This is a genomic window from Streptococcus sp. 9.1 (assembly GCF_016648815.1).
Lineage (GTDB): Bacteria > Bacillota > Bacilli > Lactobacillales > Streptococcaceae > Streptococcus > Streptococcus salivarius_E.
Genome location: NZ_JACLQS010000005.1, coordinates 57,672 through 115,342 on the forward strand (window position 1 = coordinate 57,672; position 57,671 = coordinate 115,342).

Below are 57,671 nucleotides of genomic sequence, written 5' to 3' on the forward strand. Positions count from 1 at the left end.
CGCAATTGTCCACAAGCAGCATCGATATCTGTACCGTGCTCTTGACGAACCACACAGTTAACCCCATTTTTCTTAAGCACATCGTAGAAGGCCGCCACACGTTCTTTAGTTGAACGGCTATATTGATCGTGCTCTGATACTGGGTTATATGGAATCAAGTTGATGTATGACAACTTACGGATTTTCTTAGTCAAATCAGCCAACTCTTGTGCATTTTCAGGATGGTCATTGACCTCATTAAGCATGATATACTCAAAAGTTACACGACGGTTGGTTGTTTGGATGTAATACTCGATAGCTTCAAAGAGTTTTTCAAGTGGGAATGAGCGGTTGATACGCATAATGCTTGAACGAAGATCATTGTTAGGCGCGTGAAGTGATACGGCAAGGTTAACTTGAACACCTTCGTTAGCAAATTCCTTGATTTTTGGTGCCAAACCAGATGTTGATACGGTAATGTGACGCGCTCCAATGGCAAGACCATTATCATTGTTAATGGTACGCAAGAAACGAAGCACATTGTCATAGTTATCAAATGGCTCACCGATACCCATAACAACCACGTGGCTGACACGTTCACCGTCGCCACGATCGTCAAAGTATTTTTGTACCAACATGATTTGCGCCACAATCTCACCAGCAGTCAAGTCACGTTGTTTCTTGATCAAACCACTGGCACAGAAAGTACAACCGATGTTACATCCAACCTGAGTTGTCACACAGACAGACAAACCATAGTGTTGACGCATCAAAACCGTCTCAATCAACATACCATCTGGCAATTCAAAAAGATATTTAACGGTACCATCTTTAGATTCTTGAACGATACGTTGTTTCAATGGATTCACACAGAAATTCTCATTCAATTTAGCAATAAAATCCTTAGAAATGTTGGTCATTTCTTCGAAAGATTGCACACGCTTCTTGTAGAGCCAATCCCAAATTTGAGTAGCACGGAATTTCTTTTCACCGTGTTCCATAGCCCAATCAATCAACTCATCACGAGTAAGACCATAAATAGAAGGTTTGTAGCCTTCCATATCCTCTAACTTCTGACGTTTACGACGTTCTGGTTTTGCTTGTGTTGTTACTTCTGACATAGTTTAATTTCCTTTTTTTCTGATTGTGAAATGCTGACCATCTGACTTGGTCTGGCTTTGTTTCTTCGATGGGGTGTTTTGACCTTTAGATTTTGGAGCTTGCTTCTGACTCTTCTTGAAGTTAGGCTTACGCTCACGACCACCATCCTCAGATCTAGATTTGAACTTAGGACGACGCTTGATTTTCTCAAAGCTTGGACCCTCTTGATCCCTATCTCTTCGTTTGGACTTGTCTGGCTTTTGCTTAGCAGAAGCTTTTTGCCCCTTATTCTTTTGAGAAGCATTGCGCTCTCTAGATTCCTGAGAAGCATTACGACGATTATTAGAACGACGGCGCTTGCGACGAGGTTCTGTCTCCTCTTCAAAGATGATTAATTGCGGCTCTTCATTTTTCAAAATAAAGTAGGCGCAACCAAAGGCACAGTATTCACGCAAATACTCCGACAATCGGCTAATGCGGTCTGTCTTACGCGTATTAGGGCGCTCGTCCTCGTAAAATCCCTTAAGGCGAAGCTGGTCATTAGACCAGTCCCCAACGATATAATCATACTTGAGCATGATTTCAGAAAAACGTTGCCCAAAGCGGGTAGCGTCTAAAGCATCCTTGTGATTTTCAAGAACTGTAAACTGACAGGCATCTGATTTCAGAAGATCAGCCACATACACAAAGTCTGGCCCGGGATATTTATTATAATTAAACATTTCTGGCAAGATTTCTTTACGCATGTGCCATCCTTTCTGCTCTCTCTTATTTTCTATCCTGATGCTGTAATAATGTCTCTATATCTTATCCCAATTGGCACCATTTTTTCCTAAATACTTGGCCACAAGTTCCCTTAACAAATCTGGAAAAAGAAGAGTAACTTCCTTTTCCTTAATTGTAGGGAAGTAAGAAGCAAAGTAGTACTGGTCCACAAGGACCAAACTAAACTTCTCATTGGAATCTACAACCCTTCTATTATACAACAAATTACCGTTTTTGTAAGCAAAATTCCCCGTGATTACTTCACCAAATGTCTTCCCTCTAAATCCCATACCTTTAATAGCCTGATTTTTAAGGAGTTCAGCCTTAGTAAAAACTTCCTGACAGATTTCTTTGAGCTCTTGGCCTGTCACGACTAGACGAGCCATCCGCATCTGGTGAGGAAGTGCTTCTTGCAGGTCTGCCATGGTCACTTGAGGACCTAGTGTTTTCATGATAAGTCCAGTATTTAAAAGCGTTAATTGGCTATGAGTCTCCTGACAAACAGCCTGTAAAACCAATTGACAGGTCTCATCAAAATCTAGTTCTCGACCTAGATTAGCTACTTTTTTCTGAGCTAAACGACGATGGCCTTCCTCACGCATAGCCCTGATAAAGGCTTCGTCCTCCTTGTCTAAATCCAAGATGTAGGACTTGGTGGGAATAGCCTCAATCTGACATTCTATCAATTGCCCATTTTCCACAGTAAGGTCAATACAGCCAAGATAATAACCATATCTGTCAGCAGCTGCTAAATAGGTTTCATTGACTAATTTACCCTCTTCAAAAAGGTGATGCGTGTGGCTCCCAATGACAAGGTTTACCTGCGGATAAGTCTCTGCAATCTGCTCATCATAACGTACACCTAGGTGACTAAGAACGACGACTATATCTGCATCCCTTACCTCAGGACGAGCCAAATCCTCTTCCAACCTAGCCATAGGCTCTAACACCTGCCAACCGTTGGGAGCATAGGTGATGTAATATGGGAAGGTATAGGCCAAGAAAGCAATGTTTGTACCTGCTTTAGTTTTATGGATAAGATAGGGTTTGGCCCATTCAGGCTGTCTCCCTTCATCCTTGAGATTTCCTATGATCGGCTGAAACTTAGCCTGCTCATAAAGACAGTCTAGCTCCTCCTTGGCCAGACCTATCCCCTCATTATTTCCAATAGTCGCATAGTTTATCCCCAACTCATTCATCAGGGCTACATTAAAACGCCCGGCTGTCGCATCAGATAAGGGATGGGACTTATCCACATTGTCCCCAAGATCTACCTTAATCAGCTCTCTATCTGTCTGACTCAAATCATCCACAGCTCGCTTGAGTTGTGGATACTGTTCAAAATGAGAGTGTAAATCATTGATATGAAGAATTCGAATCGTGTCTTTCATGACTCCTATTGTAGCACTTTTGCTATAAAAAAACTTGACAATCATTCGGCACTGCACCCATAAAATGAGACACAAGAAAACACTCCTGTTGAAATCTGGTAAACTAGAAACAGGAGTGTTTTATTATGGTCAAAAAAGCATATTCAGTAGAAACTAAGCTAGCCTGTATCGAAATGAAGAAGGCAGGTAAATCAAATAAGGTTATCATGGATACCCTCGGTATCAAAAATGCTAGTCAGGTCAAGACCTGGTGGCGTTGGTATCAGAATGATGAATTGTACCGTTTCCACCAACCTGTGGGGAAACAATATACTTATGGTAAAGGAATGAAACAATTATCTGAAGTGGAACAGTTACGTTTGCAGGTAGAATTACTAAAAAAGTATCAGAGCTTGGTAAGAAAATCGACAAAGTAAGTCTTATCAAGCTAGTAGAAGAGTATAAGAAAACGTGCCCTGTATCTATTATTTTAGAGTGTTTCGGAGTCAAACGCTCCACCTTTTATCGCTGGAAACAGGAGTGTAAGAATTCTCAGAAAAGAGACGAAATAGCAGATAAAATCGAACAACTCTGTATGGCAAATCGCTTTATTTACGGCTATCGAACCATCACTCGCTTACTAAAGAAAGTTTATAACCTCGTCGTTAATCGCAAGAAGGTCTATCGTATCATGAAGGAAAAGGGCTGCCTTTGCCGTGTCCGTCCCAAGAAGGGACCTAAATTAGGGAAGCCTTACCATGTAACAGACAATAAGCTAGATCGTGATTTTCAGGCAGACAAGCCTATGGAGAAGCTTGTCACAGACATCACCTACCTCTACTTTGGAAACTGTAGACTTTATCTATCTTCGATCATGGATCTCTATAATCGTGAAATAGTAGCTTATAGCATCTCCGAGTGTCAAGATACGGACTTTGTACTCGACACACTTCATCAACTTGAGCTACCTCAAGGAGCACTTTTACACAGCGACCAGGGATCTGTCTACACCTCAAAAGCCTACTATCAAGCTTGTACAGAAAAAGGCATCACCCGCTCTATGTCCCGAAAAGGAACACCAGCAGATAATGCCTGTATCGAATGGTTTCATTCCATCCTAAAGTCTGAAACCTTCTATCTCCATAAGTGGAGAAACCTAACTAAAGATAGTATAACAGATATTGTTAAAAATTACATCATATTTTATAATGAAACTAGAATTCAACAGAGATTAAATGACCAGTCTCCTGTAGAGTACAGAAAACTGGTCGCATAAGAGGTTTTTTCTCTTGTCCCATTATTGGGGTGCAGTGCCTTCTGCCAAGTTTTTACATGCTATTTTTCAAACAGGAACGTATTCCTAGTTAACTTTCTTTTTAACATATTCTTCTGCGAGATGATAGACGTCATCTGCTAGGGATATACTGACATAGATGCACACAATTGAGAAAATTTCTCCTCTAAAGTGTTGCCAAGCAAAGAATATAAGCCCATAAATTAGGAGAGCAATTACTATTTGGCCAAAAAATTGACTCAGTAATCGCCTAATAACGACAAATAAGGCCATAAGTAATCCCATCTTTAATACCATAACCAATACCCTTTAAGGCTGCACCTTGCCAAGTACCTGTTTGAATACCACCTTTAATGGCTCCTCCAACAGCCCCGACGCCTACGGCAGCTGTAGCTCCCCAAAAACTACATGCTCCACCCTTAACAGTAGAAAGATCTTCGGAATTAAGTGAGTTAAAATTGTTAATGATTTGTGTTGTCATTAAAACAACCTCCTTTAAAATATTTTGTTCTACCCTTTTCTCAAAAGCTATGATTTTATTATAGGTAGAAAGCCAACAAAAAAAATAGTGACATTTATGTCACTACCTGATTTTGAGAGTTGACTCAACTAATAACCTCAAACGTACAAATTATTTTACTTTAAACGGAAAGCTTCTTAAAAATGGCTGTGATAAAACTATTTAAAATCTGTCATAGTTTCAGTTCTTAAGACATACTTAATTATTTTACAAGCATATATTGAGACTTTCTCAATAGTTAGATAATAATCAAAAAGGCTGAAACACTTTGGTTTCAACCTCTTGAATTTTAAATTAAAATTTGCTTTCAGCTAGAAGCCAATGTTTAGAAACTCTGCTTCTTAGCTTTACGTTCAGCACGTCCCTTAGCACGGTTAGCTGCACGACGCTCACGTTTGCGTTTTTCGTCAACTTTCCACTGAATTTTCTTCTTGTAGCCAGGTTTGATTTTTTTCTTTTTCTTCTTAACCAAACCAATCATTTCCGTATCAAGTTTTTGATAGGCTTTTTCACGATTGGCACGACGGTCGCGGTCATAGGTATCTTGAAACTCGCCGTCCTTATAGACTTTAGGTTCAAAGGTAATCCCCATCTTTTCAAGCTCACGAATATCTGAGTCGTCGCTTGGTTGATAGAGGGTGATGGCTGTTCCTGACAAACCATTACGTCCTGTACGCCCTACACGGTGAACAAAGAAGGACAAGTCTTGAGGGATGGCATCATTGATTACATGGCTAACCCCTTCAATGTCAATCCCACGCGCCGCAAGGTCCGTCGCTACAATGTACTCAAACTCAAGCTTCTTAACTTGATTCATGATACGCTTACGTTCACGTGGTGGAATACCGCCGTGAATTTTCGCTACTTTAAGACCATTTGACACTAGGTAACTGTGCAAATCGTCAGCACGTTCCTTGGTATTAACGAAAATCATTGCTAGATACGGCTGCATCCCCTTAAGCATCTCAAGAATCTGTTCATTCTTGTTGCGACCCTTGGTAGATACCAACCAGTTATCAATAGTATCCGCAATAACTGTTGAAGTTTTGATTTGTTCCATGACTGGATTGGTCAAATACTTCTTCAAGAATGGTTGCAATTTTTGAGGAATGGTTGCTGAGAAGACCAAAATTTGAACTTCCTTAGGCAGACTTGCCGCAATCTTGTCTACAGTATCCAAGAATCCCATATCCATGGTCATATCAGCTTCGTCAACAACAAAGGTATGGGCCTTGTGGATAGCCAAGTCACCAGACTTAACTAGGTCATAAATACGACCTGGTGTCCCGATAACAATATGAGGTTGTGCTACCTTGAGTTTCTCAATCTGACGTTGCTTGTCTGTACCACCCACATAGTTGACCACACGAATTTCAGTCTCAGAGTGTTTGGCAATTTGTTTTGTCGCTTGGTAAATTTGTGTCGCCAATTCACGTGATGGTGCTGTAATAACAACTTGAACATCGCCACTCTTTGGATTGAGTTTCTCAAAAATTGGCAAGAGGAAGGTATGTGTTTTCCCTGAACCCGTCTTTGATTCACCCACTAAATCACGACCTGAACGAACCACTGGAATCAATTTCTGCTGAACAGGTGTTGGCTCCTTAAACTTAATCTCATCAAGAGCCTCCTGAATAAATGTTTTAAAATTAAAATCTTTAAATGACATGTTTACTTACTTCTTTTCTATCTAGTCTATCCTTATCATTATAACAAAAAAAGAGCATTTCTGCTCTTTTCATTTATTTCATAACGTTTCCAAGAACCATCCAAAGAGTAATCGCACTTGCGAGCGCTCCAACAGTCCAAAGGAAAGCATCAACCTTCCACTCTGACCATTTGTCACCCTTACCTGAAAGGCCACCCAATTCGAGGTGGTGGTGGAATGGTGTCATACGGAAAATACGACGACCTTCTCCATACTTACGCTTAGTGTATTTAAAATAGCTGACCTGTAGCATGACAGAAGCTGTCTCAAAGACATAAACCACACCAATCAAGAGTAGCGTCCACTCTACACGTAGGGCAATAGAGATAACCGCAAGCATAGCTCCAAGTGACAAGGAACCAACATCTCCCATAAAGACCTTGGCTGGCTTGTGGTTAAAGACGAAGAAGCCAAGAAGAGCCCCAATCATAGTGATAATGATGGTCAAGATAGCGAACTCACCCTTGACAAAAGCGATAATCCCATAGGCAATCAAGCTGATAACCACAGAGATAGAAGCTAAACCATCAATACCGTCTGTCAAGTTCACAGCATTTGAGAAACCAACAATCCAGAATAGGACAAAGAGAACATAAAAGACACCGAGATGAATGGTTAATCCACCAATAGCTAAGCTATCTGTCCCACTAGGAAGTACGTGGATAAAGTAGAAAAGCAAACCCGCAATAATCTGCAAGGCCATCTTTTGCCAAGGTTTAAGTCCCTCATTGATTTGACGGAAAATCTTAAGGAAATCATCAAGGAAGCCGATGATTCCATAAATCAAAATCACAAAGAGAATCCCTACTGTGGCACCATATGCTTGGTGCCCCTCGCTAAAGACGTGGAAGTTGAAAATCAAGCTAACCAAGATGGCAACCACTAGGAAGACTGTCCCTCCCATAGTTGGCGTCCCAGCCTTAGCCAAATGCTGCTTCACATCTTCATGCATTTGTTGGCCACCGATTTTCTTGATTTTGTAGTAAGTAATAAAGTGAGGCATGGCGAGCACCGTCAACACAAAGGCGGCCACGCCTGCTATCAGACTCATAGTCATCTTAGTCTCCTAAAGTAATGGTAATCTTCTTGGTTTTAGACAGGGCTTTTCCTGCCGCAACACTTTGTTTGGTAACAGTCCCTGACTTGCCACCCTTATAAGTAACTTTAATGCCTTTCCATTTGGCAAAGGTTTCAACGTTCTTCTTGGTCCAACCATACATGTCTGGAAGTTCTGTGAAATCATTGGTCATGATAAGAATCTGTTCATTAGCCTTGATATTGGCTTTGGCATCTACAGAAACCTTCTCAATCTTATCACCAACACCCAGAACAATCGGATGAATCAAGTTTTGACGAAGGGTGTTAGCTGTCTCGCCCGGACTCTTACCGATAATATCGCCGGTTTGATAGCTCGTTTCCTCGGTCTTTTCACTACCTTCAGACACAGAAGTATCTAGGGTGTCTCCCATAGACATGGCTTCTTCCAAAACCGGGTTAACCACAGTTGCATAAAAATTATTATCCCAAGTCTTAGGCTCCTGTACAGTCACATACATGATATATTCTGGATTATCTGTAGGTACCATGGCTACAACTGAATTGAGGGTTTCATTGGAACCAACTTTGTAGGTCCCAGTCTTCTCATCAGCAACCTGAGCCGTTCCAGACTTAACTGAAACATCATAATTGCCAACTTGGATAATAGGTGACCCTTCAGATTTATTGTAAAGGGTACCGAACTCTGGATCTGTACCAACGGAAATCATATAGTTACGCGTTTCAGAGGCAGCCTGCTTAGAAACTGGCTTACCGATAACTTCCTTCTTCGCTGTACGAACTGTGCCTTGGTTAGTATCGGCAACTTGTTTGATAAATTGAGGTTCTAGCATTATACCATTGTTTGAAATAGCGGTAAAGGCTCGAAGCATCTGCACCTGAGTCACCGAAATCCCTTGTCCGAAGGACGATTGAGCTATATTAACAGAGTTTCGAGAGACAACCCCTGAAGATTCACCGACCATCCCAAAACGGGTTGGAAGACCAAATTTGTAAAGAGATAAGTAGCTAGACCAAACCTTGTCTCCCATCTCTTGTTCCAGCATGGTCATACCAACGTTACTTGAATAAGAGAAGCCTTGGGCAAATGACATGGTACGACCTGTTGAGATACCTTCATTGATTGACCAGTCATTAATTTCAACGTCGTCAACCTTAATACCATTAGCATTACTATAGGTCGTATTCGGGTTAAAGCTTCCATTGTTAATAGCAGCTGACAAGAGCATGACCTTCATGGTTGATCCAGGCTCATACTGAGCTTCGTAAAGACGGTTAACCCAATCATAGTTTTTCTTAGCCTGTCCCTCAAGAGTATCAGAATTATAGGTCGGACGTTGTGTCGTTGCAAGAATCTCACCTGTCTTAGCATTAACAACTGTCGCTGAAGCATTGACACCTTGCGTCTGCTCCATAAAGGTATCCATCTGCGTTTCTAAGAAGGTTTGGAGAGGCGCTGACAAGGTTGTATAGATGTTCTTACCATCGATAGCTTCCTTGGTAATGGTTTCCGTACCTAGAAGCGTATTACCGTTTTTATCCTTTTCATAGATGGCCTCTCCATCTGTTCCAGTCAAGAGGCTATTGAGCGAGCGCTCCAAACCAGTTTGACCAATTAAAGAATATGAGCCGTCTTTTTTATTTTCAACAGCTTCGGCACGACCAAGAAACTCTGACGCGAAGGTTCCATTAGGGTACATTCGTGACGTTGTTGCTTCAAAGGCCATCCCCTTAATTCCCGCATCTTTAAAGGCTTTTTCTAGTTCTTCTTTAACAGAGTAGGTAATTCCCTTCCCCTTTAGCCCAAAGGAAACCTGGTAGGCACCCTTAGTACGCAATTGGGCCAAGGAATCACTCTTTTCAATTCCTAGCTTATCCTTTAAAATATCAGCAACCTTGTCAAACTGACTATCTTGGACATAGAGTTTTTCTTGAGTCGCTGACACATAACTGGTCGACACGATAGCGTAAATGGCATAACTGGTTGAATCCTCAGCCAAAACATTTCCATTTCGGTCGTAAATCGTCCCACGCTTGGCAGCCACCGTGGTCTTAGTGTTATAAGATTTAGCAGCCTGGGTAGACAAATCGACACCAAACTTACTGTCTGTCCCGATAATCACCACAAAGTTGATAATAAAGACGAAAAAGATAAAGATGCTGAGAACCATAAGGTTCTGACCAACGTGCTGTCGATTCTGGGCTGGCTTTCGCCTATCCCTAACGACATAGTTTAGAAATAAATGTTTAAGTTTTCTTAATCTGTTCATTGGTTACTTCACACTCTTAATACTATCGTTATTAATAGACAGGCCTGCCTTATTAGCAATCTCTTTAATACGGTCAGAGTTTGTCAACTCATTAACCGCCTGCTTTGCATTATTAAGCTCTGTTTTTTCATCACTAATCTTGCTATTAAGGTCTGTGATTTGTTGCTTGATAGCCTGATTACGCCCTTGTAAAAATACAACTGCAATACTCATCACAATAGCTGTCAAAACAATTGCCGAATAGAAGGCCTTTTCCATACGCGTCATAAAACGAATATGGTTTCTAATGGCTCTATTGACAATCTGATGTTCCTTATTTTCCATAATTATTTCCTGATTTTTTTAGCCACACGCAATTTAGCAGAATGCGAGCGGTTATTAGCTTCTAATTCTTCCTGACTAGGTAGGATTGGCTTACGATTAACTAAGGCTACCTTAGGTTGGAGGTCTTCAGGAATAAAGGGTAGACCTTTAGGCACATCTACCGTACTAGCTTCCTTGAAAAGCTGTTTAGTCAATCGATCCTCCAAAGAGTGGAAGGTAATGACCGAAATACGACCATCCACAGCAAGTAAATCCAAGGCCTCTTGAATAGACTCATCCGCAGCACCAAGCTCATCGTTCACTTCGATGCGAATAGCTTGGAAAATTTGCTTGGCCGGATGGCCCTTCTTCTTCAATTCCTTAGCAGGCTTAGCTGATTTAATGATTTCCGCCAGTTCCGTCGTGGTCTCAATTGGTTTAACCTGACGAGCATGTTCAATCTTACGTGCAATTTGTTTAGAGAACTTGTCCTCACCATACTTGAAGAAAATGCGCACCAAATCGTTGTAAGGATAGGTATTGACCACATCATAAGCGGTCAGACTCGCCTCCTCATTCATACGCATATCTAGCTTGGCATCCTGTTTATAGGAGAAGCCACGCTCACGCTCATCCAACTGTGGGCTAGAGACACCCAAGTCATAGAGAATGCCATCAATTTCAGACACCCCCAAGGCTTCAAGGTTGGACTTGAGATTACGGAAATTATCCTTGATGAAAGTCACCATACCCTTATCAATATAGTCCTTGAGACGCACTTGAGCATTATCAATAGCCTTTTGGTCCTGATCAAAGCAGTACAAATGACCCTTTTCAGATAATTGCGACAAAAGATAAGACGAATGTCCTGCGCCACCCAAGGTCGCATCAACATAGATGCCATTGGGCTTGATATCAAGCATATCAACAGTTTCGTGTAAAAGAACGGTTACATGGTGAAATTCATTAGTCATAACTTTTATTATAGCACAAGAATAGAGAAATTGTCTCGTTCTGTAAGTTGACAGGATAGTAAAAGAGCCAGATCCAAGGCCTGACTCTTTAGTTTCTATATCATTTGATAAGATTAATCCACTCGATAAAAATAACTTTCCGCAGATGGCATCCCATTCGTCGCTAGGATACGGTCCTTACTGTTATCCCCCGCATCACTTGCATCACTAACTCCCTTAGGACAAAGCTGAATTGGAGTATTCCCAACTGGACTAGAATCAACATAAGTTAAGCTATAGATACCTGACACATATTGATTGGATGAGACTTTGTCAATAGGGTAAGTAGAAACCCAGAGATTCAACTGTCCATCCGAAGTAATGGTGATGGTCTTTCCATTTGAAGACTTCCATGTCCCTACAGCTGACTTGTAGTTACCATTTTTGAGTTCATCAGCCTTAAGGGCTGTCGAACTGGTTTGAGTTTGTGACACTGTGCTAGAACTACTATTACTTGAAGCACTGTCCAAGTCCTTCCAATCCCAACTAGAAAGATCTGCTTTTTCAGCACCCGAATCACTGTCCTCTTTTACAAGAGACTGACCATCACTACTAAAGCGGTAGCCTGCACCTCCACCAGCCATAGCACCAGCACTACCATAGTAGCTAAAGGTGTTATCCATGAGGTAGGCCAATGTCATACGCTCACCCAACATGCCCAGTTGTGGCCCCTCTGTCAGACGAACAACCTGACCACTATCCTTAGATATAGTGTAAATATCCGTAATCACATGTTCTTTAAAGAGTTTACCTGGCTTAAAAGCAAGAATCAACTCATCAACACCATTACCATCCAAATCATGGTAAGTATAGACCGTTGAGGCAGGACTTGTTTGAGAATTAGCATAGGTCACAATGAGAGAATTAAGTGAGGCATCCGTTTGGTTGTTGGCCACAGCCGTTTGGTACTTACTAATGATGCTATCATAGGCAGAGGTATCTACCTTTTTCTCTTGACTAGAGCTTGAACTTGTACTTATGCTAGAGCTTTCACTACTACTTGATTGTGACTGCTCTACTGATGAAGATGAAGTCGTCGAAGTCAACCCATTTTGCTGGTTTGAACAAGCTGCTAATAGGACTAAACTAGATAATCCTGTTACTAATGCTAAAACTTTATTTTTCATCTCTAAACCTAAATTCCTTTTCTTTAATCCTTATTCTGCTGTCCCAGAGCTGACATCTGCACTGTAGGCAGGAGCTGTGTAACTTGGAGCATCACTATGTGACTCTGTATAAGCTGTTGGTGGTACATAGTTATACTGGGGCGCTTGATAAGCCTCTTGTGCTGAAGAAGGCGTTGGTGCCGATGCTACCGCAGGAGTTGAGCTTGCTTCTGTCTGACTAGCTGCTTCTACCGTTGAGCTTGATGACTCACTTGAAGTTGAAGAAGATGACGACGAACTTGAGCTCGATGACTTGGATGAAGCCTTGGGTTTGCTTGATGATGACTGCTTAGTCCCCACCTTAACTTGGACCTTAGCATGATTCTGCGCAGGCTGCAAAAAGACAATAGCCAATGCCAAAAGAATAGCCGGTAGGGTAAATGCCAAAATAAGGTAACGTTTTTCTTTTAAATGACGAAGTAGTTTCATAGAATATTCACATTTCTTAAATATATTTTAGTATTGATTAGTCTCAGATAAGATTATATCAGAAATATTAAAATGTGCAACATTAACATAAAACTTTTTTTGACATTAGAAAAACCAACTCAAAGAGTTGGTTGATTGTCATTATTGCTGTGGGTTATCGACGTTGTTCAATGGCACTTCTACTTTTGTTGGTTGACATAATAGAAAAATGAAGATAAAAATACCGACAAATGGGATTAAAGGAATAAAAATATATGCCCAATGATAGCCAGCATCACGTAAACGACGAACCGTTAGAGCAATACCAGGTAAAACCGCAGCAACACCATAGGCAAAAAAGATAAGTAGTAAAATAACACCAATAGTAAATAAATCGCTTGATCCTGTTTCAGCTACCATTCTTTCAAACACTGCTAGGAGCAAATACCAAGTAAAGAAAATCAATAGATGTGCCGAACATGCAAACCAGTAATCTGAAGGTGTTGAACGGCCCTTAAAATCAACATAGCCCTTCCAAAATTTTTTGTAGGCTTCAATCATAATAAAATCCCCCTTTTTTATGATACTTCCAGTATAACAAGTGACAAATCAACTAAAAAACAGCCTAGCGAGGCTGTTAAGTCATTATTATTGCTGAGGATTATTGAAGTTGTTAAATGGATAATCAACTTTAGTTGGTTTACACAACAACACAATGAAGATAATAGGACCTACAAATGGGATTAAAGAAATAAAAATATACGGCCAATTGTAGCCAGCATCACGCAAACGGCGAACTGTTACAGCAATACCAGGTAAGATAGCAGCAATACCAAAGGCAAAAAAGATAAATAGGATGATAAATGAAATAACAGCCAAAAAGCTTGATTCTGTCGCACTTGCAATGCCTCCAAAGATTGCGAGCAACACATAAAAAGTAATAACTGTTAACATATTTGCCAAATATGCAAACCAGTAATCTGAACGTGTTGAACGGCCCTCAAAATCTACATAGCCCTTCCAAAACTTCTTATAAGCTTCGATCATAATAAAATCTCCTCATTTTTTGATACTTATAGTATAGCAATAAAAAAAGAATTTGACAAATTGACGAAAAAGCAGCCATACTAGGCTGCTAAATACTTATCATTGTTGTGGATTATTCAAATTATTGAATGGTAATTCTACCTTTGTTGGTTGCAAGGTTAAGATAAAAATAATAAAACTACCAAGGTAGGGAATCAACGCTAAAAATATCAAAGCCCAATGGTAGCCACTATCTCTTAGACGACGTACCATGATTGCAATGGAAGGTATCAGTAAGGCTAACATATATATTCCAAAAGCTGACAATACAATATAGATCAAAATCATTTGAAAACTATATGCGTCAGAAGTATACGTTGCCGGATCTCCCCCTAAAATCATGATTAATATAAGTAAGAAACCGAAAAGTAAAAAAACCAAACATTGCGCAAGCACATTAAGCCAATAATCTGAACGTGTTGAACGGCCCTTGAAATCGACATAGCCCTTCCAAAATTTTTTGTAGGCTTCAATCATAATAAAATCCCCCTTTTTTATGATACTCCCAGTGTAGCAAGAGAAGGGAAGATTGACAAATCAACTAAAAAACAGCCTCGCAAGGCTGTTAAGTCATTATTATTGTGGTGGATTATTGAACTGGTTGAAAGGAAATTCTACTTTTGTGGGTTGACAAAACAAAACCAACAGTACGATATCACCTATAACAGGCGCATAGCTTAAGAAAATCAATGCCCAATGAAAACCAGCATCACGCAAGCGACGCACCTGAAGGGCAATGGATGGAATATAGGTAGCAAAGAAATATACCATTGCAAGCCCATACAGTAAGTTGAGAATAACATGATAATCACTACCTGGACTATCAAATACAATAACAACTATAATCACGGTAAATAAAATAATACTTACAATAGTATTCGCTAATACTGCAAACCAATAATCTGAACGGCTTGAACGTCCCGTGAAATCGACATAGCCCATCCAATACTTTTTATAAGCTCTAAATATCACAAAAGCTCCTCATTTTTGATACCCCCAGTATAGCAAAAGCTTTATACTCTAGCAAATAGACCAAAAAAGCCCCATGAGGAGCTTTTTGTTTATTCTCTAATTTGACCTTGGCCATTAATATAGAACTTGGTTGAGGTTAGGGCCTCAAGTCCCATTGGGCCACGGGCGTGCATTTTTTGGGTTGAGATTCCGATTTCAGCACCCAATCCAAAGACGAAGCCGTCTGTGAAGCGGGTTGAGGCATTAACATAGACAGCTGCAGCGTCTACGTCGTCTTGGAATTGCTCCGCACGACTGATATCCTGAGTTACGATAGCCTCTGAATGCGATGTTGTGTAGGTATTAATCCAATCAATGGCCTCATCAAGGCTGTCTACCACTTTAACAGACATAATATAGTCAAGAAACTCTGTCGCAAAATCTTCTGGTGAAGCGGGTACGGATTTTTCCATAAGTTTCAAAGCTTTTTCATCCGCACGGAATTCAACAGCCTGAACTTTTGAAATAGCTTTTTCCAAATTAGGTAAGAAGTCTTCCGCAATATCAGCATGAACGACGAGAGATTCTGCAGCATTACACACGCTTGGTCGTTGAGTCTTGGCATTGATGACAATCTGTGTCGCCATATCTAAGTTAGCATATTTATCCACATAAATATGACAGTTACCAACACCCGTTTCAATGACTGGAACTTTGGCTTTTTCTTTAACCGTTTGAATGAGACGGGCTCCGCCACGAGGGATGAGCAAGTCTACATACTTAGTCGCCGCCATGAGTTCCTCTGCTACCTCATGAGAGGTATCTTCAACCAGCTGAACAGCATCTGCTGTGATACCTGCATTTTCCAAAGCCTTACGGGCTACTGTAACCAAGGCCTTGTTGGAATTGATGGCATCACGTCCTCCTCGGAGAATGATAGCATTATTGGTTTTAAAGGCAAGGCTAAAGGCATCGATTGAGACATTGGGACGGCTCTCAAAAATCATAGCGATAACACCCATAGGAACACGCTTTTGAACGATTTTGAGACCATCTAGATTCGTATAGCCACGAACTACTTGTCCGATTGGGTCCTGAAGATCTGCCACCTGACGGACACCCTCAGCAATCCCTGCGATACGGTCTTCCGTCAAGAGCAAGCGGTCTTGCATAATCTCTGAAATACCATTTTCCTTGGCATTGGCCATATCCTTAGCATTTTCAGTGATAATATAGGCACTCTCAGCTACTAGAGCTTTAGCTACCTGATTTAAAAGGTCGTTTTTAGCTGCTGTTGACAATTTAGCAATCCGACGACCTGCCACCTTGGCCTGTTGACCTAGTGTATCGATAAATGTCATCTTAGTCCTCCTGTTTAAAGAGTGTACCAATCTTGGCTCCTTCTAGGACACGAAGAATGTCACGTGGATTTTCACCATTCATCAAAACCATTTGGCTTTGATTTTCAAAAACCATCTGAGCTGACTTAATCTTACTCATCATACCACCTGTACCAAATTTACTACCGGCACCACCAGCTGAGGCTATAATTTCCTCTGTAATCTCTGGGACATAGCTACGAAGGGTGGCATCCTCATAGACATTTGGGTTCTTATCGAAGAGCCCATCAATATCTGACAACATAATGAGTAGGTCAGCACCAACAATCTTAGCTACGATAGCTGACAAGCGGTCGTTGTCCCCAAACTTAGTCGCATGGTCCATTTCATCTACGCTGACAGCATCATTTTCATTAACAACTGGAACAACTCCAAGCTTGAAGAGGCTCTCGAAGGCATTGATGGCATTGGCCAAACTCTCAGGATACTCGACCACATCACGGGTCAACAGAAGCTGAGATACCTTGGTTTGGTAATGTGAAAAGACCTGAGAATAGAGGCTCATCATGGCTACCTGCCCTACACTTGAGACGGCTTGTTGCTTACCGACTTCAGCCGGTCGCTTGTCTAGGTCTAAGACATTGAGCCCGAAGCCCATGGCACCAGAGGATACGAGGACAACCTCAATCCCTTTATTATGCAGGCTAGAAATGACAAAAGCTAATTGATCGATTTTTTCAAGATTAATTTTTCCTGATGGTAAAACCAGAGAGCTAGTCCCGATTTTGATAACCAGGCGTTTTACTGAGTCAAAATTTCGTTTCATGTTTATGATTATACACTAAATTCAGGTATTTTAACATATATAATGCATAAGTTTACATATTAAAGATTTTCAGTAAAAAAGAATCCCTCCAATCGGAGAGACTCTTTAAACAGTTTGTTCTAGGCAAAAAACATGGCTCTAATACGTTTCCAACGTCTGCGATCAACAAAGAGATAAACGATTAGGGCAATTAAAGCTATAAGCCCAGTTACTATAGCGTTGACTACTAGGGCAATCCAGAACTTACTTGCAAAGAAGACAATACCTCCTAGCAAGGCAGCGATGAAAATTGTAAGAATAAAGATACCCATATAGAGCCACTGTCCGCCACCCCGATTGAAGAGCTGAGTGACTTCCTGCCAATTCACTTCCAATAATTTAAGGTCACGTTCAAAGAAATAGCCACCTACAAGATAGGTTGTTACGAGAAAACCAAGAGCGAAACTTGCCACCAAAATAGGATGGAGATGTGCAAGGAATATTAAACCAAGTCCTCCTAGTAAGAGGGATACACCGACTTGCAAGCCATAGAAAATCCAAAACTTTTGACGAAGATAGTCACCCGTATTGATTGGCAGGCTACGGATAAAGTCAAAGTTTGTTCCTTCTAAGGAAGTTGCCACCCCAAGAAAACTTGTTGGTTGCGCTGAAAAGAAACCAAAGGCAATTCCGACTAAAAGCATGAGCCCGAAATAGTCTGGACCTAAATCTTTCAAAAAGAACGCACCTCCACCCAGCATGATCATATATAATACTGGTACCACATAGGTATTGATAATGAGGGTTGAGTTTCCCAAAGTAGATAAATGATGGCGAACCAAGACCTGTCTTTGACTTCGAGTAACAACTTTTACCTGAGTCTTTCTAGCCTTTTTGTTATAAATGGCTTCGTGGAAATAACGAGGCATTCTGACTTTATAAAACCAAAAGCCCAAGATAAGCACTGAGATAAGAGGAAGATAAAAATTTAGTAGGGCCTCCAGAGATAGAGGAGCAGCTACCACATCATAGTAACCTCTTAGATAAGGCAACAAAGGAAAATCGATATGTCCAGCACCCTTAACATAACCATTAAGAAAACCAACCATCATGATAGGGAACATAATCAATAGGGTTGACAGGGTCATCAAAATAGTCGAATAGAGCTTTTGACGAGAACTGCGAACAATCAGCGTTCCAACACTATTAGACAGAATCACTGAAAAAACGAGATTGATAAAGAGAGAAACGATAAAGGATAGCAGCCCCACGACTATCCCCAGTGGGCCAATAAATTGCCAGTAAGCTAGAATGAGAAGACTAAGGATAGGTACCATGAAGGTCATCCCAACCATAGAACCTGACAAGGTCTTGGCCAAAAAGACTTCTGATGGCTTTAAGGGAAGAGACAGATAAGCCTTGCTATCCTTACTATCGTAAAAGGTACTGTAGAGAGCCGTAAAAGTCTGGAGAAGCCCCATGACTGAAAATGTCAAAAGATATAGGGTTAAGACCCCAGGATTGGCCTTATAATCGACACCTACAAAAAGATAGCTATATACAACCGTAAAAATAATTAAAATCAAGAGTTGTTGTCTAAGCATAGCATTAACGATGGAGAAATTAGCCTTTTTCTTTTTCTCCTGACGTTTCTGTAGGTTAGTTACCGCTTGAGGATTTGCATAGAGGAGATTAATTTTAAAAAGCTCCCAAACATGGTTCCAGTTCATGACTACACCTCCTCGATCTTACGTCCAGCCATTTCCAGATAAATGGTTTCCAAATCCTTGTCAGGGTACTGAGACTTGAGTTCAGCTAGAGACCCTTGGAATATGAGTTTTCCTTTCTTCAAAATAGCAATACGATCACAGAGCTGCTCAGCTACACTTAGAACGTGGGTTGAAAAGAGCACACTATTACCCTCCTTAGCATGGTTACGCATGGCTTCTTTCAAATCATAAGATGCCTGTGGATCCAGACCAGTCAAAGGCTCATCCAAAACCCAAATCTGCGGATTAACCAGAAGAGCACCGATAACGACAACCTTCTGACGCATACCGTGAGAGAAGGAAGAAATGAGGTTATAGCGACTTTCCGTCAAGTCAAAGGTAGCCATAAGATTAGTCAAACGTTCCTCAACCTGACTAGCTTCCAAATCATAGATACGTGTCAAAAAGTACCAATAGTCATTAGCAGTTAAATTTAAAAATAAGTCTGGTGAATCTGGCACATAAGCGATTTTTTTCTTGATAGCATCACGATGTTGGCTGAGGGCCATATCATCGACGTAAACTTCACCGTAGCTAGCTTCAATGATGGATGTCAAAATGGAAATAGTCGTGGTCTTACCAGCCCCATTGTGACCAATCAGACCAAAAATCTCCCCATCTCGAATCTCGAGGTTAAGATCTGAGAGAGCATCCTTATCTTCATAACGTTTCGTTACGTGTTCAAAACGAATCATCTTTTATCCTTTCTTGAGAATCTATTTAACAATAGTCTCATTTTACACTTTATATTAGATTATAAAATAGAGTTAGTACCTTGTTTTTTATGAACAATACTCTAAGAACACTGGCAATAGATTTAGATAAGGCTATTTCCTTACCTTCTCATTTATTGTATCACTTCAAAGGTACAATTTCAATAAAACGTTTGTAAAAACGAGACAATTTTGCATTCGATCTTTGATAATGCTAAACTTATAGTATTTAGAATAAATAGGAGGAAAATCACTGATGCCAACTGGAATTATCATCAACTCGCTATCTATTATCTTAGGAGGAATCGCTGGAGGGCTCTTCGGGGACTATCTCAGAGACGATTTCAAGGAAAATCTTAACCTTATCTTTGGCCTAGCCTCTATGGTAATGGGGATTAGCGCTATTGTGAATATGGTTAACATGCCTGCCGTTATCTTTGCAGTAGTTATCGGTACCATCATTGGGCTGGCCCTAAAGTTTGGAAACCTCATCAACAAGGGAGCTGGGCTTATGGAAAAAGGCTTGTCCAAGATTACACCAAGCAAGCAAACAGGGTTAGCTCACGATGAATTTTATGCGCAGCTCTTGACAGTTATCGTCCTTTTTTGTGCGAGTGGTACAGGAATTTACGGGAGTCTTGAGTCTGGGATGACAGGCGATGCTTCTATTTTAATTTCTAAATCTATCCTAGATTTCTTTACAGCCATGATTTTCTCTTGTAGTCTAGGCTACATCGTCTCCATGATTGCCATTCCACAATTTATCGTTTTCTTCCTCCTCTTTGTGACTGCTGGTTTCATTCTCCCTCTAACAACAAAAGCCATGATTGGAGACTTTAAGGCTTGCGGGGGCTTCCTCATGATTGCGACCGGTTTTCGTATTATGAAACTGCGTCAATTCCCAACAGCAGATATGATTCCAGCCATGATTCTGGTTATGCCTATTTCCTGGGCCTGGGTCAATTGGGTGGTTCCTTTGATTAGTTGATATTAGGATTAAAATAAACTAAAACCGTCAGTCTCATGTGACGGTTTTTATCTCTATTTATTGCTATTATGGATTCTAACTATTAAAAACCAGCAATGTTTGTGGCAGTTAATTCTAATTTTTCTAACCTTGTTTAGACTAAGATGAGTTTGTTATAATATCCCTTGTAGGCCTAAGCAACCTACAAGATACTTTTTTTCATAACTATTTCCATCCTCTAATATTTTAACGAACTTACAATACTGATGGAAATCTATCGAAAAGACTGGTGTGTGCACACCGGTCTTTTTTGGTGGGATTAAGACACAAAAAAACCACTCTTTCACTATGAAAGAATGGTTAGGCTATAGCTTATACTTCTACGACTTCCAAGTCTTTTCCACCTAGGAGAATAAGGTATTTATCAATCTTATCTATTTGATAGGCTTGGCTGAGTGCTTTAGCATAGAGGCTCATTTGCCCTTTGTAACGTTCCTTAAGTTCACTAGGATGAGTGAAGCGGTCCGTCTTATAGTCAAAGAGGACAATACGGTCTTCAAGAAGAAGGTAGCCATCGATGATACCACGGACGACAAAATCTTCTTTACTAGCGGGATCTTCTGCCAACATAGCAAATGGTGCTTCACGACGCAACTTACCACGGTTAGCTAGAATGAGCTTCCCAAGTTCGGTGTCAAAGAAGCCTAGTAGCTTTTCTAACTGCACACGCGCCTTAACTTGATCATCTGCCGATACCCGACTCAAGGCCTGTGTCAAATCTTGGAGGGTCACCTTGTCAGAAAGAATCAAGCGTTGCATGAGTTCATGGGTGGCTGAACCAACTGCAGCTCCAGTGACCTTAGTTTTTTGCCCAAAGTCTGGAAGCTCAAAGGTAGTGGTAGTCTCAAGAGGTTGCACTTCCTCTTTCTTGTCCATAATATCCACCCCTTCGGTATCCATAACAGGTTCGTAGAAGGCTTTGAGCTGGCTCGGCGTACGCACAGATGGTAGGTCAATCGCTGGTGCATAAAGCTGGTTGAGTTTTTCAACACTTTCTAAGACAGTTAGAGCACGCTTAATGTCTTCCGTCTGGCGATTGTTAGATAAATCATCAGCATTTACTGCTGCTTGAACTTCAACCTGACCAATAGCCTCTGGCGTCAACTCCTCAGCCTCAACAAAGCGAACAGTAAACTTGAGATCCTTTCTCATAAAGGCGGTATCCAAAGCCATAACCCAATCCTGATAAGTAGCGATTTGGTCACGTAGAGCTACTGGTAGGCGATTATTTTCGACATCCGTGCCAAATTGCTGGGTTAATTTTTCCTTACTACCCTTACCAACTAGGTAGAGTTTTTTCTCTGCACGAGTCATTGCAACATAGAGCAAACGCATCTCTTCTGAGATACTTGCTCGACGCTCTTCCCTACGATTTTCCTGGAAGGTTAAGGTCTCTAGAACAACATTTAACTTGGGCAAATTGGTGTTTATCTGGTCTTTAAGGTCAGCTAGGTACTTAATGCCAAGTCCTTTTTCACGGTTGATAATATACTTACCACTTAGTCCATCCCTACTGTGACCAATGAACTTGCGATTCATCTGCAAGACAAAAACATACTTGAATTCTAGCCCCTTGGACTTGTGAATCGTCATAAGGCTAACGGCATTTTTAGGAACCAAGTCTGTCACTTCCTCTAGGTCGTTACCGCTAGAAATGATCTTATCAATCATACCAATAAAACGAGAAAGTCCCTTAAAACCAGTCTTTTCATAGGCATTGGCACGCAAAGCAAGGGCGTAGAGATTGGCCTGGCGTTGCTCAGCTCGTGGAAGACTGCCAACATAATCATAATAGAAACGATCGTCGTAAATCTTCCAAATGAGGTCATAGAGCGAGTGCCACTTACTGTAATCACGCCAATCTGCCAGAGTCTCAATGAAGAGAGTCAACTTGGCCTCCAGTCCTTGCGTCACGACTTCTGGATGAAGTCCTGATTTAGTATGAGCTGCAAGAAGCTTGTCATAGAATTGTCCTTTGTCAGCCTGGACAGCAATCCGAGCCAGGTCGTCCTCGTTGAAGTTAAACATCGGTGAACGAAGGAGGGCAACGAGGGCATAGTCATTAAGAGGATTATTGATGGCACGAAGGGTATCCAACATAATCATAACTTCTAGTGACTCTAGGTAGCTTGACTTGTACTCGTCAGGAACCAAGGGAATTCCGTGCTCCTCAAAGCTTGCCATCAAGTCCAGATAGGTGTTGCGGGTTGGTGCTAGGAGGGTAATGTCCTCAAAACGTACACCCTGCTTATGCAGACTGATAATTTCTTTGATAACCAAGGAAATCTCACCACTACTGATAGGTTGATCAGAACCTTCCTCGTCAGGAGTCACACTTGCTTCATCACTATTGTAAATCAGAACCTCAGTCTCATTTTCAGGATGAGGCTCTTTTTGCTTCTCGCTACCCGCTACCAACATGTGTGTCTTGTCATAGAGGATGTCCCCGATTTCCTGGTCCATGAGGTGGCTAAAAACACCATTGGTCGCATCAAGAACTTCAGATTGGCTACGGAAGTTCTCTTTAAGGAGAATCAGCTTACCTGCATCTGGATTTTCAAGGAAAAGCTGGAACTTGCCATTAAAAATCTGAGGATCCGCCTGACGGAAACGATAGATGGATTGCTTGATATCTCCCACCATGAATCGGTTGTGACCGTTAGAGAGGAGCTCCAACATGCGTTCTTGGGTATGGCTATTGTCTTGATACTCGTCTACCATTACTTCATGGTAACGGTCACGGTAGCTGGCTGCCACCTCTGGATTTTCCTCCAAAATACGGATGGCGAAGTGAGCAATATCTGAGAATTCAAAGGCATTTTCCTGAATCTTGGCCTGTAAATACTGGTCTGAAAAATCAAGCACAAAGGCCTGAAGCAGCTCTAACAGAGGTAGGATGTCATCATTATGCTTGGTCAAAACCTCGAGGACCGTTAGTTGGGTATCAATCTCACGCAACTGGGCCACAAACTCATTTTTGGTCTTGTTGTAAGCTTCCTTGTAGGCCTTGAGTTCCTCGTCTTTAGGACGGGTCATATTTGTCAAGCCAGTCCCTCCTGACAGAGTCAAGAGTTGTTTGAGCAAGTCCTCCATATCGGTTTGGTCATTGGCCAAGGCTCCCTCCAGAAGGCTAATGGCATCTGACACATTATTCAGATACTTGGCCTTGGCAAATTCACGCTGAGCTAAGCCTAAATGGTCTCTTAAGAAGGCTAAGAAATCAGCCAACAAGCCATCTTTGAGACCCTCTAAAAGCTCAACTTTAGCCTTGTCTGGCTTGGCATCGGTCTGCCCTTTTAAGAGATTCTGACGTAGCCATTTTTCAGGACCTGCAGTAGCCTGAGAAAAGTTATAGACATCGTAAACTAGATCACGGAAGGCCTTACTAGTCTTACCATTTCCAGCGAAGTTGCGGACCAATTTTTGGAAAAGCTGGGCATCCTTGGCTTGCATGTAATCATTGAAAAGATCGGTATAAACCTCATTTTTCATAAGCGTCTGCTCAGCAGGGTCTGTCATGATGCGAAAAATAGGTGACACCCCCAGGAGATAGCCATACTGATTGACCAATTTCTGGGTGAAGGCATCCATGGTTCCAATATCAGCCGTCCCAATCTTGGCAATCTGATCTGAAAGAAAGGCACGCTCTTCATCCGTCTCAACTTGTCCAAGTTGCTCTGTCAGACGCTTTTCCAGACGCTCTTTTAACTCACCCGCGGCCTTTACCGTAAAGGTTGAGATAAAGAGTTGGTCAATGCCAACGCCACGTCCAATCATATCAAGTATACGCTCAACCATGACAAAGGTTTTTCCTGATCCAGCCGAAGCTGACACAAGAATATTACTACCATTACTGTAAATGGCCTCAATCTGCTCAGGTGTTAACTTGCGTTCCTTGTCAGAAGCTGCTTCTTGGTCAATACGTTCCTTAATCTCTGTTGGACTTAAAAAAGCTTTAGTCAACATGGTTGTCCTCCTGGTCTTTGTTGTCTGCTGTCACAGCTTGATCAGTGACTGGAAAGGGGACGATAGTTTCAGCAACTTGCATCTCATTATCGTCCTCATCTTTTGCCATCAGCTCCAAATAGGCTTCCTTCTTGCCCTTACTTGGTAAACGCAAGAGTTTTCGAGCCTGTCCCATGTGGCGGTCGGCTTCAAAATGAGTAATAGCCTTGATTTGATCTCCTTGGACAGACTTGCCATCCTCAGTATAAGGATTAACCGCAAAATTCCCGCTTCGAATAACTTCAGCAGCACTTGTAAACAGCTTAATATTGTAATCAAGCAAGGTTTCTAGGTCCTCCTTATCATAGGTGACAGTCTTTTGTAAATCATAGTTTCCACCAGCCAGATGCTCCGTTTCTGAAGCCACAAAAAGTCCCTTATAGGTCAATTCCTTATGAGCCTGAGCTGCTAACTTATCCAGACCAAACTGAGCTAGGTTAAGCTGTGGGTCCTGCATGTGAAGATACATGGCACCAAAAAGCTGATCAGCATCAACCTTATAGGTCTGGCGAAGAGCTTCTAGATAGGTTACCAATTGCGGACTGAGACCATTGTAGAATTTCTGAATGTCAAAGACATTTTTACCTGATTTGTAGTCAACGACACCCAGAGCCCCATCCGTTAAACGGTCCACACGGTCAATAATCCCTGTAATCTTGATGCTATTTGCTAAAAGCAAGTCAAACTTGGCTTCCTCACGCTCAACCTTAACAGCCGCATTATCACGCAAAACACTGGCAGTTGATCGGGCGATATCTTCTAAAATCTGACGAGATAAGCGACTCTCTTGGTCCTCTGTATAGAGAAGTTCAAAGGGTTGTTCCTGATTGGTCTGAGCAATAGCCTTTTCCAATTTATCATCGAAGTTTTCTGACGAAGAATCACCCATGACACGCTCAAAGACACGGTGCAAGTAAGTCCCATGGTGTCGAGCATCTGGATGGATGGACTCCAACTCTTCAAGCCCCAAAACATAACGCAAGAAATAAAGATATTGGTTGTTATAGAAGGTCGTCAGAGCCGAGGCTGATAATTTCAGTGGTTCTTCCCCCGGAAAGACCAGCTGCATGACCTGATCATCAACCTTGGTCGTCGTCACATCGTCAATCACATTTGGAATCAAGACTTGGTCCTTATCAAGTCGCTTACGGAGATAACGCACCGCAACTGACCAGAAAGTCTGCGTTTCCTTGTCCAAATCAGCATCTAGATGGCTACTGTTAAGGGCGATGACAGTTGATAGAAGGTCCTTGTAGTTCCCAATCTGGTCACCCTTAGCCTCGAAACGATTACGTCCCTTTTCAACCAAAGGAAGACCAAGGTCAAGCAGCTCCTTCAAATAAACCGACATGTCATCTTGAGTCTCATTGAGAATTTGTGGCTGACTAAGCACCAATTGTTCACTAGCTGCATTAAAAAGTGACATAGCCACAAAATGCCCCCGCTGACTATTGCTCTGCGTAACAATATCCAAACTCCGGTGTTCATCCGTAGCTTCATTGATACGACTACGTTCCTCGTCAGACAGGAGACTCTTATTTTGCCCTACCTTTGGAAAATGTGACTGGGTCATGCCCAAGGCAAAAACATAAGGAGCAGAGTGTGGTTGAATCAAATCGTATTTCTTCACATTGACCACATCAACAGTAGCTGGGACCGTACGGTAATCACAGGCCAACATGCCCGAACGCAAGATAGACAAAAAGTCATCCACTGAAAGTGTTTCTTCCCCAAAGATTGTCTCAACCTGCTCCAAGAGTTGCGTGAAGGCCTTCCAGACCTGTTCATTCTGCTCTTTTTCAGCTTCACTGGCCTTGGCAGTCAAACTAGCCATCTGACTTGGCACTTGCACAGCCTCTAAAAAGACCACAAGTTTCTTGAGCAGACTAGACCCCTTCTGTTTGCGACTGTTAAGCAACTTGTCCAAGGGCTCTACCAGTTGTGATCTCAAGGTATTGAGCTGATCCAAATCATACTTATCACGACTATTAGCCGTGAAATCAGAAAGGAACTTGTGACGCCCCTTGATATCTGCAAAATTGACATAATATTCAAAAAGGTCTAAATCCTCTTGAGCAAAACCACCATAGAGACCGGATTTTACGAGATTAAGCAAATCCTCGGCACGGTAATTATAGCGCTTGATACGTTCCAGCGAATCCACAAACTGCACCAAAGGGTGGCTAGACATGGTTTCTTCCTTCCCGAAATAATAGGGAATATCAAATTTTCGGAAAATCTGCCCCACCTGAAGCTTATAACTCTCCTCATCACCTAGCAAGACCAAAATATCCTTGTAGCGCTTGCCATCCGCCAGCAACTGACGAATACTCTTGGCAACCTGAGCCACCTCTTCCTTTTGGTTGACCACTTCCCAGACCTGCAAGGCTTGCTTGTCCTGAGCAGTCAGCTGCTCATCTACCGTACTAAAATCATGACGGCTTTCCAAAAGACGGCTAATACGTGCAAAAGAAGGATTGCCCTCTTTGTCTGTCGTCACGTAGTCAGGTGTCACCTTATAAGTCTGAGCCAGAGTTCTCAGAAAATCCACTGAAGCTTGATAAACATTGCCATAGACAAAATTAGCCCTATAAGCCTTTTGACTGGCATAAGTTCCAATGACAATCTGGTGGCACTTATCATTTAAGAGGGTAACCAAAGCCTCCTCTTCAGCTGAGAAACGCGTAAAGCCATCAATGACCAGAACCGTATTACTTAGAGCCTTATCCAGATGTCCTGAGGTAATCTCTTTGAAGAAGGCACTGAGTTTTGATTGATTGTCAAAATCTCCTGCCAACAAGAGGTCTTGAGCCGCACTGAAAATCCTTACCAAATTCTCTTGTTTCTCTGCCTGATCCAAATGCTGCAAATCCAGAACCGTCATATTAGCCTGCTGCAACTCTTTGTAAAGGTCTACCAATTGATTAATAAAGTTACTATCCTTGCGCAAACGGCCATAAACCTTGAGCTCATCATCGCCCATATGCGACAACACCTTATAAAAAATCATGGCCAGACCAGTATCATCCAGCTGCGTTTTGGGGTTGCTCGTATTGAGAATAAAGTATCTCGCCATCTGAGTAAAACGAGTCACCGTAATCTCAAAGGATGCTGACTGAGGCAGGTATTCCAAGACCTTACGCTCCTTCTCAAATGACAGGGCATTAGGGGCAATATAAAAGACCCTCTTTCCCTTTTGAGCATAGCTGGTTGCCTGCTCCGTCAGAATTTCTGTTAAATCCTGAGACATATCCGTATAAAGTAATTTCATAAGACGTCCCTTTCTTGTCTCTACACCAGTCGTTAGGCTAAGCAAGAATTGCCATTCACTTAGTGCTAACAACCACTAATCCTTGCTATTATAACACAGAATGAAGCAACAATCAGACTCCTCCCTCGCCCCTTTTACTTCCGATGTCCCAAGCTTCAGACATCAGCCTAACAACCATTGCAAAGAGCCATCTTTTATGGTCCTGTAACCAAAAAAAGAGCCAAATCCTTTGATTTAGCTCTACAACTTTATTTAAAAATTAATTCCTGTTTAAAGAGATAATCACCACTACTTGTAATCAAGTTGGCATCACCGTATTTCTTAAGAATGTCCTTGGCTGAGTGAAGGTTAAGAACAGACGTTTTCTTCTGATTTTCTTCCTGCATAATGGCATCAAGGTCCACTCTTTCTTCTTGTGTTCTATTTTCCATAATAAAGTGGAAGGTGCCATCTTGATCATGACGGTGAAAACTAAAACTAATCTGACTAACAGTCACCTGCTTACTCTCATCAATCGCATTACTAAAGAAAATAGACACCAGCAAGGTCAAGTCAACCACATTCATGGTAAACCCTGAAATCTCCTCAGGAATATCACAAGTCACTGGAATATTACTACGTTTAGCCTCCATCATACGAGCCGAAAGAAGACTACGTAAGGGTAAGGACTGAATATTTTCCAGCTTAGGATTATCAATGACACGGAAACGTTCAAACTCCTTGGCACTCTCTCTAAGCACATTCTGATACACCTGCTCGGCAAGAGCCTCTTCCTGGTCACGCACTTCCTCTGAAAATTGTTCCACAACCGTCTGATAAGACTGTCTATATTGTAACAACTCATTGTAGAGAAGATCAATCTTTTGGTTGGCCTTGGTCAAACTATTCAAATGCCTCTTTTCCTCCATGGCCAAACTCTCTTCCAAATACTGCCTAGACAGTTGATTAAGATGGGCAACTAGGAAAATGAAAGCCACTGCGGACAAGAGAACCCAAAGCATCCGAAATCTCAACTCCACCTCTGAAGAATAGCCAGGGAACCAACTGTCTAAGTTCACACTGAGATAGATTCCCAATAAATAAATGGCCATTGCTATAGCAACTCTTCTAGAAATCTGGAGGTTCTGGAAAGAGTCATCACTATAGACCTTCCAACGCTTCAAATCCAAGCCCAAGAAACGGTCAAATACAAAATAAAGTGGCAAAATCAAGCCGTAAGATAAGAGATAGAAAAGAGCATTGGACCCTACCTCAGCGACAGGGAGATTTAAGAGAAGGGGAATAAAGAAGAGTCCCAATAAGCGATAAAGTAAATCTGACGTCACCACTGGAAACAAAGTATGAAAAGCATACTGGGTCACTGACCAGGTCTTCCCTTTAGCAAGAAAGGCCAAAATCATCAGGATAAAGACATCAAAAACCATAATCATGTTAGTAATATTATACTGAATGACTACATCTAACAGGGCTAAGGTCAAGAAGACCGTCCAGGAGATACGAATGTCTGTCATTCGTTTGAAAATGGCACAATTTATCGTCAGAGTTAAAATAAGCTGAATGGCTAGAAAGGCATCTGTATCATAGAGATTTAAAAAATTTATTCCCAAAAACGATTCAAACATCGAATCTCCTTTCTATATTTTTTTTACAAGTCTTTAGTATTCAAATTGCTGTCTATAGATGAACTTATCATTCTTAAAGCTAAGTTTAGACTGAGGGTAACGCTCCATAATATCTTCGAGCTGCTCATTGATTGATAAGTGACTCTCATACGCCTCGTGGGGCGCCTCGGCACTATCTTGCGAAAGGGTTGTCTCTACAGAGAGGACCTGGACCTCACCTCTTTGGTAATAAGACATACGAACTAAACTATTTTCTTGACCATGAGCTCTCAACAAGGCATTGTCCAAGAAGGTGGTTAGAACAGCTGATAAATCCACTACATCGATATGAACTGGGGATATAGGGTCTGGAACCTCCATGATAAAATCAACGCCAACAGCATGAAACTCCATATACTTACTCTCAATGACGGAACGTAACAATTGAGAAAGCAGGTTAGAAATATCTGGCATAACCTTGCTGAAGGGAACCTCTTCATCAGATAGGTTCTGAGTGTCTCCCTCTTGACTAGTAGCCAGAACGGTCTTAGCCTTCTTAGGTACGACTACCTTAGGCACTCCATCACGGTATAGCTCCTGATAAAGATGGAGGATATGTCTACTAGATTCCTGTAAGCTCTGGAAATGACGCTCCTGCTCCTCTTTCAACTCCAGAAAAAGTTCATCCTTAATCCACTGGTTGGCATAGGAAACAACGATGAAGAAGGCTCCTGTTGCTAATAGAACGATCAACTTGGCATAATTGTTAACCACTTCTACAGGCCAGATGCTAGCAAAGTAAGGCATGAAATCATTTAGAAGCCCGTATGAAAGAAAGGCAAAACTAACCCCAATAACAATAGGGGTGAAGTGTATGCGTAAGCGCTCCTTTTCCTCGACCTGCAAATATTCATAACCAATAAAACGGTGAACCAAGAGGTAAAGAGGATAGGTAACTACCACACATATAAACTCCGTTAAAGATTCTGGAATGCGGCTCATCAAGTCGGCTCCCAAAAGTAAAGGAAAGACGATTAATGACAAGCCCCGTATAATGATATTAGTTGTTCCCCAGGCATAAAAGCTATTAAATACCGGCTCTATCCATGGCAAGTCTGGACGTTTGTAATAACTAAAACAAAATAATATGAGAGGATTAAGTAAAAATTTGAATCCCATAGGAAGAAGGGGAGTCAAAACAACTGACAAAAGACCACCTAATAAAAGTAGCCTCCAAGAAATCTTGACCCTACCAGCTGCATGAAACATCAGATAATTGACAAAGAAAATCAAGAGTGTGTCTATAGATACTAGCCAATGAAAATCTTTAAAAACAGCAAATAGCGATTCAATAATAAAAGTCATTCTTTTCCCCCTCTCCCTTTAATCTGATTTAAGAAACTTCCTCAAAAATCCCCTAGGAAGCCCTTTTTACAACACTACTCATTATATAGCTTTTTGTAAGTTTTCACAATAATTAAATTTCTAATAAAGTATATAATACCTCTAAGAATCCATTTATTTATATAAGATGGACTTACTATTAAATTAAAGTTACAAATGTAACATAAAAAGTTGAGATAATTTTATCTCAACTTTTAGGTTATAACATTACTTTTTTTAAGACTTTCACCCTTGTCAGGTCTAGTCAGCCTTATAGTAGAATTGCTTGGCGTCAGATTGTGGCGATGCTGACTGAGTGACCAAAATACGGTCTTTAGTATTATCTGAACCATCCACAAATCCCTGAACTGTCGGAAGTGTAACTCCCTTTGGAATAAAGAGAATTGCTGCTCCAGAAATACCCATTCTTAAACTTGATGTGAGATAGCCATTCTCAAGTTTTCCATTTGTATTTTCAACAACATAATTCTCAGGAGCTGTTAAATTGTCCTTAGAAAAATTCAAACTACTACCATTCCCATTCTTCCAAGTCCCTTCAAGGCTTTGGAAGTTATTATCCTTGATAGCATTAACATCCATGCCTGTTTGTTCGGTCTTAGTTTCTGTTTTTGATTCTGTTTTGGCCTCTGATGAGCTTGATGATGACTCTGATGATTGTGAAGAACTTGAAGATTCTGAGCTATCAGACGTGCTAGCACTAGAGTAATGCTTGAGCAGCTCTTGGTAAGCCTCTTGCATGTCATCTGGTGCTACCTTATAGGTCTGAACAGCCTTCTTATCGTAATTGCCCTTCCAGTAGTTAGTTACATAATAAACAGTACCATTAGATCCGAGAACAATTTGGTAAGAATCCTTATCTTGGTCAACCAAATCCTTATAAAGCTTGTTGTAGCCATTATAATTGCCACCAGTTTTATCATCAGCTGAGAAGTCCTTAAAGAGGGCTTTTTGTTCAGCGGCATCGTCTTCATACATAGCATGTTTCTTATCCTTCAAGGTATAAAGACGGAAGGATGATGTTGGGCTATAGTCGGCGGTCTTACCACTATTTTCATTAATTCCTAGAGCAAAGGAATCAACCGTGTTTTTATAGTCCTTGAAATCATAGTTTGAGACTTCCTTACCATTGATGATACCACTTGGAACACCAGTAATATGTTCATAGCCATCCGCATTGATGAGATTAGCAAGGATGGTAATCGTTTGGCTGCTATCTTTTTCCTTAGGTGCCTTAAATGAAAGGAAGGTTGGACTACCATCATTGACCTTAGTGATACTATCAAAACTGCTTTGAACTAAAACAGCATCCTTGGCATAGTCAGACTGATAGAGCCATTTCCCAAAGGCTTCTGTGATGGACTTAATGTCTTCAGTCGAATAGTCTGCAATATAAGTGGTTTCCTTATCACCATTGACATCGGTCTTAGTCTTGATATCTGCATTTGGCTTATTTGGATCGTTAGAAGACGACTCTGAGCTTGCATCGCTACCAGAGGATGAACTACTTGATTCCAAAATATCCTTAATAATGCTTTTAACTTGGCTACTTGAAGAACTAGACGAGGTCTCGCTAGACTCAACGACTTCAGAACCTCCCTCAACCTGAGTATAGGTGTTTGAGTCAGTCATTTCAACCTTTGCATCTCCTCCAGGCACCATACTTGGTGTGATACGGATAGTACCGTCTGAGTTGCCGTTAGTTCCAGCCAACTTAAAGCTCAAAGAACGGTCTTCGCCGGATTGGGCATTAGCCTGATAAGTATCACCTGTCTCAGTATTTTTGACTTCGTATTTGTCTCCCTTGATTTTACGAACTTCAAAACGCACCTTGTTCCCAGTATTCTTATCGACAACGGTTGTGGCATAAACTCTTGAAGACGATGTGAAAGCCGTGCTCTGAGTATATTTTCCAAGTACCATGAAGACCAAAAAGACAATCAAGGCCAAACCGATAAACTTTTTATGTTTAAACTGTTTCATGAGGTCCTCCTAGATAAATAGATAGCCTACAACATAGCCAAAGAGAGCAATACAAATCAAGAGCAAAATTTCCAAAACTAAAAACCAGCTAAACTTGAGATCGCCCAAACCAACCTTAGACAAAACTTGTCTGAATTTAGAATTTTTCTGTCTGCTCAAACCACTAGAAAGAGCAAAACCAGTCTTAGCAGCTTCAGCAACTTCCTTATCGCTCGGCTTGCGGCCATGCTGAACTTGGAAGTCAATCAGCCATTCATCATATTGTTGCATTTATTTCTCCTTCTTCTGAAGTGTGACGAAAAAGAGTAGGGCATAAACTAGGCAATGAAGTACCAAGGCCCACCATTGTCCCCAGAATTCGCCTGTAGACCCTTGAAAAGCCTCCAACTGGCTCTTAGGGACAGGAACATGGTACTTAGCCAAGCTAGATGGCAAGTCTGACAAGTCACTAGAAATCCCAAAAAGCTTGTGGCCATAACCTAGATAGACAAATTTTTGTACCCAATCAATGGCTTTTGGCAAAGATAGGATAGTTCCCGACAATGAAAATTGCATGATACCCACAACGACTGCTAGGATAACAGAGGTAATCTCAGATTTGCCAACCAAGGCTGAGATAAAGAGGGCAATAAAATGCGACGCCAAGAAAACCAGAAGCACTGTAATCCCAACTTCCCAACGGTAGGAACCAAAAATATGACCAGCGTCTGGAAATTCTTTGTCAAAGAACTTACTAAAAACAGAGTAAGATAGGATAAAGACAATGGTTTCCAAAACAGCAAAGAAGGCGTGAATCCCCATACTAGCCAAGGCAAAGGCCGAACGACTCAAACCTGAGAAAAAGTCACGGTTGAGGACCGAGCGTTCCTTAGAAATATAAATACTGTTTTGAACCACAATCAAGAGACTGGTTGAAAAAAGCAAGAGAAAGAGGGTCATTCGAGTTGTTTCGAAATCTTTCAAAAATCCCTTGTCCTGAATATAGAGGATTAAGCCTTCGAAAGCGACAATGCCCAGAAGAACCTTAACAAAATCCATGTAGTGATGTTTAAATTTATACCAACTTAATCGTAATGCTGCGTTCATAAGTCTCCCTAAATCTTGTAAATACGTGTTGAAGCATTGAGCTCTTGGTAGACATCTGCGATATTCATATCCATATATTTACGAATCATATAAGGATCGCTAGTCTTGTATTCCAAAAGCAACTCTTCATAGGTCCCTGCAAATGTCGGACGTCCCTTAGACAAGAAGATAATCTTGTCAAAAATAGCCAAGTTTTCTGTGTTGTGGGTAATAACCACAATAGACTTGTTAGCTGATTTAGCCAAGATTTTCAAGGTACGTAAGAGATTACGGTCACTAAGAGCATCCAAGCCTGAAGACGGCTCATCAAGGATAAAGTAGGGACTAGGGCTAAGAAGCTCGATACCAATGGAGACACGGCGTTTTTGCCCACCAGAAAGCTCTGAAATCTTCTTGTTTGCAAATTCCGTCAGCCCTAAATCATCCATAATCCCTGCAATGCGATGCTTTTTAGTCAGCTTACCACTTCCTTTCAGATGATGGTCCGCATAAAAATCAAAGGTCTCAGATACCTTGAGGTACTCACGAAGAAGATTTTGTTGGGGCACATAGGACCAAGAGCGTGAACCAGCAGTCACAGGTTTGCCATTTTCTAAAATACGAAATTGTTGGCAGGTTGGTTTAAGCTGGCCAAGGAGAATCTCAGTTAAGGTTGTTTTCCCTGAACCAGAGGCACCCAAGATACCGACAACTCGGCCAGTCTCCATAGTAACATCCAAATCTGTAAAGAGCTGGTTATCATTTCCCTTATATTTGAAACAGATATGTTCAAATGTTAATTGATTGGTTTCCATTAATATCTCCTAAGACATAAGTAACATCAAAGCCACAATTAGAATGGCTCCGATAATAAGAACGATGACATTGATATTGAAGAAGAGAATCAAGCTTAGTAGAATCACAAAGGCGAAGGCCGCAAAGAGGTAATTTTTAAGAGACGACTCTTTAGTCTGAGTCACCGCAACAGGTTCAAAAGGGATTTCCTTTTTACCTGATACATTGCTAGTATCAGCAGCCGTCCCCTTCTCAACTTCCCAAGCCTTTCTCTGAGCCTGTCTGAGTTTTCGGTCGTATTGTAACTTCTCATGGTCTGAGAAAAAGATTGAGCGAATCGTGTAGAGCTCACTACGCAAACGCTCTCCCTCTTTATCCAAGGTACCATTTGTCCAGAGTTCCTCCAGCTCTTCACGTAAAAAGGAAAGTGCCACGAAACAATCTTGAGCCGACATCTCTGGAGAGATACGGTTACTGACCTCTCTTAAATAAGATACTTCCTGTCCTGTCTCTGTATCAATTGCTTTGTAGTAGTCTATCATGAGATGAATTTAGCAAAAATAGCTTGAAGTTCTGACAAGTCTTCCTTAACCACTTCTTGGGTTTGGTTGACTTGTGCGTTGACTGAAAAACGTGCCACAACAGTATTGCTTCGAGGATCAGACACTGTTACGGTAACAATTTGTTCCGAATCGAAGGCATAGGTGACTTGTGCCAAGAGCTCGCCTTTCTGGCGAGGTTGTGGCACTTGTCCTTCCACTTGTCCCAAAATCTTCACAGCAAATGGATTTTCATAATTTCCTTCTGTGATACGAAGCTTGAACTTACTCTGTCCATCCACGACCGCAAAGAGATCCTTGGTCACTGCCAAAGGCAAGACCGAGTTACGTGGAACCACGACACTATTATAGTAGTCACCCACAAAGCTGTAGTTCTTGTTTGGATTTTTCTTGAAGAGCAGACCTATTCCCTGAGAGGTCACATCCTTGACAACTACTCTGTCTGTCTCAGTTGTCTTACCATCCTGGTGCTCAGAGAAGCTAACCTCGTTATTGACGATAAGGTCGGCCAAAATAGATGCCCCCTGTGCCACGATAGTGTCTGGATTAAGGTCAAACTTAGGTTCCAAACCACTCATCAGGCGAATCATTTGACGAATCATTGGCATACGTGTTGAACCACCCACAAGCAGGATATGGTCAATCTCTTCCCATTTCAAGCCAGACGCTTGAAGGGTAGATTGTACCTTGATTTCAGTATCTTTGAGGAGGTCCAAGGTAATTTCATTGAAAATTGCTTGAGTAATCAAGACACCGTAACCTTGACCATTGACATAGTGCTCATAGAGAGCTTGGTCATTCACTGATAGACTAGTCTTAATCTGCTCAGCCTTGTATTGAAGTTGAATTTTTTCCTTCTCGGAAAGGTTAGTCATATTGACCCCTTGTTTTTCCAACTCCTGCATGATGTAGCCCACAAGACGCTTATCAAAGTCAATCCCACCAAGACGTGAATTCCCATCAGTTGCCAAAATATCATAGGCATGATCAGCCACGCGCATGATAGTAACGTCAAAAGTTCCTCCACCTAGGTCGAAGACCAAGACATTTCCTTGGGCATTTTTAGTGTGGGCATAGGCAATGGCCGCAGCTGTAGGCTCATTGATAATACGCAAGACGTTAAATCCTGCGATACGACCAGCATTCTTAGTTGCCGCACGTTGATCTGACGTAAAGTAGGCAGGCACTGTGATGACAGCATCCTTGATACCGTCTGCCTGGCCCATCTCCTGACCAACGACATAGGCACGTTTACGAAATTCGTTCAAAACCAAGGCCGAAAGAATAATAGAATTGACACGTGTGTGGTCTGGTGTATCACTAGCAATCGGACGCCCGATGTCACGTTTGAAGTCAAATTTAAAGTTTTCTGTACTTCCGATTTCTGTCCCACGCTCGATGGCTTCTTTACCAAAAGATACATGGTTTTGGCCACTAATATTTGAGAAGTAAACCGCTGAACGTAAGACCTGATCGTCATTCGTCCCCATCGGAATAATCTCTGGCACATCTTCACGAACAACAGCCATAACGGAATTCGTTGTCCCTAAATCAATACCAATCGCTTTTTTTCTCATAACAATTTCCCTTCTAGCCTCATTCCTCATTTTGAGTTTTCTTGACTATAGCTCCAAGCAGGCATCCGCTTAGATTGTCTCTATTCATCGCTGTCACATAAAACTCCAAAAGAGTAAAGTTATTCCAGTCTAGTTTTTTTCACTATACTATATTATCACAAATAAAGAGACTATAAAATAGGAAAAAAGGGAGTAGGACCGAACAACTTTTTAAAAATTGTTCCTTGTCCCACTCCCTTGAGTCTCAATCAATCTGATAGACTGGATGAACTTAGAAATACAGGAGTATTATCCACTTAAAGTGTCATGCTTTATAGCAACTAAGATACTCCTACTTTCTAAAAAAAGCTGAGAGTCTTATCTCAGCTTTCTTTGTTATAGTCAAAGCGAATGACTTGCTTCTTTGCATCTACATGGGCGTGGACTCCAAAGGGAACAATCGCTCTTGGAGTTGCGTGTCCGACATTCAGATTATAGACAATTGGGATATTGCTATCAATGATATCCAATAGTGCCTCTTTATAGTCGTCATAGAAGGTTTCATCCATAGGTTTCCCGACCAAGAGTCCACTGACGACCTCAAATATCCCAGTTTCTTTTAAAGTTTGCAACATTTTTTTGAAATCATCAGGTTCAGGCTTTTCTTCACTTGTTTCTAGCAATAGAATCTTTCCTTCCCAGTCGGATAAGTCAGGGAAAAGTTTGTATTTTTGGCAGAGGTCTGTGCTATCTGCGTGTAGAGAGTTGTCAAAAATATCGTAGAGGGATTCGAGGCAACCGCCGAGGATTTCCCCCTCGAACTTAGCATTGCCTTGTAACAAGTCAAAACCTGTATTTGCATGGCTGACACGAGGAGTTCCCAAGGCTTTGGGACTGAAGTCAGTTCTTTCCTCATACCAAACGTCACTAGGGCGAATTTCCGAGATTCTTCCCGTCTCAATCAATTCCTTGAAGTAGTGGAGGCTATATGGCAACATTTCTTTGTCTAACTCACAAATGTCTGCTAAAAATGATTGGCCGTAAAAAGTCTTGACCCCTAGCTTATGCAACATGAGGTGGTTCATGGTTGTATCCGAGAAACCGAGAAAAATCTTTGGTTTGATAACCTTTTGTAGTTGGTCATTTTCAAAAAGATAAGGCAATAAACGATAGGTATCGTCTCCACCGATGGCGCATAAGATCATGTCGATGCTATCATCAGAAAATGCCTGCATCAAATCCTCCGCACGAGCTTCAGGATGTTCTTTGATAAAGTCTAAGCCTTTTAGTGAATGAGGTAAAAAGATAGGATTGAGTCCGAGGTCCTTGAGACGTTGAATACCCAAGTCCACTTCGTGCTTGACAAAGTCTTCACCGATAATTCCACTAGATAAGCTCACAATACCAATAGTAGAAACCATGTCTTGACCCTCCTGAAAATAGATTGAGCCTATCTTATCACAGGAGATGAGATAAAACAACAAGAATTAGAGTCAGAAGAAGACTTTTAGATCGAGAAAATAGTAAAAAAGCAACCGCTCGATGTGGTTGCTTTTTATAGTAGTTGTATTCTTATAGAGCAGTAAGGAAAGTCAGTCCGCCAAGGATAACCCCGGCTGAGTTTGGAATGATTAGAATCCAGTCTTTCTTAGGCTCTTGTGTCCATCCATAAATGACCCAGATTAAGCAAGAGACAGCTGCTGATAAAGGTTGGAATGGTTGAGCTTTGTTCCCTTGTAAATTGGCAAAAATTTGAGGGATGTAGGCTATAAATACAATAATCCCGATAAAGGCACCAATTGAACCAACAACTTGATTAATTCTCTGTTTAGTCATATATATTTCTCCTTATTACTTTATTAGTATAACAGAAAAACAACTTGGATTCAAGGACAAAACCTCGGGATTCTAAGGAAAGACTTTACATTAGAACGTTTTTAGAAAATGTAGCAACATTTCTTTGTCTAACTCACAAATGTCGGCTAAAAAGGATTGGCCGTAAAAAGTCTTGACCCCTAGCTTATGCAACATGAGGTGGTTCATGGTTGTATCCGAGAAACCGAGAAAAATCTTTGGTTTGATAACCTTTTGTAGTTGGTCATTTTCAAAGAGGTAGGGTAGCAAGCGATAGGTATCGTCTCCACCAATGGCACATAGAATCATGTCGATGCTATCATCAGAAAAGGCATGAATCAAATCCTCTGCACGAGCTTCAGGATGTTCTTTGATAAAATCTAAGCCTTTTAGCGAATGAGGTAAAAAGATAGGATTGAGTCCAAGGTCCTTGAGACGTTGAATACCCAAGTCCACTTCGTGCTTGACAAAGTCTTCACCGATAATTCCACTAGATAAGCTCACAATACCAATAGTAGAAACCATGTCTTGACCCTCCTGAAAATAGATTGAGCCTATCTTATCACAGGAGATGAGATAAAACAATAGGTATTATATTAATCAGAGGTTCCCTCCACTAACTTAATTAATCGAACTCTCACCAACATAAATAATTTCTAAATTACCCAAGGAAACATCTCCTTTGATGTAGAAGTCCTTGCTAGTCAGGTTACTAGGATTTTCCTCATGCTGTACAGCTGAAAGAGAGTTATCCACATTCACATGTACTCGCCAATCACTGGGCACATAGAGACTAAGACTTCCAAGAGAAACGTCCACATCAAACTGGGCAGATGGCCCCTCAATACGGCAATTATCCAAATAAACGGAAGCCTGTCCTAAACTAACATCCGCACTCCCATGCGTAAATTGCTGGTCATTGAGATATTTGGTCACTGCTGAAAAAGTGACATCAATATCATTTCCACCATTATTAGCGTCCGAACCAGTAGAACCCAATCCAAAACGATTCTTTGTTTTACTAGAAGGATTGAAGAGAATGTTCAAGCCAATAACTGCAAGAATCGAAGAAAAGATAAGGACAGAATTAGATACTGGAAGAAAATGGAACTGTCCATTAAGTGAAAATAGAGCCACAATGCCATAGGCGAAACCAAGACCAAAATGTCGCTTCAAAAGACTAGAAAGGGACAAAATTACCAATAAGACTACCCAGGCCAACATCCAAATACTAATTTCCCATTTTATAAAATAGTCTTGTACAATTACCAAAGCTGCCAAAAGGATCAAGAGGATCCCAATTAATTTCTTTCTCATTATCTTACCTCATTTCGTTTAGTCGTTCTTTTAAAACTTGATAGTAGCGTCTTGATACATGGACCTGCTTGTGGGTCTGATAAAAATTCACCGTACTAGTCCCCGAAAAAGACTTCTCTAAAGAATAAATCTGCTTAGCATTAACAATCGTCGATTTGGAAATCCGACAAAAGGCAATCGGGAGCAACTCTTCTAATTCGTAGAGCTTTTGCTTCACCTCATAGGCCTCATCCTTGGTATGTCCAAAAATCTTTTCCCCGTCTGTTTCAAAAAAGAGAATATTTGCCAAATCCAGAAAATATTCGCTTCGATCCTTGTAAAAGGCTAAAGGAACTAACTTTTGCTTTAGAATAGATTCTTGGAGCTGGGCTAATTCCTGTGTTAACCGAGGAGCTCGAATCAAGATTTCAGGCTCATCCATGGATGGGTCTAATTCGATTCTAACTTTCATATGACTCCTTTCCTGTCCTTTTGATGCTTCCATTATAACAACTGCTTTACACAAAACAAGGCCTTTTAGGTAAGTGGCACGGTTTAGCCCCTAAGAGGTAATAACAGACAAACAAAAGAACCTGGCAATTGCCAAGTTCTTCATTTTTTAGTCTGGAGGACTAACCTCCTATTTGTAATCCGTTCAATGCTAACTAACTGAGCAAGCATCTACTATTTCACCGTATTTTCACGACTCACATTTTGTGATTCGCCAGCCTTGCCATTGATACGGTAGTCGCTGTAGTTAGAACCATTGTTGCTAGAGTCACTATCATCACCAACATATTCTACATTACATGACCATGAGATTTTATCTTTGATATCTCCTGATGACTTGAATTTCGAATCATAACCATAATAGAAATCATAAACTGCAGTGAAGGTCACCTTGAAGGTCTTCTCACCAGTCTGAACGACTTCTGTGACGTCAACGTCTGAGAAAGTAATACTATCAGCGGCACGGTTTTTGGCACCTGTAGTATTTTTATCAATATCAGCCGTTACATCCTTGTACATGGTATCATCAGTACCATTAAGGAAAATATCGGATACACCATCTGGTGTCGTGTTGTGATTAGAAGCGTAGCTACCAAATTTACCGTAGGCAGCGGTCAAGAGACGATCTGCCGTATCACGGTCAAGAACACCATCAGCATCTAGAGTAACCGTTTGACCTTCAGAGATTTTCTTAATAGACAGTGTCTCTGTCTTGATAGAGCTACCATCTTCGAAATTCTTCTTAACATAAACGGCTGATGATCCAGCTACTGCTACCTTGTTAACATCTAGTTTCCCTGAGTTAAGGGTTCCAACTTTGGTACCACCAACGTAGAGGTCTCCATCCTTAAGATTAGACTTAACAGTAAAGCTAAGATACTCTACAGAAAGGTTAACTTCTGTTTTAGAGGTCACATTTTCCTCAGATGAGACCGTGATATCTTGATCATTGACCTTACCAGAAGCCACAAAATTGTAAGTTCCTGGATAGAGATGGTTCAATTTAGCCGTGTAGTTATTGCCATCTGTAGTCGCATAAGAAACCCCGTTAATAGTCACATTCAAATCAGCTGTATTAACGGTTAAATCAACCGTTCCAGGATCTACCACGACTCTCCACTTAGGAAAAATAAGGAACTGACGCCCAACCTTTTGCATACGTTCGCCAGACAGGAGTTGGCTCTTGCTATAGGCTTGTGTACTTTTAGTGTCTGTGTACTTGACTTCGGATGTTTTAATTTCCTTTTTAGTATCAGACCATACTTGGTATTCCAAGCTATCTTTAAAGCTCTTCTTAGCTGCTGCTTCATAACGCTCTGCTACTTGACCACGTGAGTAGTAGTAAGAACCAAAGCCGTAACCAGCAAGTGCCAAGACTGCTGCAACAACACCAGCAATAATCAGGATTTTCTTCCCTTTAGCCATGGCAGGCTTGGCTGGTTTCGCAGCCTTACCATCTGAGATAAACTGATGGATAGTTGACACATCATAACCTGAAGACTTACCAAGTAAGAATTCCTCAGGAAGAGGTTGACGTCCAACATAGGTTTTAAAAGCCTTCATCCAGATGGCTTGTGCTTCTTTAGAAGCGGCCTCTGAATTTTCTTCAGTTTGACCTTGATCTGCTTGAGATACTGGTGAAAGCTCCTTAGTTTCTAAAGGAGTCGTTTCCTCTTCATCACCAAGCGGTACATCTTCAAACACTTCCTCGGCAACGTCATACTCATCAACTTCTTCTGTTGGTTCAGAAGGAGTGGCTGCTTGGTCCAAGCCCATTGCCGAAATGCCTTTAATAGCCTTTAAGTCAAAGTCTGCTTTCTGGCCTTCTTCAATCTCCAAAGCATGGGGCGGACGACCAACTGCCTTTTCAAATAAATCAATCCACTTTTCTTTTGTTGCCATAAAGACTCCTATAAACTTGCTTTTTCAAAAATCGTCAGAGGTTTACTTAGAATAGAAGACCTACTGTAAATGATGACATGATAGCAAATACGATTGCAAACAAGATTGACAAAATCACACCATTCAAAAGTGCTGCCAAAATCATTTGATAGAACTTATCAGCCTTCCACGCTGTTGTTACAGGAACAATTGTAAATAGATTAGCAATTGCAAATAAGAAGTAAACAACATAGAACAAGAATCCTGGGAAGGCAACAAGTCCAATAGCTCCCAACAAGATTGTTACAAGCAAGATTGGCAAGGCTAATGATGTCAAACGACCAAAACGATCAAAGCTATTCAAGAAAGTAGTCTCAGGGTCACGGAAGATGGCCTTACGTGTCACAAATCCTGCCAAGATAAAAGCAAAGATAAAGAGGAAGGCAGCTAGGATACTTGCGAAGAAGGCTCCAAAACCAATGCTAGATGTATGACTTGAAATTGAAGATGAGTAACTATCTGTTCCATAAGAACCAAACATACTAGACAATGCATTTGTTGTTGATACAACTGGGCTAATAAATTTACGTGCCACAGCGCTCAAGATTGCAAAGAAGGCAAGTCCAGTGAAGAGTGACAAGAAGATATAGTTAAGCCAACCATTGTGTTTACCATAGTCTGTCATGTCAGCTGGACGACGCCATGCATTAAGCAACCATGTCCAGTAGTTTTTGAAAGTTGTCGCAAATGCTGATGGTTGTGCTGGAACAACTACAGCTTGGCCATTGATAAATTGAACATTTTGACCTGGTTGAAGCGGTTGACCGTTAGCAAAAGCTGTTTGTTGACCAGCTTGAGCATTCGCAAAACCAGCTTGTGGTTGCACTGCTTGATTTGGCACTCCTTGGACTGGAGCTGTTTGAGCCCCTGCAAAGGTTGGTTGTGCTTGAGCAGCCTGAGCATTTGCAAAAGGAGCTTGCGGTTGTGCTTCTTGTGCACTTGCAAAAGTCGGTTGTTGTTGCGCCTCTTGTGCACCAGCGAAAGTTGGTTGTGGCTGCGCCTCTTGTGCTGGTGTTTCTTGGGCACTAGCGAAAGCTGGTTGAACTGGCGCTTCTTGTACTGGAGCAGTTTCTACTGCTGGGGCGTCATCTTGGAACTCACCAGCTGCAAGTGCTGCTGCAATTTCTTCTTCAGTCGCTGAACGACCATTGATGGCTTCAAAAAAATCTAACCAATCTGCTTTAGTCATAATAATCTCCTTAAAAATACATAGAATGACTTTATTTTATCACAAATAAAGCCATTAATAAATGTCATTTTTATTAGAAAAAGGTTCGGAGCAAACTGTCCAAACCTTTATAACTTCTTATTTACTTCTTTGTAGAGATTTTTGAATCTGACGATCTAGCTCACGTTTAATGTGTGGTTCTGGTGCAAATCGCGCTTCCCAATCACTTGGTTTAAGAATTTTGTGAGTCACAGGATCAAAGTGAGCTTTGCCATCTGGGAAAATTTTACCCATATTAGCCTCATGAACAGTATCAAAGAAAGGCTTAGGATCCACACCCATAAGGACAAATGAACCATAGGTCAAATAAAGCAAGTCAGTCAAAGCATCCACCTGACCAACCATAGTTGATTCTGAGTGCTCTTTAGAACTAACTTTGAGCGCTGCCTTGTCAAGAGCAGCATGCAAATCCAGAACAGCCTGACCAAAGACACGCTTGTCCCCACCTGATGAAGCATAGAGGAATTCGACAATTTCTTCCAACTTGAAGTCCGAACGGTGACTAGCTTCCTCAATACCGTAAACACGAGGCATATCGGTAGTTGAGCCATCCATCAAATGGTGGAAATCCTTAACCTTGTTGAAATTGTCATCATCACTGGTAAATGAATTCTCTGTTTCAAAGTGAATCAAACCATAGTGTGACAAGGCTTTGGCAATCCCATTCTGGTTATTAGTATCAGTGACATGGGTAGCCTGGTCTTTCAGTTCGTCTTCACCATTTCCCATGGCAACACCAACGCCAACGCCAGACAGCATTTCTAGGTCATTTTCCGAATCCCCAAAGGCCATAACCTCACTGAGTTCGAAACCAAAAACCTCACCTAGATGAGCAATACCTTTCAACTTAGATTGATCCGCTGAAATAATATCGGCTGAGTAAGGACTTGAGCGGGTAATCTTCACATGAGGAAATTTTTCTTGAATACCCTGTGTTTCACCCACCGTCGCTACCATAACTACCTGATAAATAGGCTCACGCATGATAGTTTTAAGGGTTTCAATGCTTTGTGGCTTGAAACGACGAATCAAAGACTTGAAACTACGTTCCACCATCTTAGCCCAGGACTTAGGGACAATACGACTAACGATTTGCCCAAACTTACTCGTCCCCATACTGATAATATTGGAACCAACAAGACCTGTACTAGTCCCTAGAGAAATCTCTCTACGGTGCTTGGTGGCATAGCGAATCAAGTTGTAGACTGTTGATTTAGGGAGCTGGTTTTGATAAAGGACCTTGTCGTGAGTCAAAATATACTGACCGTTATAAGTGACTGCAAAATCCAGACCCAGATTGTCCATGAAAGGCTGAACAAATCCTGGACCACGACCTGTTGCCAAACCAACCAAGATACCATCTTCCTTCATTTGACTGATAGCTTTTTTGGTTGAACTTGACACACGTTTTCGGTCATTTAGAAAAGTCCCATCAATATCAAAAAAGACTGCTTTAATGGCCACAGAGCTCCCCTCCTTCTAACATATTATGCTAAAATAAATTATAACATATAATATAATGGTGAGTAATATAAATGACAAAAAAAATCCTAGTCCTTCACACTGGAGGAACAATTTCCATGTCAGCGGATAATGATGGCAAGGTCAGTCAAAACGCTGATAATCCCATGAACCATGTGGGGCTTGATTTAGACAATTTAGAACTAACCGTTCTCGATTTTCTTAATATCCCAAGCCCACATATCACACCCTACCACATGCTGGATATTTACAAAAAAATCAAGGAAACAGCTGGGCAATATGATGGTGTGGTCATCACCCACGGAACAGATACTCTGGAAGAGACAGCCTACTTCCTAGACACCATGGCCGTCCCTGAGATTCCAATCGTCCTAACTGGTGCCATGCGTTCGTCGAACGAACTAGGAAGCGACGGAGTCTATAACTATCTCTCAGCCCTACGTGTTGCTAGCGACGACAAGGCCGCTGACAAAGGAATCCTGGTCGTTATGAATGATGAAATCCATGCAGCCAAGTATGTGACTAAGACCCATACCACAAACGTGGCAACCTTCCACACACCAACCCACGGTCCACTAGGAATCATCATGAAGCATGATATCCTCTGGTTCAAAACTGCAGAGCCTCGGGTTCGTTTTGACTTGGAACAAATCACAGGAACAGTACCAATCATCAAGGCCTATGCTGGGATGGGTATCGGAGATGGAATCATCAGTCTCCTAGACCCTGAAAAGATTGATGGCGTTGTTATCGAGGCACTAGGTGCTGGAAACCTCCCACCATTGGCTGCAAGAGAAATCACAAATCTTATGGAAAAAGGAGTCCCTGTTGTGCTCGTTTCCCGCTGCTTCAACGGTATCGCCGAACCTGTCTACGCCTATGAAGGCGGGGGAGTCAAACTCCAAGAAGCTGGCGTTATGTTTGTTAAAGAACTCAACGCACCAAAGGCTCGCCTCAAACTCCTCATCGCACTCAGTGCGGGACTCAAAGACCAAGAATTGAAAGACTATATCGAGGGATAAGACATGAAACTTAGTATTGAAGCAACCGATAAATTGGAAAATAAAGATTTCCACTATGAGCTGACAGTCTCAAAAACACATATCGCCATGGTCTGTGGCACCGTGCTAGCCAGTCTAGCCCTGGTCGCATGGTTGAAGAAAAAATAAAAAGCTTGAAGCATGATCACTAGAGAAGTGACTGAACTGCTTCAGGCTTTTAATTTTATTCATCTGGTCTATATTCAAGAATATCTCCTGGTTGGCAATCTAGCTCCTTACAAATAGCATCCAGTGTTGTAAAACGGATTGCCTTGGCCTTGCCTGTCTTAAGAACTGAAAGGTTGGCTGGGGTAATACCAATACGTTCTGCTAGCTCACCCGAGCGCATCTTCTTCTTGGCAAGTTCAACGTCCAAATTGACAATAATCATAAGCCCCTCCTAAATCGTGTACTCATTTTCCTCAGCAATGGCATTAGCCTTAGTCAAAATCATAGCAACAGCATAGAGAACAAAGCTAACTAGCAAATAACTGATATTAAAGAAACTATAACTCTGGTTGCCTGTCCCAAATGTAAAAATACCATTATTGATAAAGGCCCCAAGAACGAGCAAATGCGCTGACCAACGAACTAACTTAGCATTTTTAGCGATGAAAATATCAGAACGATAAAGATTAATCAGAAAGGCACGTAGACACAACAAGAAGCCAATGTTGACTGCCAAACGAAGGAAATCAATGATTGCTGCAAAAAGTGTCAAACTTGGACCATTACTTTTCACAGTAACACCCGAACCAAGAAGCATACGCAAACCTTGTTGTAAGAGTCCTTCATGACCGCTCAAGATAAAGGCATCATTAAGAATGGTAATCACAAGACTTAAAAATCCCGCAAAGAGGAGGACATTTACGAAAAGAAGGCCACTACGCAAACGCTTTTGTTCTTGTGTCTCCTGACGATTCTTAGCACTTTTGGCGGATCTCCAACCATAATAACTAGAGCCAGCCAAGGCTAGGACGATTAAAAAATAGAATAAGATAGTTGTCATGCGTTACCTCGATTGTAAATTCAATTGATTTCTCTGATGATAGACTAGAAAAGCCAAGGTGCTTCTAGAAGCCCTTGACCTCATACCAAATCAGTAGCTAGCTATTAACAGTATCAATTATATCGAATATCAATATAAAATACTAGTTTATAGATAAGATTTTACTACTTTGCAAATAAGATTTATTAAATTATTTAGCAGCTGTTTGTCCCTTACGAAGACGGACAGCATCACAAGCTAGAGAGACCAAGAGGAGCCAGACTGATGTGCTGAAGTCCACTACAAGGTGATTAGTCGTTCCCAACTGCAGGAAGATATTCAAGGCTGATGGCACAAAGGTTAGAAGAGCAGCCTTTTTCAAGAAGAGAGAAAAATCTTCTGTCCAAAATGCCTTCCAAGTAAAGTCTTTAAGCTCTTTACGAAGGAGACAAAGCAAGGCAAGATAGAAGGCGAATTGTAACTCTGAGACTAGCCAGTAACCCCATCCAGAAAGGTAATGAACCTCAGCACCTGGAAAAAGATTAGTCACATCCACAAAAGGAAGGATAAGTAAAGCAAGCATTGCAAGACCGTAGATTGCCATAAGAAGAATAAGAACAGCGTTGATGATTGATTTAAGTGTTTTCATGATAAGTATTTCCTTTATTAAATAGTTTTTGGTATATAATTTCTCTTTTTCGCGAATAAGATTATCTTTATCGAAAACTTATTATCGTTTATCGATAATTATATATTACACTCTTTATTTCTCCTTGTCAACACATTTTTATCGTTTTTCGATATTTTTTATCTAAAATTCAAAAAATAAAAACCAGCCAAGAAAATCTCAACTGGTTAGCTTACTTATTTTAATCTCCTAGACTGGTCATGGTTCCGTCTAGACTTTTTATGAGTTTAAGAAGAGGGATTCTACGTTATGAAAAAAAGGAAAAAGGGATTTTGGAAAATGAAGGATGAAAGTTGTAGAATATGGGTAAATTGAGCCTCTTCCTAGCATCAATACTAGTTTTGATAAACCTTAAAGTCTTGAGGATGCTTCTGGAAATTTCGGTTGTAGGTTACTTTAATTTTTACTGTCATTGTTTTGTCCTCCTTTTTTAGGAATGGTTTGGCTTAGCCAAAACGTTTTATTATCAAAACCTATCTCGTTTTGATGGTTTTATTATAGGTGTCCTAACTTAAAGAAAGCTTGTAATAAGCTTGAAGGAAACTTAAAACTCTCAGTGAGTTTACTGAGAGTTTTTCTGTCTAAAGCATGGATAAAATAATTCCCAAGACCAGAGCCACCCAAACGGCATAGCGAATTGTCGCATGATAGCGGTAACTTTCAATAACCTTGGGTAGCTTTGTAAAGAGATAGGCAATGTAGGCAACTATGGAAAGAAAATACCCTTTAAAATTCCAGGACGAGCTTAAGATACTAAAATCTTCGAATAGGGGCACAAGCATCAGTACAGCCGTAAGCATACACCAGACCGGCAAAAGCGTCCTTTCCTTTTGATGCTGTATATGTATAATCAGCTGAGCTATAAAACCCGCGACGTACATAATCAGTAATATCGAACAAGCTAGAGAGATAAGAAGTGAATAAAAATATAGAGTATGAAAGTCTGTCTTTCCTTCTATCAGCTTTGCCAATTCGGTAATAAACCAAATCAAGATGAAGGCGAAAAAATAAAACATGAGACCTAACATCATAAGAAACAAGGGATGCAAAATCGCAAAAAAATCGAGTTTTAACCGTTTCTTTTTCATGGTTTTCCTCCTCAATCAAACTCGCCTTGGCTTCTCAAATGAGCTCCAAGCACCTGCCAATCAGGATTCTCGCGCCAGTTAGGGTCAGATACAATTTGGCTGGCCACGCGCCTTGCTTCTTCTAGGATATTATAGTCTTCCACAATATCAGCCACTTGAAATTCAGGAATTCCTGACTGACGTGTTCCAAAGATTTCTCCTGAACCACGCATTTTAAGGTCCTCTTCTGCTAGAACAAAACCATCCGTAGTCTCACACATGGCCTGCATGCGTTTTTTTCCAGTATCATTTTTAGGATTGGCCACTAAAACACAGTAGGACTGCTTATGGCCACGACCTACACGTCCTCGAAGTTGGTGAAGCTGGCTAAGTCCAAAGCGGTCGGCATCCATAATGATCATAACTGTAGCATTTGGCACGTTAACCCCTACTTCGATAACTGTGGTTGATACTAAAATCTGAGACTTTCTTTCCTTGAAGTCCTGCATAATTTGGTCTTTTTCATCATTTTTCATGCGACCGTGCATCAGAGCCACTTTAGCTAAATCCCCCAAAAAATCTGTGAGTTCCTGATGAAGGGCCACCGCATTTTTCAAATCGAGAGCCTCGGACTCTTCAATCAAAGGTGAGATAAAATAGACCTGAGCATCTTTTTCCAACTCACCCTTGATCCAAGTCAGTACGGTATCTAGTTGCTCATGTTTAACCCAGCGAGTAATAATGGGTTTCCGTCCAGCTGGCATCTGGTCAATAATCGACACATCCATTTCTCCAAAAGCAGTGATAGCCAAGGTCCTAGGGATAGGTGTCGCTGTCATCATGAGGACATCAGGATTGTCACCTTTCTCACGGAAAATACGACGTTGATTAACCCCAAAACGGTGCTGTTCATCAGTAATAACTAACCCAAGCCTGTGATAAGTCACAGCATCCTGAATCAGTGAGTGAGTCCCCACGATCATCTGAGCCTCCCCAGATTCGATTTTGGAAAGAGCTACTTTTTTGTCCGCCGCCTTCATCCCAGAAGTTAGGAGCACTACCTCTAGCTCAGGAAAAAGCCCCTGTAAACTTTGATAGTGCTGCTCTGCTAAGATTTCCGTCGGTACCATGAGGGCAGACTGCAAGCCTGCCGTATAGGCTCCATACATGGCAAGGCTAGCGATAACTGTTTTCCCTGAGCCCACATCTCCTTGTAAGAGACGGTTCATATGAGCCCCAGATTTCATATCAGCTAGGATTTCCGATAAACTGCGCTGTTGGGCTTCTGTCAAGGGAAATGGTAATTCTGCAATTTTGTCTTTGATTTTAGCTTCATCGTAAGCAATTGCTAGACCATTGGTTTCGGACTTATTCTCAGCCTTCAGTACCTGTAAATTCATCTGGAAATAAAAGAGCTCCTCAAACTTTGTCCTACGTAGAGCCTGCTTATATTCAGCCAAATCTTTCGGAAAATGCATGGCACGCACAGCCTCTTGGCGTCCCATGAGACGATACTTGTCCATAAGCACCTGTGGGAGACTCTCCTCCAACAAATTCAAGGCCCCACTATCAAAAGCTGCCTTTATAGCCTTTATCAGCTGGGCCTGACTAACACCCTGGGCCACATGATAGACTGGCTGCATATCGTCCTCAACTTGAGCCAAGACTTTCATGCCAGTCACTGCAGACTTCTTCTGGTCCCATTTGCCAAAAATAGCCACTTCTGCCCCCATCTCAATCTTGTCTACAAGATAAGGCTGGTTGAAGAAACTAATGGCAATCACTGCTTCTCCTTGCTTGATTTTAAAACTCAGACGATTACGTTTAAAGCCATAATATTGCACATTAGCAGGGGTCACCACCGTTCCCGTAATAACAGCCTTTTCGCCATCCATCAGTTCAAAGATAGACTTACTCTTAAAATCTTCATATCGGAAAGGAAAATAAAGCAAGAGGTCCCCAACCGTGTGCAAATCTAATTTGGTAAATTTTTCAGCGGACTTAGGACCAAAACCTTTCAAATCCGCAATTGGTGAATCTAGTCGAATCATATCCTCTATCATTTCTATCGTGTTCTTCTCCTCGTGAAAGAGGAAGCCTTATCAGCTATTATAACACATGAAAATGGTCTTCACTAAAATCAAAAAATCCAGTATCAAACTGGATTTCTCTTTATTTATATTAGTCATAGCTACGAGGTACACGATCACTAAGCAAACAAAGGACTTCGTAGTTGATAGTGCCACGTTTTTCAGCCACCTCTGTCGCAGTGATGCTTGCTCCCCCATTTTCCCCCATAAGAGTGACAGGAGTTCCTAGGGGATAAACCTTAGGAAGTCGAACAGTGATCTGGTCCATAGACACACGCCCAACAATAGGACAAAGCTGGCCATCCACAACAACGTGGAAACCTTGTAAATCTCTGGTCCAACCATCCGCATAGCCAATCGGAATGGTTCCAATAACCTCATCAGCTGTCGTCGTATACGTTGCACCATAACCCACATCTTGACCTGCTGGCAGGGTCTTAACATGAACAAGTGCTGTCTCCAAGCTTAAAGCAGGACGAATGTTATAGGGAAGGTCTAAAGCACTGCCACTAGGATTGAGACCATAGATGACGACACCTAGACGTACCGCATTAAAGACTGTTTCTGCATGCCAGATACTTGTCGCAGAGTTGCTAGCATGTACCAAGCGAGGGCGGTCCACCAAGTTATTAACCAAATCCGTGAAGAAGGCCAATTGACGCTTGAATTTACTATCATCTGCCTCATCAGCTGTTGCAAAATGGGTAAAAATACCTTCGACATCCGCACCAAGTGACTTCAGACCAGCAATCAAACTATCTGCATCTCCTTGGCTACGCACCCCAATGCGTCCCATACCTGAATCAATCTTAATATGACAGGTCAAACCAGTCAAATCAAGCCCTTGCTTCTTAGCTATTTCCAACCACTCAAGCGAAGCTACCGTCAGAGTGATGTTTTCTTGAATAGCCAAAGGAACCTCGTCTGGCAAGACGACTCCTAAAATAAGTATCGGTTGCTCTAAGCCAGCCTGACGGAGTTCAAGTGCCTCGTCTAGGTTGGAAACACAAAAACCATCTACCTGTTTAGACAAATGCTTGGCCACCGCAACAGCCCCATGACCATAAGCGTTGGCCTTAACAACTGCAAAAGTCTGCACCTTTTTAGGAATGTGACTAACCACTTGTTCAATATTTTCTGAAATTGCTGATAGATCAACCTTTGCCAAGGTTGGTCGATGTAAACTTGAAATCATAAGCTATCCTCTTCCAACATCTATCTCTTAGTTTTTTTCTAAAATGACACTTGCCTGAACAAAATCACCGCTATGAGAAATCGAGATGAAGACATTGCCTTCAAAAGGCGACTGGGTCACCACTGGCGCGCCCTTGTCATTGGTCAAAATTTCAATATCCTTAAAGCCGACTGCTCCAATACCTGTACCCCAGGCCTTTGAAAATGCTTCCTTACCGGCCCAGCGACCTGCTAAATAGGATATCTGACGATTGCCAGAAAGGGATTCAAAACGCTCCCACTCTTTTGGTGTCAATACCTTTTTTGCAAAACGTGGATTGCGGTCATAAGCCTTTTTAACAGCTGAAATTTCCTGCAAGTCTATACCATGTCCAAAAATCATAATTGTTACGAAAGTCGATTGTGGATTTCACGAATAAGACTATCTGTCTTATCCCAACCAAGACATGGATCTGTGATTGATTTACCGTAAACTTCAGGTGTGTCTTGACGACCATCCTCAAGGTAAGACTCAATCATAAAGCCACGCACGGTATCCGCGATACGCTCATCCCACTCACGGTTAAGAAGGACTTCACGCACAATGCGAACTTGTTCCATGAAGTTTTTACCAGAGTTATCATGGTTTGTATCAACAAGAATAAATGGGTTTTCCAAATTAAATGCACTATACTTGTCCAAAGCCTTAACCAAGTCTTCGAAATGGTAGTTGACAATGTTCTGACTATTTTCATTGTTGGCACCACGCAAGATAGCGTGAGCGAGTGGGTTACCATCTGTTTTAACTTCAGCGCCATTGTAAAGGAAATGCTGTTGGTTCTGCGCAGCATAGATACCATTAAACATGACATTCAAATTCCCTGACGTTGGGTTCTTCAAACCAATTGGCACATCAATACCTGAAGCTACAAAGCGGTGTTCTTGGTCCTCAACCGAACGTGCTCCAACAGCGTGGTAGCTAAGCAAATCATCAAAGAAGGAAAGATTTGACGGATAAAGCATCTCATCAGCGATTGGGAGGCCTGTTTCAGTAATAATACGTGACTGAAGGTGGCGAACCGCCTTAACCCCAGCAAGAAGGTCTACATCACCCTCTGCATCTGGCTGGTGGATAAGCCCCTTATAACCGTCCCCATTAGTACGTGGTTTAGCTGTATAAACACGCATAACAATAAAGATTTTGTCCTTCACTTCTTCCTGAAGTTTGGCCAAACGGTGAGCATAGTCAAGAACGGCTTCTTCATTATCAGATGAACATGGACCAATAACCAAGAGAATACGTTTGTCCTCACCCTTGATAATTTTTGCCAAAGCCTCATCATTAGCCTGTTTAGTTACTAGTGCATCTCCCGTAAGAGCATGCAATTTCCTTACTTCCGCTACATCAATCAGCGGACTATTTTGATGAATTCCCATCTATTTCCCTCTCTTTGTGAAAAGAGAGCGAACCGCTTGGTCATCCAAACGGTTCACTCCCCATATATGGTTTCTGTTACCTTATTATTTTGACAAAGTATCGTGGATTTCACGAATCAATTCTTCTGTCTTATCCCAACCAAGACATGGGTCAGTGATTGATTTACCATAGACATCTGGCGCATCTTGACGGCCATCTTCAAGGTAAGATTCAATCATGAAACCACGTGCAACTTTGTTGATTTTTTCATTCCAGTCACGGTTAATCAAGGTTTGACGAACAATACGGATTTGTTCCAAGTAACGTTTACCTGAGTTATCATGGTTTGTATCAATAACGATGAATGGATTTTCAAGGCCCATTTGTTCATAGTGTTCGATGGTTTCAAGAACATCATCATAGTAGAAGTTAGGCACGTTTTTACCATATTCATTCGTTGAACCACGAAGAATAACGTGTGCCAATGGGTTACCTGAAGTTTCAACTTCTTCACCGTTAAAGAGGAAGTTTTGTTTGTTTTGTGCAGCGTAGATACCATTAAACATAACGTTAAGGTTCCCTGATGTTGGGTTCTTCATACCAGTTGGAACATCAATACCTGATGCAACAAAACGGTGTTGTTGGTCTTCTACAGAACGTGCACCGATGGCAATATATGACACAAGGTCATCTACCAAAGGAAGGTTTTCTGGGTAAAGCATTTCATCAGCAGTTGTGATACCAGTTTCAGTGATAACACGGTAGTGAAGATTACGAACAGCCTTGATACCATTGATTAGGTTTGGTTTCCCTTCAGCATCAGGTTGGTGTACAAGTCCTTTATAGCCATCACCATTTGTACGAGGTTTAGCTGTATAGACACGCATAACCATAAAGACTTTATCTTTAACTTCTTCTTGAAGTTTAGCCAAACGGTGAGCATAATCAAGAACAGCTTCTTCATTATCAGATGAACATGGACCAATAACCAAAAGCGTACGGTCATCTTCACCCTTGATGATTGCTTCAAGCTCTTTATCACGAGCTTGTTTCTTGGCAAGGGCTTCACCTGTTAATGTAGTTGATTCTTTAACTGCATCAAAATCAATTTTTTCACTTACTGCTTTAAAAACCATAATAATTACCTATTTTTTTCCTAAAATTGTTTACGACCGTGACAATTTTTAAATTTCTTACCAGAGCCACATGGACAGAAGTCATTACGACCAACCTTACTAAAGTCAATTTCTTGACCATTAGCATCTGCTTGGTGGGCCTGGATATTGCCTGTTGCTGTTGTCGAAACACGTTCATTCACATTTTCACGAGATTGCTCATGAATTTGTGCTTTCATCATTGTACGTGTCACATCATATTCAATTGCCCCAATCATATCTTGGAACATCTTGAACCCTTCAGATTGATACTCAACGATTGGGTTGTTTTGTGCATAACCACGCAAACCAACGGCATTACGTAATTGATCTAGGGCATCGATGTGGTCCGTCCACTTGTTATCAACAACCATCAAAATCAAGACTTTTTGGAATTCACGGATAGCTTCCTCTGAACGCAATTTCTTGATTTGACGATCATAAACATCATCTGCTAACTCATTCAAGTAAACTTTAATAGCGTCATAATTAACACTACGTTTCGTTACCTCTCCCACTTCTTGTAAATCTTCAAGTGAGATGGCATTCTCAGGAACCAAAGCCTGACGAGCAAAGTTCAAAATACCTTTAAGAGCTTCCTCTTGATCATTGCGGCTGTGACCATCTACTGTACGGTTAATCGTACGCGTAATCATAGCCTTAATCTCAGGTTCAAGGTCACGTTCCGCTGTGATAACATCATAACGCTCAGCATAGATGATTTCACGTTGTTCACGCATAACGTCATCGTACTGAAGGACTTGTTTACGAGTATCGTAGTTATTTCCTTCGACACGTTTTTGAGCCGCTTCCACTTGGCGTGTCAACATACGTGATTTGATAACAATATCTTCATCATCAGCATTCAAACGTTCCAAGACTTGTTTGATACGATCAGAACCGAAACGACGCATCAATTCGTCTTCAAGTGAAAGGTAGAATTGAGATTCCCCTGGGTCCCCTTGACGTCCCGCACGACCACGCAACTGGTTATCGATACGGCGGCTTTCGTGACGCTCTGTACCAATGACACAGAGTCCACCAAGGTCAAGAACACCTTCACCAAGTTTGATGTCGGTACCACGACCGGCCATGTTGGTCGCAATCGTAACGGCACCACGTTGACCCGCATTCATGATAATATGCGCTTCTTTTTCGTGGTTCTTGGCATTTAGCACTTCATGAGGAATACCTGCTTCAACCAACATCTTAGAAATCAAGTCAGATGTTTCAACGGCAACCGTACCAACAAGGACTGGCTGTCCCTTTTCATAACGACGTTTAACATCTTGTACCACAGCGCGGAATTTAGCATCCAAGGTAGGGTAAAGAAGGTCATCGTGGTCAATACGTTGAATTGGACGGTTAGTTGGAATCGGAATGATTCGCATGTTGTAAATTTCACGGAATTCATCTTCCTCAGTTTTACCAGTACCAGTCATCCCTGACAATTTCTTGTACATACGGAACATATTTTGGTAAGTGATTGAGGCAGATGTCTTCGTTTCTTCTTGAACTGGCACACCTTCTTTTGCCTCAATGGCTTGGTGGAGCCCATCTGAGAAACGACGTCCTTCCATGGTACGACCTGTAAATTGGTCAACGATAAGAATTTCTTGCTCAGGACTGACCACATAGTCAATATCATGCAACATGATGTAGTTGGCACGAAGGGCGTTGTCAATATAGTGAGTCAAGGCAACATTATCAATATCGTACAAGTTGTCCAAGTTGAAGAATTCTTCAGCCTTGTCAATACCTGAGTCATTCAAACCAATCGTTTTTGTTGGAATATCAATGGCATAATCATCCTCTGTCAAGGTCTTAACAAAGGCATCCGCACGGTGATATAACTGATTAGTTTCTGAACTTACAGGACCTGATACAATCAATGGTGTACGAGCTTCGTCGATAAGAACTGAGTCAACCTCATCGACCAAGGCATAGTTCAATGGACGTTGTACCATGTTTTCCTTACGAACAACCATGTTATCACGAAGATAGTCGAAACCTACCTCTGAGTTGGTTGAGTAAGTGATGTCACAGTTATAAGCTTCACGTTTTTCAGCTGGTGATTTGGCTGAAAGGTTAATCCCTACTGACAAACCAAGCCAACTATAAAGCTCACCCATTTCAGTCGCATCACGCTCTGAAAGGTATTCGTTAACAGTGATAACGTGCACACCTTCACCTGAAATAGCATTTAGGTAAACAGGCATTGTCGCAGTCAGGGTTTTCCCTTCCCCTGTACGCATCTCTGGGACGTCACCATGGTGAAGAACAATACCACCCATGATTTGCACACGATATGGGAAAAGTCCAAGGACACGTTTTGCCCCTTCACGAACAACTGCAAATGCCTCTGGCAAGAGTTGGTCTAGGCTTTCTCCGTTTTGATATCGTTTTTTAAATTCTTCTGTTTTTGCCTGAAGTTCTTCATCTGAAAGAGCTGCCATTGCATCAGCATAGCTCTCGACTTTCTTGGCAGTTTTTTCTAGTTTCTTAATTTCGCCTTTATCATTTTCAATGATTTTGCGTAATATATTTGCCATCTTTTTTCCTTTCGACAGTCTTTATCTCCATATTTTACCACAAAAGCCCCCTTTAAACAAGAAATCACTCAAGGATTGACAAAGAAAAAAGCCCTAGTTTAAGGGCTTTCACAATGGATTTGCAAATAAACGAAAACTTTTTTATTAGATTCACTGAAAATATCGACAATAATGCTTTAAAACTACTTCTTAGAGTTCTCTTGGCTCTCTAGGATATCCTCAAAATCATGCAAGAGATTTTCAAAAGCCTGCTCAAAGAAGGCATGGTCGGTACCGCTATAGGCCTTCATTATCATAGGGCTAGCTTCAA

The 57,671-nt window shown here is 41.4% G+C and carries 51 protein-coding genes and 1 pseudogene (2 of these 52 cut by a window edge); 4 read left to right on the forward strand and 48 right to left on the reverse strand.

The window, feature by feature from the left end; all coding sequences use genetic code 11:
• The 3 genes from rlmN to H7T93_RS05235 form a co-directional block, all read right to left on the reverse strand.
• Positions 1 to 1,040 carry the 5' portion of a 23S rRNA (adenine(2503)-C(2))-methyltransferase RlmN gene (gene rlmN, locus H7T93_RS05225; protein WP_096832658.1) on the reverse strand. 70 nt of this gene lie to the left of the window's left edge, so 1,040 of the gene's 1,110 nt are visible here — the first part of the coding sequence; its start codon is at positions 1,038 to 1,040; the stop codon falls past the left edge of the window.
• Between the two features lie 63 nt (positions 1,041 to 1,103).
• Positions 1,104 to 1,826, reverse strand: coding sequence for a YutD family protein (locus tag H7T93_RS05230; protein ID WP_201036097.1), 723 nt, complete (start codon positions 1,824 to 1,826; stop codon positions 1,104 to 1,106).
• Positions 1,827 to 1,880: 54 nt separating this feature from the next.
• Positions 1,881 to 3,236 carry a bifunctional metallophosphatase/5'-nucleotidase gene (locus tag H7T93_RS05235; protein WP_201041655.1) on the reverse strand — a complete coding sequence of 452 codons (1,356 nt, stop codon included), beginning with the start codon at positions 3,234 to 3,236 and terminating at the stop codon, positions 1,881 to 1,883.
• A gap of 122 nt (positions 3,237 to 3,358) precedes the next feature.
• Between H7T93_RS05235 and H7T93_RS05240 the strand changes: the two genes are divergently transcribed.
• Positions 3,359 to 4,491, forward strand: a protein-coding gene (locus H7T93_RS05240; protein WP_398578081.1) for an IS3 family transposase whose coding sequence is annotated in 2 segments (ribosomal slippage) — positions 3,359 to 3,626 and positions 3,626 to 4,491 — 1,134 coding nt in all. Because the reading frame shifts where the segments join, the coding sequence is not laid out codon by codon here.
• Positions 4,492 to 4,759: 268 nt separating this feature from the next.
• On the opposite strand, the gene H7T93_RS05245 is transcribed toward H7T93_RS05240, so the two are convergent.
• From H7T93_RS05245 to H7T93_RS05320, 16 genes are all read right to left on the reverse strand, one after another.
• Entirely contained in the window at positions 4,760 to 4,990 is a 231-nt protein-coding gene (locus H7T93_RS05245) for a Blp family class II bacteriocin (RefSeq protein ID WP_002884558.1), read from the reverse strand.
• 364 nt (positions 4,991 to 5,354) lie between these two features.
• The gene (locus H7T93_RS05250; RefSeq protein WP_060971666.1) at positions 5,355 to 6,698 is read right to left on the reverse strand and encodes a DEAD/DEAH box helicase; all 1,344 of its coding nucleotides are present in this window, start codon (positions 6,696 to 6,698) and stop codon (positions 5,355 to 5,357) included.
• A 73-nt stretch (positions 6,699 to 6,771) separates the two neighbouring features.
• A complete protein-coding gene (gene mraY / locus H7T93_RS05255) occupies positions 6,772 to 7,794 on the reverse strand; it encodes a phospho-N-acetylmuramoyl-pentapeptide-transferase (RefSeq protein WP_002891748.1) in 1,023 nt (340 codons plus the stop codon).
• A gap of 1 nt (position 7,795) precedes the next feature.
• Positions 7,796 to 10,063: a penicillin-binding protein PBP2X gene (pbp2X, locus tag H7T93_RS05260; RefSeq protein WP_110981240.1), complete on the reverse strand. Its 2,268-nt coding sequence runs from the start codon at positions 10,061 to 10,063 to the stop codon at positions 7,796 to 7,798.
• A gap of 3 nt (positions 10,064 to 10,066) precedes the next feature.
• Positions 10,067 to 10,387, reverse strand: a complete 321-nt coding sequence (gene ftsL, locus H7T93_RS05265) for a cell division protein FtsL (protein WP_002891750.1) — start codon at positions 10,385 to 10,387, stop codon at positions 10,067 to 10,069.
• 2 nt (positions 10,388 to 10,389) lie between these two features.
• The gene (gene rsmH, locus H7T93_RS05270; RefSeq protein ID WP_110981239.1) at positions 10,390 to 11,340 is read right to left on the reverse strand and encodes a 16S rRNA (cytosine(1402)-N(4))-methyltransferase RsmH; all 951 of its coding nucleotides are present in this window, start codon (positions 11,338 to 11,340) and stop codon (positions 10,390 to 10,392) included.
• Positions 11,341 to 11,453: 113 nt separating this feature from the next.
• Positions 11,454 to 12,506 (reverse strand): hypothetical protein, encoded by a 1,053-nt coding sequence (locus tag H7T93_RS05275; RefSeq protein WP_201041656.1) that lies wholly within the window; start codon positions 12,504 to 12,506, stop codon positions 11,454 to 11,456.
• A 30-nt stretch (positions 12,507 to 12,536) separates the two neighbouring features.
• Positions 12,537 to 12,974: a Wzz/FepE/Etk N-terminal domain-containing protein gene (locus H7T93_RS05280; protein WP_070850135.1), complete on the reverse strand. Its 438-nt coding sequence runs from the start codon at positions 12,972 to 12,974 to the stop codon at positions 12,537 to 12,539.
• Between the two features lie 141 nt (positions 12,975 to 13,115).
• Positions 13,116 to 13,514: a DUF805 domain-containing protein gene (locus H7T93_RS05285; RefSeq protein WP_201041657.1), complete on the reverse strand. Its 399-nt coding sequence runs from the start codon at positions 13,512 to 13,514 to the stop codon at positions 13,116 to 13,118.
• Between the two features lie 87 nt (positions 13,515 to 13,601).
• Positions 13,602 to 14,000, reverse strand: a complete 399-nt coding sequence (locus H7T93_RS05290) for a DUF805 domain-containing protein (RefSeq protein WP_201041658.1) — start codon at positions 13,998 to 14,000, stop codon at positions 13,602 to 13,604.
• A 99-nt stretch (positions 14,001 to 14,099) separates the two neighbouring features.
• Positions 14,100 to 14,516, reverse strand: a complete 417-nt coding sequence (locus H7T93_RS05295; RefSeq protein WP_037599110.1) for a DUF805 domain-containing protein — start codon at positions 14,514 to 14,516, stop codon at positions 14,100 to 14,102.
• 99 nt (positions 14,517 to 14,615) lie between these two features.
• Complete coding sequence (locus tag H7T93_RS05300; RefSeq protein WP_201041670.1) at positions 14,616 to 15,008, reverse strand: DUF805 domain-containing protein; 393 nt, start codon at positions 15,006 to 15,008, stop codon at positions 14,616 to 14,618.
• A gap of 92 nt (positions 15,009 to 15,100) precedes the next feature.
• The gene (locus tag H7T93_RS05305; protein WP_201041659.1) at positions 15,101 to 16,351 is read right to left on the reverse strand and encodes a glutamate-5-semialdehyde dehydrogenase; all 1,251 of its coding nucleotides are present in this window, start codon (positions 16,349 to 16,351) and stop codon (positions 15,101 to 15,103) included.
• A gap of 1 nt (position 16,352) precedes the next feature.
• Positions 16,353 to 17,156 (reverse strand): glutamate 5-kinase, encoded by an 804-nt coding sequence (gene proB / locus H7T93_RS05310; protein ID WP_022495873.1) that lies wholly within the window; start codon positions 17,154 to 17,156, stop codon positions 16,353 to 16,355.
• Between the two features lie 119 nt (positions 17,157 to 17,275).
• A complete protein-coding gene (locus tag H7T93_RS05315) occupies positions 17,276 to 18,865 on the reverse strand; it encodes an ABC transporter permease (protein ID WP_201041660.1) in 1,590 nt (529 codons plus the stop codon).
• A gap of 2 nt (positions 18,866 to 18,867) precedes the next feature.
• Positions 18,868 to 19,599, reverse strand: coding sequence for an ABC transporter ATP-binding protein (locus H7T93_RS05320; protein ID WP_002891761.1), 732 nt, complete (start codon positions 19,597 to 19,599; stop codon positions 18,868 to 18,870).
• Positions 19,600 to 19,873: 274 nt separating this feature from the next.
• Here H7T93_RS05320 and H7T93_RS05325 point away from each other — a divergent pair, with 274 nt between their 5' ends.
• Positions 19,874 to 20,605, forward strand: a complete 732-nt coding sequence (locus H7T93_RS05325) for a DUF554 domain-containing protein (RefSeq protein WP_014632635.1) — start codon at positions 19,874 to 19,876, stop codon at positions 20,603 to 20,605.
• A gap of 351 nt (positions 20,606 to 20,956) precedes the next feature.
• On the opposite strand, the gene addA is transcribed toward H7T93_RS05325, so the two are convergent.
• From addA to H7T93_RS05415, 18 genes and pseudogenes are all read right to left on the reverse strand, one after another.
• On the reverse strand, positions 20,957 to 24,610 hold the full coding sequence (addA, locus tag H7T93_RS05330) for a helicase-exonuclease AddAB subunit AddA (protein WP_201041661.1): 3,654 nt from the start codon (positions 24,608 to 24,610) through the stop codon (positions 20,957 to 20,959).
• Complete coding sequence (gene rexB / locus H7T93_RS05335) at positions 24,600 to 27,920, reverse strand: ATP-dependent nuclease subunit B (RefSeq protein WP_037602659.1); 3,321 nt, start codon at positions 27,918 to 27,920, stop codon at positions 24,600 to 24,602. The genes addA and rexB overlap by 11 nt, the downstream gene beginning before the upstream one ends.
• A 248-nt stretch (positions 27,921 to 28,168) precedes the next feature.
• Positions 28,169 to 29,542 (reverse strand): GHKL domain-containing protein, encoded by a 1,374-nt coding sequence (locus H7T93_RS05340; protein WP_037602561.1) that lies wholly within the window; start codon positions 29,540 to 29,542, stop codon positions 28,169 to 28,171.
• Between the two features lie 33 nt (positions 29,543 to 29,575).
• Positions 29,576 to 30,886 carry a hypothetical protein gene (locus H7T93_RS05345; RefSeq protein ID WP_037602563.1) on the reverse strand — a complete coding sequence of 437 codons (1,311 nt, stop codon included), beginning with the start codon at positions 30,884 to 30,886 and terminating at the stop codon, positions 29,576 to 29,578.
• Positions 30,887 to 31,165: 279 nt separating this feature from the next.
• Entirely contained in the window at positions 31,166 to 32,905 is a 1,740-nt protein-coding gene (locus H7T93_RS05350; protein ID WP_037602566.1) for a DUF6287 domain-containing protein, read from the reverse strand.
• 9 nt (positions 32,906 to 32,914) lie between these two features.
• Entirely contained in the window at positions 32,915 to 33,175 is a 261-nt protein-coding gene (locus H7T93_RS05355) for a hypothetical protein (RefSeq protein ID WP_002884593.1), read from the reverse strand.
• Complete coding sequence (locus H7T93_RS05360; RefSeq protein ID WP_014635018.1) at positions 33,176 to 33,991, reverse strand: ABC transporter permease; 816 nt, start codon at positions 33,989 to 33,991, stop codon at positions 33,176 to 33,178.
• Between the two features lie 8 nt (positions 33,992 to 33,999).
• Entirely contained in the window at positions 34,000 to 34,785 is a 786-nt protein-coding gene (locus H7T93_RS05365) for an ATP-binding cassette domain-containing protein (protein ID WP_037602569.1), read from the reverse strand.
• Between the two features lie 9 nt (positions 34,786 to 34,794).
• Positions 34,795 to 35,307 carry a hypothetical protein gene (locus tag H7T93_RS05370; RefSeq protein WP_037602571.1) on the reverse strand — a complete coding sequence of 171 codons (513 nt, stop codon included), beginning with the start codon at positions 35,305 to 35,307 and terminating at the stop codon, positions 34,795 to 34,797.
• Complete coding sequence (locus H7T93_RS05375) at positions 35,304 to 36,902, reverse strand: Hsp70 family protein (RefSeq protein ID WP_022495864.1); 1,599 nt, start codon at positions 36,900 to 36,902, stop codon at positions 35,304 to 35,306. Before H7T93_RS05375 ends, H7T93_RS05370 begins: the two co-directional genes overlap by 4 nt.
• A 362-nt stretch (positions 36,903 to 37,264) precedes the next feature.
• Complete coding sequence (locus tag H7T93_RS05380; RefSeq protein ID WP_201041662.1) at positions 37,265 to 38,302, reverse strand: S66 peptidase family protein; 1,038 nt, start codon at positions 38,300 to 38,302, stop codon at positions 37,265 to 37,267.
• A 151-nt stretch (positions 38,303 to 38,453) separates the two neighbouring features.
• Positions 38,454 to 38,717 carry a SemiSWEET family transporter gene (locus H7T93_RS05385; RefSeq protein ID WP_008535551.1) on the reverse strand — a complete coding sequence of 88 codons (264 nt, stop codon included), beginning with the start codon at positions 38,715 to 38,717 and terminating at the stop codon, positions 38,454 to 38,456.
• A 99-nt stretch (positions 38,718 to 38,816) separates the two neighbouring features.
• Positions 38,817 to 39,260, reverse strand: a pseudogene (locus tag H7T93_RS05390) (LD-carboxypeptidase); the annotation flags it as partial.
• Positions 39,261 to 39,356: 96 nt separating this feature from the next.
• Positions 39,357 to 40,052 carry a LiaF transmembrane domain-containing protein gene (locus H7T93_RS05395; RefSeq protein WP_175057784.1) on the reverse strand — a complete coding sequence of 232 codons (696 nt, stop codon included), beginning with the start codon at positions 40,050 to 40,052 and terminating at the stop codon, positions 39,357 to 39,359.
• Between the two features lie 4 nt (positions 40,053 to 40,056).
• Entirely contained in the window at positions 40,057 to 40,503 is a 447-nt protein-coding gene (locus tag H7T93_RS05400) for a LytTR family DNA-binding domain-containing protein (protein ID WP_037598460.1), read from the reverse strand.
• Positions 40,504 to 40,715: 212 nt separating this feature from the next.
• Positions 40,716 to 42,443, reverse strand: a complete 1,728-nt coding sequence (locus tag H7T93_RS05405) for a zinc ribbon domain-containing protein (RefSeq protein WP_175057785.1) — start codon at positions 42,441 to 42,443, stop codon at positions 40,716 to 40,718.
• A gap of 46 nt (positions 42,444 to 42,489) precedes the next feature.
• Positions 42,490 to 43,671 (reverse strand): DUF6574 domain-containing protein, encoded by a 1,182-nt coding sequence (locus H7T93_RS05410; RefSeq protein ID WP_175057786.1) that lies wholly within the window; start codon positions 43,669 to 43,671, stop codon positions 42,490 to 42,492.
• A gap of 117 nt (positions 43,672 to 43,788) precedes the next feature.
• Positions 43,789 to 45,174, reverse strand: a complete 1,386-nt coding sequence (locus tag H7T93_RS05415; RefSeq protein WP_175057787.1) for a Cof-type HAD-IIB family hydrolase — start codon at positions 45,172 to 45,174, stop codon at positions 43,789 to 43,791.
• Between the two features lie 71 nt (positions 45,175 to 45,245).
• On the opposite strand from H7T93_RS05415, the gene H7T93_RS05420 reads away from it, so the two are divergent.
• Together H7T93_RS05420 and H7T93_RS05425 are read left to right on the forward strand one after the other, a co-directional pair.
• The gene (locus H7T93_RS05420) at positions 45,246 to 46,214 is read left to right on the forward strand and encodes an asparaginase (protein WP_037602584.1); all 969 of its coding nucleotides are present in this window, start codon (positions 45,246 to 45,248) and stop codon (positions 46,212 to 46,214) included.
• A 3-nt stretch (positions 46,215 to 46,217) separates the two neighbouring features.
• Positions 46,218 to 46,361: a hypothetical protein gene (locus tag H7T93_RS05425; RefSeq protein ID WP_013991161.1), complete on the forward strand. Its 144-nt coding sequence runs from the start codon at positions 46,218 to 46,220 to the stop codon at positions 46,359 to 46,361.
• A 55-nt stretch (positions 46,362 to 46,416) separates the two neighbouring features.
• Here the strand turns inward: H7T93_RS05425 and H7T93_RS05430 are convergent, their stop codons facing one another.
• The 11 genes from H7T93_RS05430 to H7T93_RS05480 form a co-directional block, all read right to left on the reverse strand.
• A complete protein-coding gene (locus H7T93_RS05430; RefSeq protein WP_048674918.1) occupies positions 46,417 to 46,623 on the reverse strand; it encodes a helix-turn-helix domain-containing protein in 207 nt (68 codons plus the stop codon).
• A 9-nt stretch (positions 46,624 to 46,632) separates the two neighbouring features.
• Positions 46,633 to 47,241 carry a DUF2975 domain-containing protein gene (locus H7T93_RS05435; protein ID WP_201041663.1) on the reverse strand — a complete coding sequence of 203 codons (609 nt, stop codon included), beginning with the start codon at positions 47,239 to 47,241 and terminating at the stop codon, positions 46,633 to 46,635.
• 190 nt (positions 47,242 to 47,431) lie between these two features.
• Positions 47,432 to 47,869 (reverse strand): hypothetical protein, encoded by a 438-nt coding sequence (locus H7T93_RS05440; RefSeq protein ID WP_048674924.1) that lies wholly within the window; start codon positions 47,867 to 47,869, stop codon positions 47,432 to 47,434.
• 620 nt (positions 47,870 to 48,489) lie between these two features.
• Entirely contained in the window at positions 48,490 to 48,996 is a 507-nt protein-coding gene (locus tag H7T93_RS05445) for a hypothetical protein (protein ID WP_048674927.1), read from the reverse strand.
• An 11-nt stretch (positions 48,997 to 49,007) separates the two neighbouring features.
• Positions 49,008 to 51,038 carry an ATP-dependent DNA helicase RecG gene (gene recG / locus H7T93_RS05450; RefSeq protein WP_260313903.1) on the reverse strand — a complete coding sequence of 677 codons (2,031 nt, stop codon included), beginning with the start codon at positions 51,036 to 51,038 and terminating at the stop codon, positions 49,008 to 49,010.
• A 118-nt stretch (positions 51,039 to 51,156) separates the two neighbouring features.
• The gene (gene alr, locus H7T93_RS05455) at positions 51,157 to 52,260 is read right to left on the reverse strand and encodes an alanine racemase (protein WP_080610882.1); all 1,104 of its coding nucleotides are present in this window, start codon (positions 52,258 to 52,260) and stop codon (positions 51,157 to 51,159) included.
• A gap of 27 nt (positions 52,261 to 52,287) precedes the next feature.
• Positions 52,288 to 52,641 (reverse strand): holo-ACP synthase, encoded by a 354-nt coding sequence (gene acpS, locus H7T93_RS05460; protein WP_014635032.1) that lies wholly within the window; start codon positions 52,639 to 52,641, stop codon positions 52,288 to 52,290.
• Between the two features lie 5 nt (positions 52,642 to 52,646).
• Entirely contained in the window at positions 52,647 to 53,675 is a 1,029-nt protein-coding gene (locus H7T93_RS05465) for a 3-deoxy-7-phosphoheptulonate synthase (RefSeq protein ID WP_080610884.1), read from the reverse strand.
• 84 nt (positions 53,676 to 53,759) lie between these two features.
• Positions 53,760 to 54,791 carry a 3-deoxy-7-phosphoheptulonate synthase gene (locus H7T93_RS05470; protein WP_003094677.1) on the reverse strand — a complete coding sequence of 344 codons (1,032 nt, stop codon included), beginning with the start codon at positions 54,789 to 54,791 and terminating at the stop codon, positions 53,760 to 53,762.
• Between the two features lie 20 nt (positions 54,792 to 54,811).
• Positions 54,812 to 57,361, reverse strand: coding sequence for a preprotein translocase subunit SecA (gene secA / locus H7T93_RS05475; protein ID WP_004183450.1), 2,550 nt, complete (start codon positions 57,359 to 57,361; stop codon positions 54,812 to 54,814).
• Between the two features lie 182 nt (positions 57,362 to 57,543).
• Positions 57,544 to 57,671 carry the 3' portion of a hypothetical protein gene (locus H7T93_RS05480; RefSeq protein WP_083312367.1) on the reverse strand. It continues 217 nt past the right edge of the window, so only the last 128 of its 345 coding nucleotides appear in the window; the start codon falls outside the window, past its right edge; the stop codon is at positions 57,544 to 57,546.

Excerpts from the sequence above, each read along its gene's own strand:
- H7T93_RS05440 (WP_048674924.1), bottom strand. The coding sequence starts at position 47,869 with ATGAAAACACTTAAATCAATCATCAACGCTGTTCTTATTCTTCTTATG.
- H7T93_RS05465 (WP_080610884.1), bottom strand. The coding sequence starts at position 53,675 with ATGGGAATTCATCAAAATAGTCCGCTGATTGATGTAGCGGAAGTAAGG.
- H7T93_RS05320 (WP_002891761.1), bottom strand. The coding sequence starts at position 19,599 with ATGATTCGTTTTGAACACGTAACGAAACGTTATGAAGATAAGGATGCT.
- rsmH (WP_110981239.1), bottom strand. The coding sequence starts at position 11,340 with ATGACTAATGAATTTCACCATGTAACCGTTCTTTTACACGAAACTGTT.
- secA (WP_004183450.1), bottom strand. The coding sequence starts at position 57,361 with ATGGCAAATATATTACGCAAAATCATTGAAAATGATAAAGGCGAAATT.
- H7T93_RS05425 (WP_013991161.1), top strand. The coding sequence starts at position 46,218 with ATGAAACTTAGTATTGAAGCAACCGATAAATTGGAAAATAAAGATTTC.
- H7T93_RS05295 (WP_037599110.1), bottom strand. The coding sequence starts at position 14,516 with ATGATTGAAGCCTACAAAAAATTTTGGAAGGGCTATGTCGATTTCAAG.
- ftsL (WP_002891750.1), bottom strand. The coding sequence starts at position 10,387 with ATGGAAAATAAGGAACATCAGATTGTCAATAGAGCCATTAGAAACCAT.
- H7T93_RS05355 (WP_002884593.1), bottom strand. The coding sequence starts at position 33,175 with ATGCAACAATATGATGAATGGCTGATTGACTTCCAAGTTCAGCATGGC.
- H7T93_RS05430 (WP_048674918.1), bottom strand. The coding sequence starts at position 46,623 with ATGATTATTGTCAATTTGGACGTTGAACTTGCCAAGAAGAAGATGCGC.
- H7T93_RS05250 (WP_060971666.1), bottom strand. The coding sequence starts at position 6,698 with ATGTCATTTAAAGATTTTAATTTTAAAACATTTATTCAGGAGGCTCTT.
- H7T93_RS05375 (WP_022495864.1), bottom strand. The coding sequence starts at position 36,902 with ATGAGAAAAAAAGCGATTGGTATTGATTTAGGGACAACGAATTCCGTT.
- addA (WP_201041661.1), bottom strand. The coding sequence starts at position 24,610 with ATGTTGACTAAAGCTTTTTTAAGTCCAACAGAGATTAAGGAACGTATT.
- H7T93_RS05435 (WP_201041663.1), bottom strand. The coding sequence starts at position 47,241 with ATGACAACTATCTTATTCTATTTTTTAATCGTCCTAGCCTTGGCTGGC.
- H7T93_RS05340 (WP_037602561.1), bottom strand. The coding sequence starts at position 29,542 with ATGTTTGAATCGTTTTTGGGAATAAATTTTTTAAATCTCTATGATACA.
- H7T93_RS05380 (WP_201041662.1), bottom strand. The coding sequence starts at position 38,302 with ATGGTTTCTACTATTGGTATTGTGAGCTTATCTAGTGGAATTATCGGT.
- H7T93_RS05470 (WP_003094677.1), bottom strand. The coding sequence starts at position 54,791 with ATGGTTTTTAAAGCAGTAAGTGAAAAAATTGATTTTGATGCAGTTAAA.
- H7T93_RS05305 (WP_201041659.1), bottom strand. The coding sequence starts at position 16,351 with ATGACATTTATCGATACACTAGGTCAACAGGCCAAGGTGGCAGGTCGT.
- H7T93_RS05400 (WP_037598460.1), bottom strand. The coding sequence starts at position 40,503 with ATGAAAGTTAGAATCGAATTAGACCCATCCATGGATGAGCCTGAAATC.
- H7T93_RS05370 (WP_037602571.1), bottom strand. The coding sequence starts at position 35,307 with ATGATAGACTACTACAAAGCAATTGATACAGAGACAGGACAGGAAGTA.
- acpS (WP_014635032.1), bottom strand. The coding sequence starts at position 52,641 with ATGATTTTTGGACATGGTATAGACTTGCAGGAAATTTCAGCTGTTAAA.
- H7T93_RS05235 (WP_201041655.1), bottom strand. The coding sequence starts at position 3,236 with ATGAAAGACACGATTCGAATTCTTCATATCAATGATTTACACTCTCAT.
- alr (WP_080610882.1), bottom strand. The coding sequence starts at position 52,260 with ATGATTTCAAGTTTACATCGACCAACCTTGGCAAAGGTTGATCTATCA.
- recG (WP_260313903.1), bottom strand. The coding sequence starts at position 51,038 with ATGATAGAGGATATGATTCGACTAGATTCACCAATTGCGGATTTGAAA.
- proB (WP_022495873.1), bottom strand. The coding sequence starts at position 17,156 with ATGAAACGAAATTTTGACTCAGTAAAACGCCTGGTTATCAAAATCGGG.
- mraY (WP_002891748.1), bottom strand. The coding sequence starts at position 7,794 with ATGACTATGAGTCTGATAGCAGGCGTGGCCGCCTTTGTGTTGACGGTG.
- H7T93_RS05365 (WP_037602569.1), bottom strand. The coding sequence starts at position 34,785 with ATGGAAACCAATCAATTAACATTTGAACATATCTGTTTCAAATATAAG.
- H7T93_RS05345 (WP_037602563.1), bottom strand. The coding sequence starts at position 30,886 with ATGACTTTTATTATTGAATCGCTATTTGCTGTTTTTAAAGATTTTCAT.
- H7T93_RS05325 (WP_014632635.1), top strand. The coding sequence starts at position 19,874 with ATGCCAACTGGAATTATCATCAACTCGCTATCTATTATCTTAGGAGGA.
- H7T93_RS05410 (WP_175057786.1), bottom strand. The coding sequence starts at position 43,671 with ATGACTAAAGCAGATTGGTTAGATTTTTTTGAAGCCATCAATGGTCGT.
- rexB (WP_037602659.1), bottom strand. The coding sequence starts at position 27,920 with ATGAAATTACTTTATACGGATATGTCTCAGGATTTAACAGAAATTCTG.
- H7T93_RS05290 (WP_201041658.1), bottom strand. The coding sequence starts at position 14,000 with ATGATCGAAGCTTATAAGAAGTTTTGGAAGGGCTATGTAGATTTTGAG.
- H7T93_RS05285 (WP_201041657.1), bottom strand. The coding sequence starts at position 13,514 with ATGATTGAAGCCTACAAAAAATTTTGGAAGGGCTATGTTGATTTTAAG.
- H7T93_RS05405 (WP_175057785.1), bottom strand. The coding sequence starts at position 42,443 with ATGGCAACAAAAGAAAAGTGGATTGATTTATTTGAAAAGGCAGTTGGT.
- pbp2X (WP_110981240.1), bottom strand. The coding sequence starts at position 10,063 with ATGAACAGATTAAGAAAACTTAAACATTTATTTCTAAACTATGTCGTT.
- H7T93_RS05245 (WP_002884558.1), bottom strand. The coding sequence starts at position 4,990 with ATGACAACACAAATCATTAACAATTTTAACTCACTTAATTCCGAAGAT.
- H7T93_RS05350 (WP_037602566.1), bottom strand. The coding sequence starts at position 32,905 with ATGAAACAGTTTAAACATAAAAAGTTTATCGGTTTGGCCTTGATTGTC.
- H7T93_RS05395 (WP_175057784.1), bottom strand. The coding sequence starts at position 40,052 with ATGAGAAAGAAATTAATTGGGATCCTCTTGATCCTTTTGGCAGCTTTG.
- H7T93_RS05445 (WP_048674927.1), bottom strand. The coding sequence starts at position 48,996 with ATGAAAAAGAAACGGTTAAAACTCGATTTTTTTGCGATTTTGCATCCC.
- H7T93_RS05315 (WP_201041660.1), bottom strand. The coding sequence starts at position 18,865 with ATGAACTGGAACCATGTTTGGGAGCTTTTTAAAATTAATCTCCTCTAT.
- H7T93_RS05280 (WP_070850135.1), bottom strand. The coding sequence starts at position 12,974 with ATGAAACTACTTCGTCATTTAAAAGAAAAACGTTACCTTATTTTGGCA.
- H7T93_RS05275 (WP_201041656.1), bottom strand. The coding sequence starts at position 12,506 with ATGAAAAATAAAGTTTTAGCATTAGTAACAGGATTATCTAGTTTAGTC.
- H7T93_RS05420 (WP_037602584.1), top strand. The coding sequence starts at position 45,246 with ATGACAAAAAAAATCCTAGTCCTTCACACTGGAGGAACAATTTCCATG.
- H7T93_RS05360 (WP_014635018.1), bottom strand. The coding sequence starts at position 33,991 with ATGAACGCAGCATTACGATTAAGTTGGTATAAATTTAAACATCACTAC.
- H7T93_RS05230 (WP_201036097.1), bottom strand. The coding sequence starts at position 1,826 with ATGCGTAAAGAAATCTTGCCAGAAATGTTTAATTATAATAAATATCCC.
- H7T93_RS05385 (WP_008535551.1), bottom strand. The coding sequence starts at position 38,717 with ATGACTAAACAGAGAATTAATCAAGTTGTTGGTTCAATTGGTGCCTTT.